Below are 57671 nucleotides of genomic sequence, written 5' to 3' on the forward strand. Positions count from 1 at the left end.
CTTGGATTATGGGGGTGTGAGAGCATTCTGATGATCTGGGGGTTTCATAAGGGGAAACTCATATGGTGAGAAGTAAAGAAGATGACGCACTGAGTGTGCGGTCATTGATTACTTTTTGTTTAAGCGGTGATGGATGTGCGGAAGCGGGTTTATTGCTGTTTGGATGGGAGTAGGAAGTGACTGTGCATGTGGTGTGAGAAAGAGAAGGGCATTTGGTGGATGCCTTGGCACCAGGAGGCGACGAAGGACGTGGCACACTGCGAAAAGCCATGGGGAGCCGTGAGCAGGCATTGATCCGTGGATATCCGAATGGGGCAACCCCCTCGTAAGAGGATCATATACTGAATTCATAGGTATATGAGGCGAACCCGGGGAACTGAAACATCTCAGTACCTGGAGGAAAAGACATCAACAGAGATTCTGCGAGTAGTGGCGAGCGAAAGCGGAGGAGGCCAGTGCCTTTAATATGAAGTAGAAGAACGGAATGGAAAGTCCGGCCGGAGAGGGTGATAGCCCCGTAATTGAATATCGTATTGAAGGACTTGAGTAGGGCGGGGCACGTGAAACCCTGTCTGAACATGGGGGGACCACCCTCCAAGCCTAAATACTCCCTGGTGACCGATAGTGAACAAGTACCGTGAGGGAAAGGTGAAAAGCACCCCGATAAGGGGAGTGAAAGAGACCTGAAACCAAATGCCTACAAGCAGTCGGAGCCTCATATGGGGTGACGGCGTACCTTTTGTATAATGGGTCAGCGAGTTTCTGTCCGTAGCGAGCTTAAGCCGATAGGTGTAGGCGCAGCGAAAGCGAGTCTGAATAGGGCGACTTAGTTACTGGTAGAAGACCCGAAACCGAGTGATCTAGCCATGGCCAGGCTGAAGGTGCGGTAGCACGTACTGGAGGGCCGAACCCACGCCTGTTGAAAAAGTCGGGGATGAGCTGTGGCTAGGGGTGAAAGGCCAATCAAACTCGGAGATAGCTGGTTCTCCGCGAAATCTATTGAGGTAGAACGTTGCGTATTACCCTCGGGGGTAGAGCACTGGATGGGCTAGGGGGGCCCAAAGCCTTACCAAACCTAACCAAACTCCGAATACCGAAGGAGTAGAGCGCAGCAGACAGACAGTGGGTGCTAAGGTCCATTGTCGAGAGGGAAACAGCCCAGACCACCAGCTAAGGCCCCTAAATCGTGGCTAAGTGGGAAAGGATGTGGGGATTCCAAAACAACCAGGAGGTTGGCTTAGAAGCAGCCATCCTTTAAAGAAAGCGTAATAGCTCACTGGTCTAATAGAAACCCTGCGCCGAAAATGTAACGGGGCTCAAGCCACGTGCCGAAGCTGTGGGTGTATGAATTATCATACGCGGTAGCGGAGCGTTCTGTAAGCCTGCGAAGGAGACGGGGTGACCCTCTCTGGAGGTATCAGAAGCGAGAATGCTGACATAAGTAGCGACAAACAGTGCGAGAAACACTGTCGCCGAAAGTCCAAGGGTTCCTGCGCAAGGTTAATCCCCGCAGGGTGAGCCGGCCCCTAAGGCGAGGGCGAAAGCCGTAGTCGATGGGAACTGGGTAAATATTCCCAGGCCTGCCAGAAGTGACGAATGAGAAATGTTGTATGCTCTTAACGGATTGAGCATGCTTTTGGACCATTCCAGGAAATAGCTCTGGCGAATAGACCGTACCCGAAACCGACACAGGTGGACTGGTAGAGTATACCAAGGCGCTTGAGAGAACGATGCTGAAGGAACTAGGCAAATTGCTCGTGTAACTTCGGGATAAACGAGACCTATATGTGGGCAACCATGTATGGGTGGCACAGACCAGGGGGTAGCGACTGTTTAGTAAAAACACAGGGCTCTGCGAAATCGAAAGATGACGTATAGGGCCTGACGCCTGCCCGGTGCCGGAAGGTTAAGAGGAGATGTGAGAGCATTGAATTGAAGCCCCGGTAAACGGCGGCCGTAACTATAACGGTCCTAAGGTAGCGAAATTCCTTGTCGGGTAAGTTCCGACCTGCACGAATGGCGTAACGACTTCCCCGCTGTCTCCAGCATCGGCTCAGCGAAATTGAACTCCCCGTGAAGATGCGGGGTACCCGCGGTCAGACGGAAAGACCCTATGAACCTTTACTGCAGCTTTGCAGTGGCATCAGGAAAATTCTGTGTAGGATAGGTGGGAGGCATTGAAGCAGTGGCGCCAGTCACTGTGGAGCCGTCCTTGAAATACCACCCTGACTTTTTCTGATGTCTAACCGCGGCCCATAAGCTGGGTCCGGGACCCTGCATGGCAGGCAGTTTGACTGGGGCGGTCGCCTCCTAAAGGATAACGGAGGCGCGCGATGGTGGGCTCAGGTCGGTCGGAAACCGACTGTCGAGTGCAATGGCATAAGCCCGCCTGACTGCGAGAGTGACAGCTCGAGCAGAGACGAAAGTCGGCCATAGTGATCCGGTGGTTCCACGTGGACGGGCCATCGCTCAACGGATAAAAGGTACTCTAGGGATAACAGGCTGATCTCCCCCAAGAGTCCACATCGACGGGGAGGTTTGGCACCTCGATGTCGGCTCATCACATCCTGGGGCTGGAGCAGGTCCCAAGGGTTCGGCTGTTCGCCGATTAAAGTGGTACGTGAGCTGGGTTTAGAACGTCGTGAGACAGTTCGGTCCCTATCTGCCGTGGGTGTAAGAGACTTGAGAGGATTTGTCCCTAGTACGAGAGGACCGGGATGAACGAACCTCTGGTGCACCGGTTGTCACGCCAGTGGCATAGCCGGGTAGCTAAGTTCGGAATGGATAACCGCTGAAAGCATCTAAGCGGGAAACCAGCCTCAAAACTAGGTCTCATAGAGCCGTTCAAGACCAGGACGTTGATAGGTCAGGTGTGTAAGTGAGGTAACTCACTTAGCTAACTGATACTAATCGCTCATATCTCTCACACATCAACACATGCACAGTCATCTCCTACTCACAAAATAACTAAAAAGAAATACTTCTCAATAAGCACTAACCCCCTCACTCTTTACCTTAAGGGTGAGCGGGAAGACCTGGTGGCTATGGCAGGGGGATTAAACCCGATCCCATCCCGAACTCGGCCGTAAAACACCCTAGCGCCTATGATACTGCACCTTAAGGTGCGGAAAAGTCGGTCGCCGCCAGGTCCCCTCGCTCACCCTCATATATACCCCACCAATGCGGGGTGGAGCAGCCCGGTAGCTCGTCAGGCTCATAACCTGAAGGCCGCAGGTTCAAATCCTGCCCCCGCTTCCAAATACATACTCCCATACACTAAAAATAATACCCAAAGATAATCAAAAACGACTTCTTCCAACGGTTGTCACCACCAGCCGCCGCTCCATTACTAAACTGTCCAGCTCCCACTAACGGGTCGTTCTTGCTCAGATTGACCTCAGACCAGATCCGTAATCTATTGGATTTATTATGCCAGTAAATTCCCAGGGTCGCTCTTTGGGAGTTCCTGTAACCACTCTGATCCTTTAAAAATACGTTGTAATCAGCAAAGACGTCCATATCAAAAGGAAATATCTTTCCTGTATCAATGGTGCGGCCAATTTCTACGAAGAATAAATTACCTTTCCCGGCAATGTTATAGGCTGAATCATAGTCTCCAACTGTGACAGTATGTTGTCTGAAGCCTTTTGGATTTTGTGTTCCGATGTCTTGTCTCGCATATAGAAATTTGGAGTGCCAGGGACCATGGGCCCCTTTTAAGCTGAAGGCAAAAGCGCGCCGTAAACCATTATCATGGGTATCAAGATTATGAACTTGCGAGAGCCAGAAAGAGGTTGAAGCAGACAGGCTTCCTTTATCCCATTGTGCCAACTGATATTGAAAGCGGCCAATAAGCATATTGCGTTCTACGTTATGGGTTCCTCCAGGTACAGAATCATCCGAATTAACAATATTGACCGAATAACGGGCACTATCTTTACTCGCACCAAAAGCATTTGGAGCAGCTTGTGGGAAATAGCCTATTTCAAAACTGTAATTTTTTTCCTTATGAGCGTAATCAATGCCAACATTATAAGTTTCTTCCAGTCCAAAGACGAAACCCATACTATTCAAGAATGAAGAGCCAAAATATTGATCTTCAAAGGGAACGGTCAGTATCCCTATTGTGACTTTATCGCGTTTGCTAAGTTTTGCACCGACATAGGCATACATGGGAAAACTGATTTCGCCAGGGTAGTCTTTATAGCCAGATTTTTTCCCATACATGAAGTTACCGCCATAAAGACGATATTGAGTAGACCCGAAAATAACTTTCGAATCATACGTCATGGTGAAAATAAAAGTATCATAGGAGAGATGTTTAGATGTTCTTCTTTGCCCAGTTTTGGGTCCATCTTTATGTACATCATTAAAACGCAGATCATAACGCCCGCGGATTGCGCCGCCGATTTTTAGCTGCCCTGAGGGGATGAGCTCGTGATTAGCTTTTGGCATTTTATCTGCCGCTGCGGGAGGCATATAATCAGGGTCAAATTGGGGAATTGGCTTGGCAATAAAGCCAGGCCATACAATCTGCATGGGGCCTTCAGCTTCTGTTTCACTCTTATTGTCCGCATAAGAGTTACAGGCAAATACTAAAGTACTGCCAATGACAGAAGATACATATAATAATAACTTTTGGGGGCTTGCGTCCTTAATCATAATTAAAACTTACTTAGCAACTCATATTTGCATGAGATCAGATGGATTGCACTTTCTTAAGTACAACCCATCTGACAACGATCTATTGAGACGTCGCATCCAACCAGATTGTCTTGATCTCTGTATATTGATCATGGGCCCAGGCAGATTTATCACGCCCACCAAAGCCGGATTGGTTATATCCGCCAAAGGGGGTTGTAATATCGCCTTCACCGAAACAATTTACAGTAACGACCCCAGCCCGGATTTCACGTGACAGGCGGAGTGCGTGACGCAGACTACCTGTGTAAGAAGAGGCAGCAAGCCCATATTGCGTGTTATTGGCAAGCTTGATCGCTTCATCAATTGTTTCAAATGTTGTGACGCAGAGAACAGGTCCGAAAATTTCCTCCTGAAACAAGAGGCTGTCAGGTCTGACACCATCAATAATAGTTGGCTCAACATAAATATCATTATGCGTTTTGCCACCTGTTACGATCGTTAATTGTTCCTTTTTAGCTTCCTCAAGGAACGATTTTACTTTCTCAAAATGTGTTTTACTGACTAGTGATCCGAGACGGTTTTGAGGATCCAGGGGATCCCCCATTTTCCAGGCATCAAGTTTGTCACACATTTGGTCAAGAAGAGCGTCCTTAATGCTGCTATGGACGATCAGGCGGGAGCTGGCCGAGCAATTTTCGCCCATATTCCAGAAAGCTCCAGCGAGCACCTGTTCAGCAACGCTTTCAATATCAACGATATCATTCATGACCACCGCTGGATTTTTCCCACCACATTCCAGAACGATACGTTTCAGATTGGATTCAGCTGCATAATGCAGGAAACGGCGTCCTGTTGCCGTAGAGCCTGTAAAGCTGACCATTGAAACATCTGGATGGCGCCCAATTGGCTCACCCACTTCTTTCCCGCCACCCGGGACGACATTAAACACACCAGCGGGAATTCCCGCCTGATGAGCCAGCTCAGCTGCTCTGAGGGCTGTTAATGTTGTCTCAAGGGCGGGCTTGACGACGATGGAACACCCAGCTGCAAGAGAGGGACCAATTTTCCACGCCAGCATCAGGAGAGGGAAGTTCCAGGGAAGCACTAATCCGACAACACCGATAGGTTCACGCACGACCATGGCAACAGCGCCTGTTCCGACAGGGGCAGTATTATCATAAATTTTGTCGATTAGCTCAGCATGCCAGCGTATGGTGTGAATGGCCTCTGGGATGTCAGTCAGTTCACACTCACTGACAGGTTTTCCACTATCGAGGCTTTCCATTACGGAAAGTTCGTGAGCGTTTTCTTCAAGTAACTCGACAAAACGCAGGAGAATATTCTTGCGCTCTGTAGGGTGCAGGCGCCACCATCTTCCATCATTGAAAGAGTCCTTGGCAGCTTTTACCGCATCATCAACATCACTGGTATCGCAGGCGGCGATATGGCCGAGGAATTTGCCTGTCGCAGGGTTAATGGTCTCGAACATGTCGCCTGAATTAGCGGGGCGGAAAGCCCCGTTAATAAAAGCCTTATCAGGAAAAGAAAGCTTTTTAGCGATAGCTTCATATTCTGCAGCGGTCAGAAGCGTTGCCATTATTTCTTTCCTCCTGTTACGGCAGCAACATCTTTTTTCAGTTTCTTAACAATAGTTTTAAGCTGTTCTTCTTCAGCTTCTGTAAGAGGTTGCAGCGGTGCCCGGACACCTCCGGGATTAAGGCCAATAAGTTTGCAGCCAGCTTTAATGGACTGGACGAATTTCCCCATTTCCAGGAAATCCATCAGGGGCATCATGGCAGTCATAATTTTGCGTGCCTTATCGAAATCCTTCTCTAAAACGGCAGCTTTATAGAGGGCGATATGTTCATGTGGCAGGAAGTTCGCACCAGCGCAGATCCAGCTCCGTGCACCCCATGCGAAGAACTCGAGTGCCTGATCATCCCATCCACAGGCAAGCTGGATTTGTGGGAATTCGCACGCAAGAAGATGCAGTTGTGAAGGCAGACCGGAGCTTTCCTTGATACCAAGTATGTTCTTTGATTTCTTGGTAACAATGCTCAGAAATTCTTTGCCCATCATGACGCATTGGCGACCGGGATAGTCGTAAAGAATAATGGGAAGGCCCGCAGCCTTGTCAATGGTCAGAACGTGGTGAGCATTTTCTTCCTGTGTGGGCAGGGCATAGGGTGAAGAGCCAATCAGAATGGCATCAGCTTTGATTTCCTTGGCATTTTTGGCAAATATGACGCATTCTTCAGTCCGAATGGAACCAACACCAACAATGAGCTTCGTTCTTTTGCCAATAACTTCTTTGGCGTAAGCAGCAAGATCGAGCCGTTCTTCAATGGTATGAGCGTAATATTCGCCTGTTGATCCTGCAACGACAATCCCGTTAACGCCTGCATCAATCAGGGATTCAAGGACTTCAGCATAAGCTTTTTTGTTGATTTTACTATGTTGGTCCAGAGGAACGATAGCGGGAGGGAAAATACCATCAATGTTCATTTTATAATCTCCAGAAAAACTAGATTGAATTAAAGGTGACAAAAGTGCTGTTTCCTATTTTCATCATGAAAGAGAAGCAGCTTCTTCCAAACTCATTGAGCGGGTTTCAGGGGCGAGCCAATAAGAGATGAGTAGACCCGCAAATGTGATTCCAGCAGCAAAGAGCATGGTATTGCCGATACCAATGGTATGAAGGGCTATGGGGACGAGCCACGTACCAATGGCAGAACTTGAGGAAGCAGCCGCTGACCCAAACCCGACAGCAGAAGCTCTGATTTCCGTAGGGAAAAGCTCATTGGGATAAACAAACTCCAGAACCTGTGCACCTCCTGTCATGACAGCGTAAAAACAGAAGAAAATCAGGATGAACCATGAAGGTGCAGAAGGGAAAATCCCCAGTACCAGTAGTGCGATTCCAGACCAGAGGAAGCTTTGGAGCAGCATGGTCCTGCGGCCGATATGGTTGATCAGTTTTGTGGCACCCCAGCATCCGACCACAAAGGTTGCAGTAATACTGATAGAGCCGATTACAGTCAGGGAACCTGTCAGTTTAAGGCTTTCCAATAAGGCGGGCACAAAGGCATAAACCGCATAGATGGGGATAACAGCGCATGCCCAGAATGCCATGACAAAAAAGATTCTTTTGCCATATCCTGCCTTTACAGCTTCCAAAAGTGAGAGTGCTTTTTTGCCAGATGGTTCTGTCTCTAAATTACGGAGAGAGAAATCATTGCCGTAAACCTGCTTGATGACAGCATCTGCATCTTCGGGACGTTTTTTACTCAGGAGCCAGCGAGCCGATTCAGGAGCACCAGTCCGGAAACATAAAGCGGTAGCAGCGACAAGAGCAGGGCTCGCCAGAACAAAACGCCATGCATAAGCGCTATGAGTGCCTAAAATTAGGTAGCCAACGACATAAGCGAGTGCCGCGCCGAAGAACCACAAAATTGACAACATGGAAACGCGTGAACCACGGTAATCCTTGGGAATGAACTCGACGAGTAGGGAGCCAGCAGCGGTATACTCAATCCCTGAAGCAAGGCCTGAGCAGATGCGCAAGAAGAGCAATGTTGCACCATTATGTACCACAAACATGAGTAGTGAGCAGATAATGATGGCGATAGGAGAGATGAAGTAAAGTCTGCGGCGACCAAAATGGTCTGTCAGCATCCCACCTGTAAAAGCACCCATAAAGAGGCCAATCAGTGCAGCGCCCCCTATGATACCAGACCAGGAATCACTGAGATTCAAGGCCTCCTTGCTTTGCAGGGCTGCCACGCCAATGATGCTCATAACGTAGCCGACCATAAGCCAGCCCAGGCAGACAGATATGGTAAGGCGTTGATGAAATGCGTTGAGGGGCACATCATCAATAGAAACCGGTTTGTTGATATTGGGTTCCATAAAGAACACTCACACTTGACTGACCGGAGGCCGGCCATGAAGGGAAGATGTCTCCCCTCCCCAGATTGTAACAATGGTGAAAATCGTTGTTAAAAATCGTTCTGGGGAGGAAAAACGGGTTTGCTTCTGAAGGCTAACTCTCCAATCCTGCGCGGTAGCCTTCCCACTTCAGGGTGGCATTGACACCGATAGAGAGGAAAGGCTCAGGAGGAAGCTTGTTCGGACCGGGAGAGGCAAGTAGCATTTCAATCAGGTCATTACGTTCACCAGCCAGCCAGTCAGCCAGAAGGGTTCCTGTGGCTGTCCCGCGGGTGATGCCCAGTCCGTTACAGCAAAGAGCGCCATAGACATTAGGGGCAAACTGACCAAAGAAGCTTTCGTGATTTCGTGCCATGGCAAGATAACCACTCCAGCTATGCTCGAACTCTACATTGGCCAGCATAGGGAAGCGACGCAGGAAGGAACGGCGGTGATTTTTGATAAACCGGTCCAGACAATCCGCATTAGGTCTCCCGTTCGGGTTAAAGCTGAAGCTATTACGCATCAGAATGCGGTTATCGACCGTACGACGCACTGTGCTTCCGGCAGGGCTGGCAGGGATAAGGCCCCAATAGGGTTTCCCGCCAAGGCGGCCTTGTTCTTCCTCAGTCAAGGGGCGTGTTAGGCTGCCATAGAGGAAGAGCGGGATCATGGTATGTTTCAGCCGCTCAATGCCAAAATTCTGTCCAAAACCGTTATTGGCGAGAATGAGCTTGTCAGTCACAATATGCCCATTGCGATGGAACAATGTGATCTGTCCTCCATAATCAATGCCGAGGATAGGCGTGTTCTCATATAATGTAACATTTGAGGGCAGCGTATCTGCCAGACCTTTGACCATGGCGGCAGGCTGGATCAGAATTGTGCCGGAAGTATAAAGCGCTCTGCGATAGAAAGCAGTGCCAATATGATCTGGCAGATCTTTCCCTTCAATCATTTCGGCCTCTTCGCCGATTTTTTCCAGACCGCGCTTATAGGCTTCAAGTACAGCCAAGCCCTTATCTTCAATGGCCCCCTGATATTTGCCACAGGCACGTAATTGGCATTCGATGTTATTTTCTTCAACAGTCTGCCGCAGGATCGTCTGACCAGTTCTGTTGAGTTTGAGAATCATTTTAGCGGTGCTTGGGTCGCCAATATAATCCTTGGCACCAACATCATGAGGTAAATCAATAGCGAAACCGGCATTTCGTCCCGCAGTGCCATAGCCGACTTCCTGTGCTTCTATCAGCGCAATTTCGTCTGAAGGAAAATGTTTGGCTAACTGTCGGGCAGCAGCCAAACCGGTTAAACCAGCACCGATAATAGCCCAGCGGGTTTTAATTGTTCCTGACGCAGTTGGGGCAGGTTGTCTATGCTGACTGGTGCGAAACCATCCACAACCAGGGTCATCTGCGGGAAGAGCATCTATTTTGTGCATATGATCTTTCTTTACTGTCTTTCTGGGACAGATAAAGACTCCATGAAAGTGTTCAACGACAAAAACATAAATCCATAAAAATTATTTTATGTAAATAAACGACATTTATTTTGAATTTGCACCAAATTATTGATAAAGATTCATTTTGTATGGATAAATTATTTTAAATATATGCGTATTACGAAAAATTTACTGCAGTAACTAAATATTTATTTCAAATTATGTGTAGTATTTGTTTAAATAGATAAGAAGGTCTTTTAAATATTGTTTTCTATAAATGGAGATTCATTTGGTGGTTTACCTTTCTTTTTAGATAAAAACCCAAACAATACATATTTTTAATATATGAAAACATATATAATTTATTCATCTCGTCATTCTTATTAGGTTGATTGTGGAACGGTTCGTCATGATGGCGATAATAAAATCTTCATGATTAAAGACAGCGTTCAGAAATCTTTACGAAAGGAAAACGTCATCGCTGTTTGCTTTACATTCAATAACTCCCTATAATTCGCCTCGTTTTTTGATAAAGGGGTGTTTCGGCGTTTTTAGGGATGCAGATCACGATGACGTTACCAGAAGGTTTATGCCCCTGCATCTAGGAAGATGCTTTAAGAATTTTTTGGAAATTCCTTCCTTTCATGCAGCATCAATGACGATTCTGTCCTTTGCCCGTAATATCTTTATGGAACCGGGAATCGTAGTGTTCCCGGCTCCACAAAAAATCTGGGTTAAGGAAGGGATTGTGAGTGGTCTTGTCTTTTATTTTAAAATTTGAACTCAAGGGTCTGCATATACATGACACTCTCTTCGGCTCCGACATGTCTCATGCCGTGAGAGAGCAGGATACCTTCAATATCATGCGTCCATGCCCAGTGGGGCGCAAAACTCCATGAAAGCTGGGTATAGGGCATAGCTCCGATAAAGCCACCATGTAAGTTTTCTCGCCAATTATAAATCTTGCCATTACCGCCATAGATGGCGTCCTGAGTGCTCGCACGCCATAGGAAGGGCGCATGCAGCTTCATGTGCAGGGTAGGGGTGATTGTAAAATTGGCGATTGGTCCAATACCAATCAGGTTTGATGAAGTAACAGAGAGGGAAAGATCATTATAATTTGGCAAGGGGACATAAGGAGCTCCAAATGTGCCGACAGCACCATCCTGACTTCGGTCTGATCCACCAGAGAACAGATCTGCCTGGATTCCAAAGCCCGGTTTCCCGGGCCAATCAGGGCGTGTGTATGTTATGCTGCCATTAAGGGCATAGGCACGGACAGCACGGGTCTTTTTCCCAGCTTGTGAGGGACGGAACTCACCGCCCTGGTAAATACCTGTCAGATTAATGCTGAAACGGCCAATATTGCCCCATAAACGTGCGCCTATATTATCCCTGCGGGTAGAGCCTTTTTGCGTCTGGCCAATATTCGCCCCTGCAATTGAAGCGGGTGCACCGTTATAAAGATAGCCCAGAAAAAACACATCAGCGAACATCTGGCTCTTCTGCCCCATGAACTGGAAAGAGGGTAAGGCGGTGGACGTATAGATACCATAAAGGCGATTATTATAACTTGTGCCGTCCCCAAAAACTTTTTTAGGAAGTTTGTTTGTCTGCATGAAATCAAATAGATCAATGCGGAAACGCTTCCAGACAGCATATCCCCGGAAGCCATCCCATGATTGCTGGGCATTTACCAGGTCACGTGCAGATTGTATGCTTGTAGGCGCATCAAGAAAAACTTGCCGTCCGCCAATGACACCCATCTTTGCTCCGAGAAGGTGTCCGGTAACTTCCAGAATTCCTTGTTGCAGGTCTAGTCTTTCGCGCTGTACACCGCTCTGATAGCCATATGTATTAGAGCCACCTGCTACTGCATAGAGAAATTCTGTATAGGCGCGTACATGTTTTCCTAAATGGAGGTCAGCTCCATAAAGATTACGTAATAATACACGACTTGAATTGGTTTTACCGGCAGTACCCATGAGAGGCTGATTTTCAAATATATAGCGGAGACGTTCTTCGCCACTGAAGCTCATCCAGATAGAACCGCTGTCATTGAGTTTGACGTATTTCAGTCTGTTAAACCAATCAGCATCCCGGACATTTTGTGGGGCGTTAGCAAGTGCACTCCAGTCTTCAGCCCAACGGTTCTGGCCATATCCATTCACGGTACCAAAGCCAGACGCTGCATTACCAGCTTCATTAAAAATGCCCCAGTCCCGGTGGTAAAGAGCTCCTTTTACGAGGGCATCCTTATCAGGGGAGGCGATAGCCGGAACCGGGGCAATGGGAGCGAGCGGAATGGCTTCAGGCGCAGCATGGGCCGTGAGGTCGGGTTTGAGACCTGAGAGCAAAGCAAGGCTGCTCACAGCAATCATGACGCTTTTATGGTGACGCAAATAACAAGAAGAGTTTCTCATCAGAGACGCCTTTTAAGAGGATCATTCAGAATGGAGGGAGTGAATCGACCTAATGTCTCTCTGGGGGCTGTACATTTCCCAGTGCGAGGCGGTGGCGACATATAGCTCTGCTTTTCAAGGAAACGCATTTAAGCTGTTTCTGTAATATGAGAGCCTTAAGGTATTTAAAATGATTTGTTTTATGCATTTGAGTGTTTTTTTCTGTCTCCAAAGACAGAAAAGACTCCGTAAGAATTTTTAAATACATAAAACTGAATCCATAGGAATCTTTTTATGTAAATAAGAATCTTATTCTTATTTTTTATTTAGACAGTACTTAAAGACATTCCATATATTTACGATTTTATGCTTGGAATCGTCACAATCTCGGAAATTTTACTTTTAATAACAAAAATTTTACTCATGAAAGATATATTCTTGCATCTTTAATAGGCAGGAAAATCATAATTTTATATTGAAAAATTATTATCTAATTTTTTTGTTTTTTGTAGTTTTTATGTAGGTGCAAGTAAATACTTAAAGTTTTTTATTTGTATATATTTTATAAAAAACAATATATCTTAATTTATATTGAAATAATTATCTTTTATTATAATGTTATTTTGTTTTTTGTACCTCTCATATTTGTGATTGTAAGGATGGGGTTGTTACTTTTTTAAGAGAATAGTAAAATAATCGCCCTATTTTTTAATATTAATTTTCAAATTGCAGTTTTCAGGAGGGAGTTACACAATGAGGTTACCTGAGGTTTTACATCATCGTTATGCGACAAAATCTTATGACAGTACCAGAACGATTCCTGCAGATCTGTTTGATGAGCTGATGGAAAGTTTACGTCTCTGTCCCTCTTCAGTGAATTGTCAGCCTTGGCATTTTATCGTAGCTGATGATGAAAAAGGCAAAGCGCGTATTGGTAAATCGACAGAAACTGCCTTCAGAACAAACCATACAAAAATCATGGATGCTTCTCATACGGTTGTTTTATGTGCCCGTACGTCTCTGCCTGATTCATACCTTGAGGAAGTGCTTGAACAGGAGCAGAAAGATGGGCGCTACCCCAATGATGAAGGGCGCGAACTGACGCATAAAATCAGAAGCGGTTTTGTAAAACTGCACCAGCAATATGGCAGTGTCTCTGCATGGAGCCAGAAGCAGCTCTATATTGCCTTGGGCAGCCTTCTGCTTTCAGCTGGTTTTCTGGGTATTGATGCAACCCCGATCGAAGGGTTTGATGCTGAAATTTTTAACGAGGAATTTGGCCTTAAAGAAAAAGATATGACAGCCTGTGTTATTGTCACGCTGGGCTATCGGGACGAGCAAGATTTCAATGCAACGCTGCCAAAGTCACGTTTCCCTGCGGAGAAACTTTTTTCACGCGCCTGATGAAAAGGGCTTGGTGACTTATAAATTCCGTTCTTCTGCTCTCTGAGGCATGACATGGGGGAGAAGGATGGATGGCCCGCCTAGCTAGTCTAGTCATTTTTATAATCACAGATCAGATTGCATGGGATAGAAGTTTTTTTTGTTCAAGATTGTTGCAATTGAGATTGATTCTCATTTACTGTGAGGTGATCACCATTGTGAGGAGTCGTCTCATGAATGTTTTTCTGGTGCCTGAATCTGTTCCATTATCTTCGCGTTTCTATACTGGCCTGACTTATGACGAAAGACTGGCTTTATGGGCAGTGCGCCATCTTTTTGGCCCGTCCATCTTGCATAAGAGAGGATATTTTTCTCTTAGGGCTTTTTTTGGACGTGAGATTGAGCCGGTTCTTTCATTGGCAGCGACTATTTATGTTACCGGAGTGAATGCTCTTTCTTCGACAATATGCAATAAAGAGGAACTTGATCTTCTGGCTCAGTTAGAGAAAGAGCAGAATGAACTGCTTCCGACGTACCCTCAGACGAAAAAAGACCTTATTATAAAACAGCTTAGCGCAGTTCTGGCCGGTCATGGATGTTGGCTGCCCCATCATTATCTTGAGGAAGAGAGCCCTTCGTTTTTATTGGCGGCGGAATAATGAATAGATCCCCTTTATATAAGGGAGGACGCCTGGTCCTATATTATGCATGGTTCTTGCAGGGTTCATTAAAAAGAAAATTGGAATTCTCTGAGCGTCATAAGGCTAGTATATTGGTGTGATCAAAATTATTTCAGCTTGCTAGAAGAGTATAGTTTCCCTTCAGATGAGTCTTTTTGCCTGAATCTTAATGATGTTGGGCAGGAACAAGGAGCATCATTATTAAAGATCTTGTGAGATCTGATATCATGACCCGTTTTGCTCTAAAAAACTCCTTTATTTTATGCCTGTTTTATAGGCAATAATCTGGTAGATTTCTTGACAGCTATTTTCTACCGCAATAACAATAACTTCCAACAAGAGTGTTCCCCGCCCACGCGGGGATGAACCGAGACCAGTTTGCAATCAGGATTAGGAATCTTCGTGTTCCCCGCCCACGCGGGGATGAACCGATGAAGTTATTCAGAACACTAAAATCGCCCCTGTGTTCCCCGCCCACGCGGGGATGAACCGAACACCACGGGCATAAACATCAGATTGTAATTGTGTTCCCCGCCCACGCGGGGATGAACCGATACGTCTTCAACAGAGCGGCAGATATCAACAGTGTTCCCCGCCCACGCGGGGATGAACCGTCTGTTCAGCATTTGCAAACGGCAATGAAACAGTGTTCCCCGCCCACGCGGGGATGAACCGCCGCTGCTCAGCGCTGAGGCGGAATTAAAAAAGTGTTCCCCGCCCACGCGGGGATGAACCGGGAAATCACCTGTTACATCGCGTTTCAGTATGGTGTTCCCCGCCCACGCGGGGATGAACCCTCATCTAATAGGGCCAGAGCCGTATCTGCTGCGTGTTCCCCCATGCGGGGATAGAGGCGCAGCATCAGAAAAAAGACGCCAGCATGATACATGGAAGGGTCAGCATATTTGTCGCTGCAGAAATCGGGGTCAGAATGGCCTCGTCGATACTATAGTCGCCGAAGGTGTCATGGCACCAGGCAAACCACCAGTCGCTAAATTGGCAAGTGTCCATGCTTCGTGTTTCTTATCGCTGTCAATATTTTCTGCTCATGCGAGGATAATCCAGTGCTCTTAGGGGTATTTATAGATGGAAGAGTCATTTCCGTTCGAGGAGGGTAATTATTATTGGGCCGCGATGGCGTGTCTGCCCCCTTCATTAAATGAGCTATCTTAACGTAGATTAAAAAGCCTTTGCTTTGGGGATTTCCCTGATATGGGTCGTATAGCGGGGCGAGCGCATAGCGGCTTTGGCGGCCCAGACTGGATGAGGGGTAATAGAGGAGGGGCGGACTGTGCCACGCCCATAGCGCGCGTTGAGATGGTCGAGTGATCTCATGAGCAGCTGTCTCTTTTCGTCATTATGCCCGTTGTTGAACAGGCTGTTTCGGCTGGATGTTTTGGTTAGGTCGTCCAGCAGAATACCTGCCTTATTGTAACGGTACCCGTGTTTCCAGATGGGTTTTGCAAGCCTTATGGCTTCGGCAATGAGTGCTGATGTGTCATTCGTTGGTTCAATTGCTGCGCCTCTCTGGTTTGCGTAATAGGGGTCTTTATTATGGCGATTGGTCTGGATAAAGACAGAGAGATAGCCTGCCCGTAAATTTTCATGACGCAGTTTTTCAGCGGCTCTTGTGGCATAGGCGGCAATGGCTTCACGCATTTCTTTCCATTCAGTAATGGCTTTTCCAAATGATTTTGATGTCGTGATGGATTTTTTATGGGGAGACGTATCTTTTAATTCAGTACATGAAATACCGCACAGTTCAAGCTGGATCTTCTTGCCTATATTGGAGAGTAATTTCTGAACAGTGGCAGAAGGTAATGACAGAAAATCAGCAATGGTGAAGATATTTCGGGCGTTTAATTTGGCGCAATTTCTGCGCCCTAACCCCCATACTTCTTTTATTTCCAGTAACTTAAACCATTCTGCGCGTATTTTCTCATCTGTCAGGTCGCAGATACCCTTTAGATAAGGATTTTTCTTGGCAAGGTCATTGGCCAGTTTGGCCAGGGTTTTTGTAGGTCCCCACCCGATACAGGTTGGGATTTTCGTTATGGCGAAAATATCATCCCTGACTGAGCGACATAATTCATGGAGGTTTTCAATTCCGCTTAGGTCGAGAAACATTTCATCGATACTGTAAGGTTCCACCCGTGGCAGGCGTTCACATAGGCCGAGAAAAACCCGCCGCGACATATCGCCATAAAGTACATAATTGCTGGAAAACCATCTCACATCTGATAATTCAGGCCGGTTTCGGCAAAGGTGATAAGGTTCTCCCATTTTTATGCCGAGGGTTTTTGCTTCTGCAGAGCGGGAAATGGAACAGCTGTCATTATTACTCAGTACAACGACAGCTTTATCGCGCAGCTCTGGCGCAAATGTCTTTTCGCAGGAACAATAGAAATTATTGCCATCTATTAACCCAAAAATCGGCTTCATAAATGCTCACGGACAAGGCTGCGTACAACACCCCAGATGGAAGCATTTTCCACCCCTGTCAGGCAGATGGGCTGATTGGCCCCTGAAGGAGAGACTAAAAACCACTCTTCCTTAATCTGCCTGACTTCACCGACAAGAAAATCATCATTGACACTGGCGACAACCACATCACCTGAACGCGGTCGTGCATCTGTTTCGATAACGAGTATGTCGCCATGCTGGATATGCCTGTATGAAAGATTATCTCCTTCAACACGCATCAGATACCGGCTTGGTTTACGGAGTTCCAGCGTATCTGACAAATCTATCGTGTTTTCAATATAATCCTGGGCGGGGGAGGCGAAACCCGTCGTGTTGTCGCCTTGATAGTCGTGATCTGGAATTTCGTCTTTCATTTGAATTGGAGATGGGGGTGTAGTGGCGAAATATCAACCATCATTAAGTGTTATTGGTGGGTTTTTATAGCTCCTGTTTCCTTGTCAAATGCTGTCTTTCTGACTGTAAAGTGCCTGATTTCTCCATAGGATATGTTGTAATGTAAACAGAATATTAAGAATATTTAGGCATAACTCCTCCTTAACGGAGGGTTATGATGAAAGTGATCTGGACACTTCTCATGTTTTTGATTTTGAGTGGTTCAGGGTTTTATACGTATGCGGCCCCTTCGTATCTTTCATGTTCCCGCTTTTTTCTTAAGAAGACCGCACCTTCTGTCGGAAAGATTCTATGTAATGAGGGTTATGCTGTCGGTTATGACGTTAAGGATAAAATCCCGCTCTGGTCAGCCGAGCTTTTGACTGAGGAAGGCATTCAGGCAGCACAGAAGCTTCATGAAAGAGGGCATTTCTATAGCGATGACCGCCTCCTTTTTTCACAACAATCAGGGCGGCTTGATTATAAAAACAGTGATTACGTGCGTGGTCATATGACGCCTTCGGGTGATATGGACGATAAAATCACGAGGGGGCAGAGTTTTTTATATTCCAATATTGTACCGCAGGATGCGGCTATGAATTCAGGTCCGTGGAACCAGATCGAACAGGCGACCCGGCAGGAAGCACTGAATGACGGAATGGTTTATGTCGTTACAGGTCCGGTTTTTATGCGGAATGGGCCACGAACTGGCCCTGATAAGGTCGCTGTACCGGTAGCTTTGTTTAAAGTTGTTTATGATATGATGGACGAAAAAATTACGGCCATTCTTTGCCAGAACAAAACCCCGGCACATTGTCGTCTGATAAATATGGTTGCGTTAATGAAACTGACAGGTTTCTCTCCAATGCCGGCTGTGAGTGATCAGGCTGCGCCTTTGGAGATCAGAGGCTGGACCAGAATTATTGCTCATACAGCCAAAAGTACTGCTTATCCTGCCTATCAGCAGTGATGGAAGAGTGATGGAAGATGGAGAGGGGGAAGGCGCTGTTCTTTGCCCTTCTGAAATGCTCCAAATATTAATGGGACGTATGATGGGAGGAAAGCCGCCTCATTTTCATGTTAGTTTTGTAAAAATCCTTGCCATCGTTTTTTTATCTTTTAAATAGAGGGTGTTAATGAGGGTAATGAATATAAAGAACACAGGTGTAAAGAGAGAGAAAGATTGAACCATCAGATTTATACGGTAACAGAAGGATTAGAACTTCAATGTGGGCAGAAAATTGCTCCGCTCGATATAGCTTACCAGACTTATGGAACACTTTCTCCCAATCGTGATAATGCCATCCTTCTCTGTCATGCTTTAACAGGCGATCAGTATGTCGCCCAGACACATCCGGTAACAGGTAAACCGGGGTGGTGGACGCGTATGGTTGGGCCGGGCCTTCCGATAGATACAAACCATTTTTTTGTGATTTGTAGTAATGTACTCGGAGGCTGTATGGGTACGACTGGCCCACTTTCACGCCGTAGTGATACAGGTGAACCCTGGGGGCCAGACTTTCCGACAATTACCATGCAGGATATTACGGCAGCCCAGGCCAAGCTCATTGATCATTTTGGGATTCAACGTCTATTTGCTGTGATAGGCGGCTCTATGGGGGGGATGCAGGTGCTCTCATGGGCAGCTTTACATCCTGAGCGTGTTTTTGCAGCAATGCCGATTGCGACGGCTACCTATCAATCAGCCCAGAATATTGCCTTTAACGAAGTCAGTCGTCAGGCGATCTTTGCTGACCCAGACTGGCATGATGGACATTATAGAGAGTTTGGCGTGGTGCCTGCGCGGGGGCTTGGGGTTGCACGAATGATGGCGCATATCACTTATTTGTCTGAAAAGGCTTTGAGCCGTAAATTTGGCCGTCGCATAAGAGAGGGCACGGTCCCGCGTCAGCCGGAAGGAATGCCGCTTCTTTTTAAAGGCATGTTTGAGGTTGAGAGTTATTTAAGGCATCAGGGTTCAAGTTTTGTGCAGCGTTTTGACGCAAATGCATATCTCGCAATTTCAAGGGCGATGGATTATTTTGATCTGGCAGAGGACTATAATGGCGACCTGGCAGAGGCATTTCGCCGTTCTCCTACAAGGTTTTGTGTTGTGTCATTTAGCTCTGACTGGCTTTTCCCAACGTCTCAGTCGCGTACTTTAGTAAGGGCGTTAACACGGGCAGGGGCCAATGTTTCTTTCGTTGAGATTGAGAGCGATAAGGGACATGATGCTTTTTTGCTGGATGAACCTGATTTTGACCGGACAATGAAAGGGTTTCTGAAAGGAGCGGCTGATCATGCTGGCCTTTCATATGATGTCGTGCAGGGAGGTGCCGGTCATGCGGGTTGATCAGAAGCTCATTGCAGATATGATTCCTGATCGTAGTCGTGTCCTTGATGTTGGGAGTGGGGACGGGCAGTTAATCGATTATCTGTTTCATGAAAAGAAATGTGAGGCTCAGGGGATCGAGATTGATATGCGTTCGGTGACGCGTTCAGTGGCTCACGGATTACCTGTTATGCAAGGTGATGCCGACCATGATCTAGCAGATTATCCGGCCAATACGTTTGATTATGTTGTTTTACAACGTACTTTGCAGGCGGTTGAACATCCCAGAGAGGTTTTAAAACAGCTTCTCAGGATCGGGCGTTATGCAATTGTTTCTTTCCCGAATTTCGGTCACTGGCGTTTGCGTTGGCAGCTTTTGCGTACAGGTCGTATGCCTATGACACCTGTATGGAATACACCATGGTATATTACCCCCAATATCCATCCCTGTACGATTTATGATTTTATTGCTTTATGTGAAGCAGAGAATTATAAAATCGAGAAATGGTTTGCTGTTAAGGAAGATGGGCGTGCAGCTTTTTTGAGTCGTTCCCTTTCTATGGCAAATTTATTTGGTGAGCAGGCGCTTTTCTTGCTGAAGAAAGCGTGATGACAGTTCATGATTTTTACCAAAAAATTATTTATTTTCAAATAATTAAGGGCGCTGTGTTATATATTATAAAAAATTAATTCTCTAAATTGTCTTGAAGTCCCGCTTAAATAGGACTAAATCAGTTCTAATTAGATACCATTAATAGCGTTGCTGCCTGTAAGTCTGACAACGCATCCAGGGAGTAATTATGACGGATTTTGAATCGCTTGGTCTTGCTGAGCCAATTTTAAAAGCTTTGGAGGAACAGGGTTATCAAATTCCGACTCCTATTCAGGCAGAGGCTATTCCACATCTTCTTAAGGGACGAGATCTTCTCGGCCTGGCTCAGACAGGGACGGGGAAGACGGCCGCTTTCGCTCTTCCAATCCTTAATCATATTCTTGCGAATCCGAAACGGTTGAGACCGTATGAAGTTCGTGCGCTTGTCCTAGCGCCAACGCGGGAACTGGCCTCTCAGATCGGTGATAATTTTGCACAATATGGCCGGTATATGGGTCTTCGCCATGCTGTTATTTTCGGAGGGGTCGGTCAGAGCCGCCAGGTTGAGGCCCTCAAAAAAGGGGTTGATGTTCTGGTCGCAGCACCTGGTCGGCTGCTTGATCTTGTATCACAAGGGTTTATAGATCTTTCCAATACTGAATTTGTAGTGCTTGATGAAGCGGACCGTATGTTGGATATGGGCTTTATTCACGATATCCGCAAAGTCATTAATATTCTGCCCAATCAGCGCCAGACGCATTTATTCTCAGCTACAATGCCGTCCTCTATTGAGGAGTTAGCGCATTCACTTCTGAAAGATCCTGTTCTCGTGCAGGTAACACCTGAATCAAGCACGGTCGATCGGATCCGTCAGGCGGTGTTGTTTGTTGATGGGGGGAAGAAAAAAGAAGCACTTCTCATGTTGGTTGATAATGACCGGGTGGAACGGGCTGTTGTCTTTACCCTCATGAAGCATGAAGCCAATAAAGTCGCTGATTACCTTAATGATAACGGGATCGCAGCAGCGGCAATTCATGGGAATAAGTCCCAGGGTGCTCGTGAGCGTGCCATGAGTGGGTTCCGTGATGGGAGTGTCAAAGTACTGGTCGCAACGGATATTGCGGCTCGCGGTATTGATGTTGATGAGGTTTCTCACGTTTTTAATTATGATCTGCCGAATATTCCTGAATCTTACGTTCATAGAATTGGGCGCACTGCGCGTGCAGGCCGTGAAGGATGGGCTATTACCCTTTGTGAGGCAGAGCAGAGAGCGTGGCTACATGATATTGAACGCCGGATTGGTAAGAATGTCCCGGCTATAACGAACCACCCCTATCATTCAGAGGAGGCTCGTTTATCGACAATGCGTCCTCCTGTATTGGGTGGAGGGCGCAGACAGCAGGGACGTCGTTCAGACAGAGGCGCTGCTGGAAGAGGGCAAGGGTCAAGACGCCCGGAAAAGTCACCTTCTCATGGAGCAAGAAGGAAATTTTCACGCTAGAGATGACTGTGCTATAGTCAATCTGCATCTTTTGGAAGATGCAGATTGATAAAGGACAGGAGCGTTTCATGAATCATCTTGTAAAGCCAGCTTCCTTGATCTGGGGAGATGGTCCAGTAAAGTTTGATATTTTTATTGAGCCTACTTGTCCTTATTGTGTGCGGACAGTTAATAAAATCATGCCTCTTCTTGCACTTGTTGGGGAAAAGGCAATAAAGCTGGAAATATATCTTCATTCCCAGCCATGGCATTTGTTTTCGGCCATTGTGAATCGCGCCATTCTGGCGGCTCTGACATTGAAGAATGGTAGGGAGCAGGCGTGGAAAGTTATAAAAGCGGTGGGTGATCATCGGGAGGAATTTGAATTTACACATCATTCCTCTGGCCCGAATATGGATATAACGCCACGCCAAATTCTTGAGAAACTTGAGGGATATAGCGGTGTTGCCTTACAAAAAGCTTTTGAACTGGATGAGGTTACGAAAGCTGTAAAACGTCATGCAAGATTTTCCCGGCAGAATGGTATCCACGTTTCCCCGACCTTTATGGTGAATGGCCTGATAGATGACCGTTTTAGTAGTGGAGAAGATATTGAACAATGGGTTGAACGGCTGGTGTTATAGGGTTTAAGTAAGTAATGACATAAAGAAAATATTTTATTTACACAGGAGAGTATATATCATGTTTTGTGTCAAAAAATATGATATCGTAAAGAAATGAATATAATTCCTGTTGTTGTGACATTTGACCGGACATATTTTATTCCTGGTCTTGTTACAATTAAATCTCTGATTGATAATATCTCTGATAAAACACGTATAGAGATATTCGTTTTTCATAATGATCTTTCTTTTTTTCTTATATCTGTCGCTGAAAAAGTGATTTTATCATATGGCTGTATGGTGTCATTTATAAATCTTTCACATGCGCTTGATCATGTTAATTGTAAAGAGGGCGTTTCTTTAGAGTTATATTATCCTCTTTTTGTTCCTCAGTATTTTAAAAATTATGATAAAGCTATTAAACTCGACGCTGATGTCCTTGTTCGTGATGATATTTTAAAAATGATTGATGCCCTGCCAGAGGATAAAAAAATTGGCGCTGTTCGTTGTGTATTTCGTCAATATATAAAATATGGTGATTTTGGAGGCTTTAGAAAAACCACCTCAAAGATAGGTATTCGTAATATTGATAATTATTTTAATGGCGGGGTTGTTGTTTTTAATAATCATCTTATTACCGACCAGGAGCGCTCGGAGTGTATAAATCTTATTGAACGCCACTGGCACTCAAATGAGGAAATGATTCTGAATTATGTTTTTCAGGATTCACTCTATCTTTATTCTTTAAGATGGAATTTTCAGATAGAGCTTGAATGTGAGGGGTCTTCCTCTTTCTCTGAGTTTATCAGAGAGGATATAGATGGAAGCCGTTCTGATATAGCTATTTGTCATTTTATGGGGTCAGCCAAACCCTGGCGCGACTTTCCTTTTACAGAATGGGCAGGTCCATTTATTAAAGAGTATCGTTCCATTACGAAGCATGTATTGCATGATATCGAACGGTTGGCAGCTCCTGTTCTATGTGGAGCAATGTGGAAAAAGATGGAGAAACTGTAAAGACTGATCCGTACGAACTTGTATTTTTAATGTTGTATACGTTAATTTTACAACACGTTACTATATAAAAATTCACATAGAATATTGTTACCTGTTTCAGGTTTGCCTATTTCGTGAATGTAAATTAAGAAAAATTTCTGGGTGTATGAAATATGGTGATGGGTATGGAATAGACCCATATTGATTTAGGGAGATATTGTCGTGGATGTTACGCCGATAGTTGTAGCTTTTGACCGCACCTTTTTTATCCCGGGGCTGGTTACCGTTAAGTCTTTAATTGATCATATTTCAGACAAATCTCGTATAGAAATATTTGTTTTTCATAACAATTTGGCTCCAATACTTATAGTCCTAGCAGAACGAATGATCTTATCATATGGATGTAAGGTCAATTTTATAGATCTTTCGCATGCTCTTGATGGAGTTAGCTGCCAGGAAGGTGTGGCTAAAGAGATATACTACTCTCTTTTTATTCCAAAGTATTTTAAAGATTATAATAAAGCGGTTAAGCTTGATGTAGATATGCTTATACGAGACGATATTCTGGAAATCATTGATGGATTGCCTGATGATAAAAAAGTTGGTGCTGTAAGGTGTATTTATAGACACTATACTAAATACGGTGATTTTGGTAATTTTAGATTGTATGCAGCTCAAAATGGCATCCGTAATGTCGATAATTACTTTAATGGAGGCGTGATTGTTTTTAATAATTTGCTAATTACAGATCAGGAACGTGAAGAATGCATCAACCTTATAGAACGACAATGGAGTTCAAAGGACGAGATGATTCTGAATTATGTTTTTCAGGATTCACTCTATCTTTACTCTTTAAGGTGGAATTTCCAGATTGAGCTTGAACGTGAACCATCATCACTTTTTTCTGAGATGATTAGAGAGGATATGGATAAAAGTCGTTCCGATATGGCTGTGTGTCATTTTATGGGATATTCGAAACCTTGGAATCATTTTATCTTTACTAAGGAAAGTCAAATTTATCTTGAGGAATATAAGCACGTCACAAAACAGGTTTTAAGCGCTATCCCAGCTATAGCAGCAGAACTCGTATGTGGTCCCATGTGGAAAAAGATGGAGGAGCTTTAATGTTATCTGATTTTTGTTGGGCATAATGAAAAACAGAATGAGATAAGTGGTAATGAAATTCTGTATTGTTGGAGCTGGTTTTAGTGGTGCTGTTTTAGCCAGGCATCTTTCAAAGGCAGGGCATGAGGTTTCTTTGATTGATGAGCGTCCTCATCTGGCTGGTAATTGTTATACGTCACGTGATAGAAATACCAATATTATGGTCCATCATTATGGGCCTCATATTTTTCATACAGCACATAAAAAAGTATGGGATTATGTTCAGGAATTTGGAAGATTTAGGCCTTATATCAATAGGGTTAAGGCGGTTTCTCGGGGGAGGGTCTATACGCTCCCGGTAAATCTTTTGACAATTAACCAATTTTTCAAAACAAATATGAGACCTGAAGAGGCAGAGAGTTTTATTAGAAGTAAGGCGGATAATTCAATCGTCAATCCTGCCAATTTTGAGGAACAGGCGCTATCACTAATTGGTCGGGAGCTTTATGAGGCCTTTTTCAAGGGATATACACGTAAACAGTGGGGAATGAATCCGGTTGATCTGCCAGCCTCTATTCTGAAGAGACTACCTGTCAGATTTAACTATGATGATAATTATTTCAGTCATCCTTATCAGGGTATTCCTGAAAATGGTTATGGTGATGTCATCCAGAATATAATTTCTGATTCGGCTATAAAATTATATCTCGATACTTCGTTCGAAAACTATAAAATAGATAATGCCTTTGATCATGTTTTTTATACGGGTCCTATAGATCGTTTCTTTAATTTCTCACGTGGTAGGTTGGGTTATAGAACACTGGATTTTAAGCGTTTTGAAAGTAAAGGGGATTATCAAGGTACGGCAGTCATAAATTACTGTGATGAGAATGTTCCTTATACGCGTATTGCTGAACATAAGCATTTCACTCCATGGGAACTTCCTTCATTGAATAAGACGGTTTATTTCCGTGAATATAGTCGTTTAGCGGGCGAAGGGGATACGCCTTATTATCCTATCCGACTTGCAACTCAAACAAAAATGCTCAAGGACTATATTTCATTAGCTAATCAAACGAGAAATGTTTCGTTTTTGGGACGTCTAGGTACATACAGATACCTGGATATGGATATTACAATCCTTGAAGCATTAAATGTGTGTAGGGTCGTTGATGAAAGATTGGAAGCCGGAGGAGTGATACCCTCATTTTTCGTAGATATGGACGTCAATGATTGCATATAATTATCACTCTAAGGAACAAAGACTTATGTATTTTTTAATGAAATAATGATTAACCAGTATTGTGAGTATAGAATGGCTTGACAGCTGAATTGGTTAATAATATTAATATTGCAAATAAAATTATAACCCTGATACATCATAAATAAAATCAGGTAAGAATCAAAAAATTACCAAGTCTTATTATATTATTTTGTAATGGATGGGTGCCACTTGAACGCAGACGAAGATTTTTTTTTGAAACTGGTTTTGTTGCTCCAGAAAGTGAACTCTGACACTGCGTCTTCTCTTGAGGCGCACTTTGGAGAGTTGATCCGGTCAAGCGTTCTTCCTTCGGTTCAAAAACTTGAAAATAGGCTTAATGAAATAGAGAATAAGCTTGCAATAGAGATTTTTGGCCTGCGTGCTACGGAAAATTTGGCAGTTCGGCGTTCAATGCCGGTCGGACGTAGAATAAGATGCGTTTTCCTGGTTCACGCTATAGAAAGTTTTGACGCTTATTTTGATCTCTGGAAGGCCATGACAGAAGATGTGCGCTTTGAGCCACTCGTCATTTCAATTAATCGTCGTTTTCCGGGGGATAAGAGTTACAGTGGCGAAGCAGTAACAAGTGCAGGGCTTGACCAGCTGGGAGTCTCGCATATCCGTCTTGGAATGGAGTCTTCGTTTATTGGTCTTGATATTTTGCGTGCACTGAACCCTGATGTGATATTTCGTCAATCACAATGGGAGTTTGACGTTCCTGAATTTTTTCGGACACAATATATTAATTTTGCGCGCTTGTGTTCTGTTCCTTATGGTATGTCGATTGTTGCCCGTTTTAATCCAGAGGATAATAGTATAGGCGGGGTAAGTGAAAACTCTTTTGACCAGTATTGGCACCGCATGTCATGGCGTGTTTTTTGTGAAACAGAGCAAACGCGCGATTATTTTGTTCAGTTCCGGCACTCTGATCCGAATAAATTTATAGTTAGTGGTTACCCGAAGCTTGCTCGTCTTCTCGCTGCCCGGGATGAGCCTGAAAAATGGCCATTTCCTATTGAAAAAAAACGTAATTTTCGTGTGATATGGGCTCCCCATTTTTCAGTCGGAACGAATTGGCTCGGATTTGGCACTTTTGATTCGGTTTGCATTGATTTTCTCCGCTATGCATCTGAGCATAGTGATGTGGATTTTGTCCTGAAACCTCACCCAGCGCTATTTGCATCTGTGGTGGATAATGGTGTTATGACGCAAGATGAACTGAAGCTTTTCCTCGAAAAGTGGAATAATTTACCTAATTGTGTGGTTGAGTTAGGGACTTATGCTCATCTTTTTGCAGCATCGGATATGATGGTCACAGATGGTCTTTCATTTCTCACCGAATACCCGATTTTTGAAAAACCTTTAGTTTTTATTGACAGCCACAAACATGTGCCAATGAATGCGCTCGGCGACGCTGCTCTTGCTGCGGCTCATCATGTGCGGGATTTTTCTGGGGTGGGGAGCGCGATTGAATATTATGCCTCGGGTGGAAAATGGTTGTTGGATGCAGAGCGGAACGCATTGATCAATATTCTTTTCCCGCGAAAGAAATCAGCAGTTGATATTATTCTCGATGAAATTGCTGAAGGTATCTGCTCTGATAATGTTGGTGTATTATGAGTCGGTTTGTAAATAAAAAAATTAGCTTAGATCAAAAGAAAATTTCAGATTTCTTTGAAGGGCGTGCACGGAAATTCGATCCTGATCATCCTCTTACTTCTGTTATGTACCAGGATTCTCATCCAGAAATAGCGGTGAAACGTGATGTGCTTGAAAAAGCCCGAATTGAACCGTTATTGCGTTTAACGGGGAAAGAGCGAGTTCTTGATATAGGATGCGGGATAGGTCGCTGGGCGGAGGCCATTAAAAATAATATAGCAGTCTATCATGGCGTAGATGCTAGCTTATCTCTCATAGAAATTGCTCGTAAGAGGTGTATTCAGTCAAATATTTTCTTTCACTCTATCGGTGCTGAAGATATTACTGATGACTGGTTCACTTGCTATGGACCATTTGATAGAGTAATTCTGTCAGGTATTCTGATTTATCTTGATGATCTGCAAGTTAGCGAGTTGTTAGCTGTTATTGCCCGCCGCTTATTAGTAGGAGGGTTAGTTTATATACGTGAGCCAATGGGGGTTGAGAGACGTCTGACGCTTTCTGATCATTGGTCTGAGGAATTATCGGCTGATTATAACGCTATTTATCGTTCGCGTAAGGAAATTAGTGAAAGCCTAGAAAAAGCTTTTACTGGTCTGGGAGTAAATATAAGTGGTCCAGAGCCACTTTTTGATGAAAGTGATTTAAATAATCGTATTGATACGCGCCAGTATTTTTGTTTCGTTGAGAAAATTTCATGACAGTTCTTCCTGCAAAATCAACATCTTTTTGCTTTGATCTTGATGGAACTATTACTCGGAAAGAGCTATTGCCATTGATTGCAGCTGAGTTGGGGCTTGAGCAAGAGATGCAATTATTAACGCGTCTTAGCATGGATGGTGTTATCCCATTTGAAGACAGCTTTCGGTTGCGTTTTGCCATTTTACGTTCAGCGCGTATTGATTATATCCATCACGTTGTTTCAAATATTGCTATAGATTCTGATATTGAATCTTTTATTAAAGCAAATAGTGAGCGTTGCTTTGTTGTTACGGGAAATTTAGATATTTGGATTGAGCCTCTTATCAAAAGATTGGGCTGTAAATTTTATACCTCTACAAGCCGTGTAGATCGTAATGGTAAAATTGAGCTTGTCGATGTCATGCGTAAAAATACACCTACATTGGAGCTTAAAAAGCGCTTTAGTCGCGTAGTTGGTATTGGTGATGGATATAATGATATACCAATGTTTGATGTGGCCGATATCGGGATTGCATTTAATGGTATCCATTCTAGTCCAAATGAATTGATAGCTATGGCCGATTATGTTGCATTAAGCGGGAGTGGATTGTGTCGATTATTAAACACGCTGTAATAGCGGCTGCTGGATTGGGGTCTCGTTTGGGTCACGGACAACCTAAATGTCTTGAATGTTTTGATGGTATAAGCGTTATAGAACATTTGTTGTCATTGCTTGCTGATGTCGCTGATGTGAGAGTAGTGGTCGGCTTTATGGAAACAGAAGTTATTCAAGAAATAGCACGGGTGCGTCCTGATGTTATTGTGGTAAGAAATCCTGGATTTCGCACTACGACGACTCTCCATAGTTACGCTATGGGTGCGAAAGGTCTTCATGGTGATTGTTTATTTATGGATGCAGACCTGCTTATCGTACCAGAAACTTTTCGGAATTTTATTAAAGAATGTCAGACCGGGAAGCCTCGTTTAGCATTAACGAAAGCCAAGACTAATGATGCTGTTTTTGTTGATCTTAATGAGGGAAATGTCGTTGGATTTAAACGTAATCCCCCTACTAAATGGGAGTGGGCAAATATCTCTTGGTTACCGGTTAAGATATTTGATGATATTGGCAATACAGCGGTGTATGAACATTTGAGAAGCTATTTACCCATTTCGTATGGGTTTGTAGATAGTTGGGAAATTGATACAAAGGAGGACTTTGATAGGGCAACCCAGATGAGGCATTTGTGTATTTTAAACAAGTGATGTTTTTATTCTAATTTAATTATGTCTGCCTTTGATTTGTTCTCTATGAAAGTTATTTCATACATTTTGTAGAGAATAGATATAGAAAAAGTAGAACATCTGTAAAGGGCAATGGCGGAGAGGGTGGGATTCGAACCCACGGTACGCTATTAACGTACGGCGGTTTTCAAGACCGCTGCCTTCAACCACTCGGCCACCTCTCCTTAACTCGCTCGGAGTGAAACTGCATAAACCCGAAAATGAAGGCCGCGTCAAGTGGTTATTAAGGCTTGACCCAAAAGAATTCTCTTATTAGAAGAAAAAAAGTTTTCGGACACGTCACTCCGCGAGGGTTCGCGCAGTGGCGCGTTTGTTGTGCAGTAAAGGTTAAATCGTGTTCGAGCAACTTTCCAGCAGAATGTCCCGCGTTTTTGAAGGTCTTTCCAGAGGAGGAAAACTTTCAGAGGCTGATGTCGCGGAAGCTATGCGTGAAGTCCGTCTGGCTATGCTGGAGGCAGACGTTGCCTTGCCAGTCGTTCGTTCCTTTGTTGCTAATGTTAAAGAAAAAGCCGTTGGGGAACAAGTCCTCGAAGGCGTGTCTCCCGGTCAGGCTGTTGCCAAGATTGTTAATGATGCTCTCATTGAGGCACTAGGCGGCGCAGGCGCCGTTCCTCTCAACCTGGCTGCGTCTGCGCCTGTCCCCCTGCTTATGGTGGGTTTGCAGGGTGCTGGTAAGACGACGACGGCCGGAAAGCTTGCTCTGCGTCTTGCAGGGCGTGATCGCAAGAAAGTTCTTCTGGCAAGTTTGGACGTGCAGCGTCCTGCGGCCCAGCTTCAGCTCCAGCAGCTTGCTCAGCAGGCAGCTGCCCTGACAGAGGGGCGTGTTGTTTCCCTTTCAATCGTAGCAGGCCAGCAACCCGTCGAGATTGCGCGTCGCGCTTTGGATACAGCTAAGCGCGAAGGTTTTGACGTCGTTATTCTGGATACGGCAGGGCGTCTGGCAATTGATGAAGCCTTGATGAACGAAGTGCGCCAGGTCCGCGATGTCGCGAACCCGGCGGATACGCTTCTGGTTGTTGATGCCATGACTGGTCAGGATGCTGTTAATACGGCGCAGGCCTTTAAGGATCAGGTCGGGATCACAGGCGTAGTTATGAGCCGTATGGATGGTGATGCCCGCGGTGGTGCAGCCCTTTCCATGAAGGCGGTTACGGGCGCTCCAATCAAATTTACAGGTTCTGGTGAAAAGCTGGATGCGCTGGAGGAATTTTATCCTGAGCGTGTTGCGGGGCGTATTCTTGGCCTCGGTGATATTGCCGGATTGGTTGAAAAAGCCTCGGAACAGCTGGATCAGGAAGAAGGCGAGCGTGTTGCCAAGAAGATGCTTGCCGGCAAGTTTGATCTTGATGATTATGTCTCGCAGATCAATCAGATCAGCCGTCTTGGTTCAATTTCAGGAATTCTGGGTATGTTGCCCGGGATGGGGAAATTGAAAGAGAAGCTTGAGGGAAAAAATATCGATACGTCGATTTTTAACCGTCATAAAGCCATCATCTCTTCAATGACCCCTGAGGAACGCAAAACGCCAGGTATCATCAAGGCCTCGCGTAAAAAGCGTATAGCTGCTGGTTCTGGCACGACTGTGCCGGAGATTAACCGGTTGCTCAAGCAGTTTGATGAGATGTCCACTATGATGAAGCGCATTAGCAAGATGGGCCTTTCAGGCCTGATGCGCAACATAGGGGGTGCTGGCGGACTGGGGAATCTTATGAAAGGGATGGGGGCACAAGGTGGTCGTCCTCCTTTTTAGTGAGAACTAGGCAGAGCCGTTAGTGAAGTAAGTTTATTGTTAGTCAGGAGTCATTATGAGTCTAAAAATTAGATTAGCCCGTGCCGGGGCAAAAAAACGTCCTTATTACCACATTGTTGTGGCTGACAGCCGCAGCCCACGTGATGGCCGTTTTATCGAGAAAGTTGGCGCTTATAACCCAATGCTTCCTTCCGAGCATGCTGATCGCGTAAAGCTGAATGATGAGCGTATTAAACATTGGCTCTCACAGGGTGCGCAGGCGACAGATCGCGTAGCTCGTTTCCTCGGTAATGCTGGTCTGGCACCAAAATTTACTTATAATGAGCAGCCCAAGAAGTCCGCTCCTGGCAAAAAAGCTCAGGAACGTGCAGCAGCCGCTGCCGCTGGGGAAGCTGCGTAAAGCAGTTCCTGGACGCTTGAATGGAGCATAAATCCTTGTCGCGTTTTCCATCTGACCAGAAGATCCATATCGCAACGATAGGGCGTCCACACGGGGTAAAGGGCCATGTGCACCTTCATGCTGTGATGGAAGAGCCTGATCTGCTGGAAGGACTTGACCCTGTTTTTGACGATCAGGGGCAGAAATGGAGCGTGAAATGGAAGTCTCATGGTGTTGCGACTTTAACTGATGAGCAGGGTATCGCTCTTTCAGATCGGACAGAAGCAGAAAAAGTTGTTAATAAACGGCTTTATACACTGCGCTCATCTCTGCCACCGGCGGAAGAAGAGGATTTCTACCATATTGATCTGATCGGACTTGCAGCCCGCTCTCCTGAAGGGGAAGGGCTGGGGCATGTCGTCTTTGTCCATGATTATGGGGCAGGAACAAGCCTTGAGCTTGATAGTGGTGCCCTCGTCCCCTTTACAAAGGCCTGTGTGCCTACAATTGATCTTGAAAAAGGAGAGTTAGTGATAATTCTTCCGGAAGAGATTGAGGTAGAAGGTGATCTGGCTGGTGAAGTGCAGGTGCGGGCGTGACGTGGCAGGCTGATATAGTAACCCTTTTCCCCGATATTTTCCCGGGGCCACTGGGGGTCTCTCTTGCAGGGCGTGCCTTGCAGGAAGCTATATGGTCCTGTCGGGTGCATGATCTCCGTCCATATGGTCTGGGGAAACATCGTGCTCTCGATGACACACCTTTTGGTGGCGGTGCTGGTATGGTCATGCGCCCGGACGTTCTGGCCCATGCCTTAAGTGACGTTACAGAAGGTGATAAAATCAGGCGTCCCATCATTTATCCCACGCCACGTGGAAAACGCGCTACACAGAAAGACGTGGCGCGCTTTGCAGAAGGGGCGGGGATTGTGATTCTTTGTGGTCGTTTTGAAGGTGTTGATGAGCGTATATTGGAAAAATATGACGTTCAACAGCTCTGCCTTGGGGATTTTGTTCTTTCTGGGGGGGAAATTCCGGCCCTGGCTCTTCTGGATGGCTGCGTTCGTCTCCTGCCAGGCGTTATGGGGTCATCTTTGAGTGCTGAGGATGAAAGTTTTTCTGACGGGTTGTTGGAATATCCCCAATATACACGGCCAGCGGAATGGGAAGGTCTCTCTGTTCCATCAGTTTTGTTGTCAGGACACCATGGGGATATTGCCCGGTGGCGTCGAAAAGAATCAGAGATTGTCACGCGTGAGCGTCGCCCCGATCTGTGGGAAGCTTACAGCCGGCAATCCGTATCGTGAATGAGTGTTAGGAGTTAGGTTAATGAACATTGTGCAAGAGTTTGAAGCACGCGAAATAGAGCGTCTTTCTGCCCTTCGTGGCGTGCCAGAGTTTGAAGCTGGCGACACTGTGCGCGTTGGTGTACGCGTTGTTGAAGGAACACGTGAACGTGTTCAGTCCTATGAAGGTGTTGTGATTGCTCGTTCCAATCGTGGGATTAACAGCAATTTTACAGTGCGTAAAATCTCTAATGGTGAGGGTGTGGAGCGTGTTTTCCCACTTTATTCTCCTACTATTGCTGAGATTGAAGTGGTTCGCCGTGGTAAAGTCCGTCGTGCTAAACTGTATTATCTGCGTGGACGTTCAGGGAAGTCTGCCCGTATTGCAGAACGCCCCAGAGATGTTAATAAAGTAGATGCAAATAAAGGCGGAGAAGTTTCCGCTTCTTAATTGATATGGGAGATATATGAGAATGCAGAATTCGTCGTCCCCTCGGACACTTTATGATAAGGTCTGGGATGATCACGTTGTCAAAACGCTCGAAGACGGGACCTGCCTTCTCTATATTGACCGTCACCTCCTTCACGAGGTGACAAGCCCGCAGGCTTTTGATGGTTTGCGGGCAGCCCATCGTCAGGTGCGGCACCCTGATGCGACGATAGCGGTGGCAGATCATAATGTCCCGACGAGTGATCGTTCTTTGCCAATAGAGGATCCTAAAAGTCGCTTCCAGATTGAGACACTTGAAAAGAATGTCAAAGAATTTCACGTTCCGTATTTTGCCCTGAACTCTGAAGATCAGGGGATTGTACATGTTGTCGGACCTGAACAGGGGATCAGCCTGCCAGGGATGACGATCGTCTGCGGAGATAGTCATACTTCAACGCATGGCGCTCTGGGGTCTTTGGCTTTCGGGATCGGGACATCAGAAGTTGAGCATGTTCTGGCGACACAGACACTTCAGCAAAAACATGCAAAAAATATGCGTGTGACTGTTGAGGGGGAAGTTGGTCCGGGTGTGACAGCCAAGGACATCATGCTCGCAATTATCGGTAAGCTTGGAACGGCTGGTGGGACTGGACATGTTATTGAATATGCTGGTTCTGCGGTAAGAGCGCTGGATATGGCAGGGCGTATGACGCTCTGTAACATGTCTATTGAGGCTGGTGCGCGTGCTGGTATGATTGCCCCTGATGAGACGACTTTTGCTTATGTAAAAGGCCGTCCATTTGCGCCGAAAGGTGAAGAATTTGAGAAAGCAGTATCTTACTGGAAAACATTAGCTAGTGATGAAAATGCTGTTTTTGATACGGAAATTACGCTTGATGCTGCTGAAATCCAGCCTTCTGTAACATGGGGTACAAGCCCCGAAGACGTGTTGCCGATTACAGGGAATGTTCCAAGCCCTGAAGATTTTGCTGACCCGGCGAAAGCAGAGAGTACACTCCGGGCCCTAAGTTATATGGGGTTGGAAGCGGGGCAACCCATTGCAGGCACACCGGTCGATGTCGTCTTTATCGGTTCCTGTACGAATAGTCGTATTGAAGATTTGCGCGTGGCAGCGAGTCTTGTTAAAGGTCATAAAGTCGCTGAGCATGTTCGGGCCATGGTTGTTCCGGGCTCTGGTCATGTCCGCAAACAGGCTGAAGCCGAGGGATTGGACAAGATATTCCTTGATGCCGGTTTTGAATGGCGTGAGGCGGGGTGTTCGATGTGTCTGGGCATGAATCCGGACCGTCTAAAACCCTATCAGAGATGTGCGTCAACATCGAACCGCAATTTTGAAGGTCGTCAGGGCCCCAATGGCCGCACACATTTATGTTCACCTGCCATGGCTGCTGCTGCTGCTGTTACAGGAATGCTTTGCGATCCACGGACTCTTCGCAGGGAGGTCGCATAATGGAAAAATTTACGACTCTGACAACAATTGCAGCCCCTCTGCCGAAAGAGAATATTGATACAGATCAGATTATTCCAGCGCGTTTTCTTAAAACAACGCAACGTACTGGCTTAGGTGAACATCTTTTTGCGGCACAGCGTTATAATGATGATGGAAGCGAAAACCCGGATTTTGTGCTAAATAAACCAGCCTATCGTAAAGCGGGTATCCTCATTACGCTTGATAATCTGGGGTGCGGCTCTTCGCGTGAACATGCTCCCTGGGCGTTGCTGGATTTTGGGATAAGATGTGTCATCGCTCCCAGCTTTGCAGATATTTTTCATAATAACTGCTTCAAGAATGGCATTTTGCCGATCAAGCTTCCCCGTGATGTTTGTGAAACCTTGATGAAAGATGCTGAAGCCGGAGCGAATGCACGCTTCACGATTGATCTTGAAAAAGAGGTTATCATTTGTCCAGATGGTCAAAAAGTTCCTTTTAAGATCGACCCATATCGCCGCCAGCTCCTGCTTAAAGGGCTAGATGATGTGTCACAGACCTTGCAGTTTGAGCAGGATATTACAAAATTTGAGGCACGTCCTTCCCGGTCGTGGATTCCTTCCACTGTGAAAGAAAAGGCATAATTATGGCTCACAAATTGCTGCTTCTGCCAGGTGATGGTATTGGCCCGGAAGTTATGGTTCAGGCCTTGAGACTCTTGCAATGGCTGCAGGAAAATCGCGGTCTTGAAGTTGAACTTGATAAAGACCTGGTTGGTGGTGCTTCACTGGCTGTTCATGATGTGCCTATTCGTGATGAGGTCATTACCAAGGCAAAAGAAGCTGATGCCGTTTTATTTGGCTCAGTGGGCGACCCGAAATGGAAAGATGTTTCATTTGACCGCCGCCCAGAAGTTGCTATTCTTCGCTTGCGTAAGGATTTGGGGCTTTATGCTAATCTGCGTCCCGCCAAGCTCTTTGATCCGCTTCTCTCCGCCTCTGCTCTGAAACCGGAAGTGGTCCGTGGTTTGGACCTCATGATCGTCCGTGAGACAGTCGGTGGTGTTTATTTTGGTGAGCCAAGAGGCATTGAAACCTTGCCCGATGGTACACGCAAAGGCATTAATACAGAGGTTTATACAACACCTGAAATCGAACGGGTTGCACGGGTTGCATTTGATCTGGCACGCTTGCGTCAAGGGCGGGTCTGCTCTGTTGAGAAATGCAATGTGATGGAAAGTGGCCTGCTCTGGAAGGAAGTCGTCACCGACCTCCATCGTCGTGAATATCAGGATGTAGAGCTTTCCCATATGCTGGCCGATAATTGTGCCATGCAGCTTGTCAGGGCGCCACGTCAGTTTGATGTTATAGTTACGGGGAATCTTTTTGGTGATATTCTCTCTGACCTGGCGTCTATGTTGACGGGTTCACTTGGAATGCTGCCCTCTGCCACATTGGGGAGTGAAACAGGTAACGGCAAAAGGGCGGCACTTTATGAACCAATTCATGGCAGTGCGCCTGATATTGCAGGGAAAGGTATTGCCAATCCGCTGGCACAGATCCTTTCTCTCTCTATGTTGCTGCGTTATTCTCTGAACAGAGCTGATGATGCTGATTTGATTGAGCATGCTGTCTCCAAAGTTCTTGAAACAGGCTTGCGGACTGCTGATATTGCATCAGAAGGAGAAAAAGCTGTCAGTACAGAAGAAATGGGGCAGGCTGTTCTGAAAATGATGAGTGCGTTAGCCTGAGTTTGTTAATGACACATTTCTTCTTTAGTTAGTGATTGTCAGAGGTTATAATGTCCATCATATCAGACCGGATGAACCGGATCCTTCCAAGCCAGACAATCGCCATCACGCAAAAGGCGCGTCAGTTAAAGGCAGAGGGGAAGGATATTATCAGCCTTTCTGCCGGAGAGCCTGATTTTGATACACCGGATTTTATCAAGAATGCTGCGATTGAAGCTCTTGCACGGGGTGAGACGAAATATACTGATGTCGCCGGGACGCAGTCTGTTAGGCAGGCTGCGGCAGATCGTCTTAATGCTGATTTCGGACTCGATTACTGCAAGGAAGAAATCTGTGTTTCGACGGGCGGTAAGCAGGTTATTTATAATGTCATGACAGCCAGCCTGAATGCTGGTGATGAAGTCATTATTCCCGCACCGGCCTGGGTTTCTTATCCTGATATCGTACAGTTGGCTGATGGTGTTCCTGTTATCGTGCAGACGGACCCTGAAAATGGTTTTCGTCTGACAGCCGAGCAATTACGGGCTGCCATTACGGAACGTACAAAATGGTTCATATTGTGCTCACCTTGCAATCCGACAGGGGCTGCCTATTCTGAAGAGCAGTTAAAAGCCCTGACAGATGTTCTGCTTGATTATCCGGATATCTGGATCCTGACAGACGATATTTATGCCAAGCTGATTTATGACGGACGGGTTTCGAAGACTATTGTTCAGGTTGAACCGAAGCTGAGAGATCGTACGGTCACGATGAATGGTGTCAGTAAAGCCTATGCCATGACGGGATGGCGTATTGGTTTTTCGGCAGCACCTGAAGCCTTTACAAAACAGCTGATAAAGTTACAGGGTCAGAGTACAAGCAATGCGTGCTCAATTGCCCAGGCGGCGGCGCAGGCTGCTTTATCTGGCCCTCAGGATTGTATCAGCGAAATGGTTGCTGTGTACCAGAAGAGGCGGGATCTTGTTGTCTCAAAAATTTCAGCGATTGCCGGGTTGGAATGTCATAAGCCTGAAGGGGCATTTTACGTGTTTGTTTCGGTTAAGAATTTAATCGGCAAACAGACTCATACAGGTAAAAAACTCACCAGTTGTGAAGATTTCGTAACGTGTCTTCTGGAAGAAACAGGTGTTGCTGCTGTGCATGGGGCTGCTTTCCTGACGCCGGGTTATTTCCGGATATCCTATGCAACCAGTACGGAATTATTGGATGAAGCCTGTAAGCGTATTAAAAGTTTTTGTGAAAGTTTAAGTTAATGTTTCGCCCTGCTGCTCGCGTTTCTTCTTTGCCAGCTCCTGCAACCATCGCTATGGCAGCGCGCGCCAGGGATCTGAAAGCAGAGGGGAAACCCGTTATTTCTTTGGCCCTTGGGCAACCAGATTTTGCCTCACCGGAAGAAGCACTCGAAGGGGCGATTGAAGAGGTAAAGGCCGGTCATACAGGTTACCCCCCTATTCCAGGGCAGAAAACGCTGCTTGAAGCAATTGCCCATAAGTTCAAACGTGATAACGGCCTTGATGTTCCTTTATCACAGCTTATGGTTGCTAATGGTGGTAAGCAGGTTATTTTTGATGCATTCATGGCCTCAATTGAAGCCGGGGATGAGGTCATTGTTCCATCACCTTATTGGGTAAGCTATCCGCTCATTGTGCAGATGTTTGGAGGGCGCCCGGTCGAGATTCCCTGTTATGAGGAGGATAATTTCCGCCTCAAGGCCGAGACATTGGCAAAAGCCATTACGCCGAAGACACGTTGGGTTGTCCTGAATTTCCCCAATAACCCGACAGGCGCTATTTTAGAGCAATCCGATCTTGAGGAATTGGCAGAAGTGCTTCGAAAAGCACCTCATGTCATGATTATGAGTGATGAGATCTATGAGCATCTGACTTTTTCAGGAAAGCGGCATGTTTCTTTGGCAAAAGTCGCTCCTGACCTTTCAGACCGGATTTTGACGGTTAATGGTGTCAGTAAAGCTTATGCCATGACAGGCTGGCGCGTCGGATTTGCATGTGGGCCGGAAGCCCTGATTAAGGCCATGATTAAAGTGCAGGGCAATATTTCCTCTGGCATTTGCACTCTGGCACAAGGTGGCGCGCGTGCCGTTCTGGAAGGATCTTTAGAGGGTGTCCACGCCATGAGGCGTGTTTATGAAGGACGCCGTGATCGCGTCGTAGGGTTTTTACGTAATATTCCAGGGATTAGTTGTGCTGTGCCGGAGGGTGCCTTTTATGTTTTTCCTGGTTTTGCCAGTTTGATGGGAAAAAAGACGGCTTCGGGCAGAGTGCTCCAGAACGACGTCGATCTAGCAGAAGCCTTGCTGGAAGAACAATATCTGGCAACAGTTCCAGGTTCAGCTTTCGGAAGAGGGCCTCATTTGCGCCTTTCCTTCGCGGCTTCAGAGGCGGAATTGACAGAGGCTTGTGAGAGATTAAAACGGTTTGTCCTGGGCTGTTCATGAAACAGAAACCGCATGATGTCACAGTTTTTGCGACATTAATGCGGACAGTTTCACTTGTCACATTGACGGTGATTTTTGTTGTGATTGCCAGGGTCTGGTCTCCTGCGCAGAAACTGATGCAGCGCGTTGTTGGTTCTGATATGTGGCTGCATCTCTATGGCTTGTTTCATATAGAAACAGCGCTGGGGCGGGAGCAGCTTCTTTTAAGTGCAATTATTGTCATATGTTTTTGCCTGGCTTTAAGTTGCCAGCTTTTATTTCTGTTTATCAGGCGTTTGGGTTTTTCCCAATGCAGCGCTTGCCATCACGAGCCAGGACAGGATGAGTAAAGTACCTCCAAAGGGTGCAACTGGAGCGTGATTGATAATCTTAAAGCTCAGCAGACTGACGGAAACAGAAAAAAGAAGCGTGCCTGTTACCATCATCGCGCAGGCCAGACATTGGCGTAGGGGATTGAGAAACCCTTTATAGAGGGTAAGACAACATAAGGCGATCCCGTGCCAAAGAAGGATATCAGTCGCATTATTAAGGTAATGCCGCCCATGTGGTTCTGAAAAAAATGCTTCTGGCAGATGTTCAGTCAGTGCCTGGAGAATAACGCCGCTGGCTGCGAAAAGGGCACCAAAAATGAAAAGGATTCTCAGAAAAGTCTCTTTTTTCATGTCAATTGCTTTACCCTGGTCAGGAATAGAGACATATAATAGGACAAAGCCCGCCATTATAAAATGGCGGGTTTGTAAGTCGTCTGAACAGCTTTCTGCATTTTTTACTTTTTATGTGTCGGTGCTCCGTTCGCGATATAATAGGGCACATCGGCACGAGGTAGCGGTTTGCGTTCACGGATGACATCAGCCAGTTTCTCAGCGATCATAATTGTTGGCGCATTCAGATTGCCGGTTGTGATGCGTGGCATGATGGAGGCATCGATAACCCGCAGGCCTTCCATGCCGTGCACTTTGCCATCACGATCAACCACAGCCATATCATGATAGCCCATCGCATTACTGCATGATGGGTGATAGGCAGTTTCAGCGCGGCTGCGGACGAAAGCGTCCAGTTCGCTGTCAGATTGTAGGTCTGCTGTAGGAGAAATTTCGGCACCACGAAATTCGTCCAGGGCTGATTGCGCAAAGATTTCACGGGTAATGCGAATGCCAGCACGGAATTCCCGCCAGTCATCGGCAGTTGACATATAGTTAAACAGGATACTCGGGTGAGCATTCGGGTTTTTGGTTTTCAGATGCACGCGCCCACGGCTCAATGAGCGCATGGAGCCTACATGTGCCTGGAAACTATGTACCTTAATAGGGTCCGTACCATTATAATTCACTGCAACGGGCAGGAAGTGATATTGAATATTTGGCCATTCAAAATCTTCATGCGAACGGATAAACCCTCCCGCCTCAAATTCATTTGAAGCACCAATACCTTTACCAAGGAAAAGCCATTCAGCGCCGATTTTCGGTTTGTTATAGAAACGGGCTGCTGTTGCGAGTGTTACTGGTTTTGTGCATTTCCACTGCATATACATCTCGACATGGTCCTGCAGGTTCGCCCCAACGCCAGGAATATCAGCAACGACTGGAATATCGAGACTTTTAAGCAGATCGGATGGCCCTACGCCAGAACGCTGGAGGATCTGCGGTGAGGCGATTGCGCCACCACAAACGATGACTTCCTTACGGGCGTAGGAGATATTCACCTCTCCTTTCTGAAGCCAACGTACGCCGACGGCCCGTTTACCATCAAACAGGATGCGGTCTGTTACAGCATGAGTTTCAACAGTGAGTGTGCTGCGTTTACGGGCTTCGTCAAGGTAACAGCGTGATGTTGAGCAACGTCGGCCAAAGGCTGTCGTTGTCCGGTCCATAGGACCAAAGCCTTCCTGCTGGTAGCCATTCAGATCTTCCGTACGGGCATATCCTGCCTGGACACCAGCCTCAACCATGGCATGGAATAATACATTATTGCCCTGTTTAGGGGTTGTTACGTGCAGGGGACCATTGTCACCATGATAGGCATTGCCGCCAATATCGCGTGTTTCGGCTTTTTTAAAATAGGGCAGGCAGTCAAGATAACTCCAGTTTTCCAACCCTTCCATTTTAGCCCAATTATCATAATCAAGGGCATTGCCGCGAATATAGCACATGCCATTAATCAAGGACGAGCCACCAAGTCCTTTGCCACGTCCGCAATCCATGCGGCGGTTATTCATATTCGGTTCAGGGTCTGTGGCATAGGCATAATTGTATCGTTTGCCCTGTAAAGGCATGGAAAGAGCTGCCGGCATTTGCGTACGGAAGTCAAACCGATAATCAGGGCCTCCTGCTTCTAGCAGAAGAACCGTCGTGCCTGCATCCTCAGTCAGGCGCGCAGATAATACGCCACCGGCCGAGCCGGCGCCGATAATGATATAATCATATTCCTGTTTACTCGACATAGTATCCTCCTGAAGCATCGTTTATTTTCAGATTTTCACGATGCAGATTCACAAATGCGCTCAGTGTCTTCTCAGAAGACCGAGGCAAACTCTCCCAATTCGACCTGAATGGATTTGATCTGGGTATAATGGGCCAGGGTAGCCAAACCGTTTTCACGCCCGACACCGGATTGTTTATAACCACCAACAGGCATCGGTGCGGGGGATTCACCCCAGGTGTTGATCCAGCAAATTCCTGCTTCGAGGCGATGGATAACTGAATGGGCCAGCGAGACATCGTGTGTCACAACACCCGCAGCCAGACCAAAGGTCGTATTATTGGCGCGACTTATGGCCTCATCAATGGTGCTGTAGCTCAGTACACTCATGACAGGGCCGAAAATTTCCTCACGAACAATTGTCTGCTCATCACGGCAGTCAGTAAAAATTGTGGGCTGCACGTAAGCACCCTTGCTGAAATTTCCGCTCATTTCACGATTGCCGCCGCACAATAAACGAGCACCTTCTTTTTTGCCGAGCTCAATATAATGCAGCACATTTTCCATATGCTCAAAGCTGACCATGGGACCAAAATTGGTATTGGGGTCTGTTGGATCTCCCATGCGGATATGTTTGATACGTTCAAGCAAACCGGCTTCAAATTGCGATTTCATGGAGTGTGGGATAAAGACCCGTGTTCCATTTGTGCAAACCTGGCCAGAGCTATAGAAATTGGCCATCATTGCAATATCAACGGCGCGCGCTATGTCAGCGTCAGGTAAAATGATCAGTGGTGATTTGCCACCAAGTTCCATGGTGACATCTTTTAAGGAAGAGGCTGCGGCATTTGCCATGACCCTTTTGCCGGAAGCTACGCCACCAGTGAAAGAAATCTTTGCAATATCGGGATGATCGGTTAAAGCCTGACCAACAATGCGCCCTGGCCCTTGCAGCACATTAAAAACACCGTCAGGAAGTCCTGCTTCGGTGAAAATCTTGGCAAGAATTGTCGCTGTCAGGGGAGTGACCTCGCTGGGTTTAAAGATCATGGCATTGCCTGCCGCGAGGGCAGGAGCCGCTTTCCACATGGCAATCTGAATAGGGTAGTTCCATGCCCCGATGCCAGCGACAACGCCCAGGGGTTCGCGGCGGGTATAAAAAAAGCTGCTTTCACGAAGAGGGTATTGTTCACCTTCGATCGCAACGGCAAGACCTGCATAATATTCGATCACATCGGCTCCGGTGACGATATCCACAGTCGATGTTTCAGAAATGGATTTGCCAGTATCGTGCGTTTCTATCAGGGCAATTTCATCATTATGTGCCCGCAGGATAGCGACAGCGCGGTTCATGATGCGCGAACGCTCAACACCAGTCATAGCTGCCCAGATTTTTTGACCTTTCTGGGCGGCAGTCACAGCACGATTGACATCTTCAGGCGAGGCGATCTGCACTTCGGCCAGAATGTCTCCATTGGCCGGGTTCCGGGTCGTGAAAGTCTTGCCACTTGTCGCGTCAGTTAATTTTCCATCAATATAAAGTTTTTGCAGAGGGTAGAGAGACATGATTTTATCCTTTTAAAGTTTTTGAAGGCGTCTTATGTGCTAAAAACTGATCAAGATATTGGTGGGCAAGGCGTCTCGCCTCTTCAAAGGCGAATTCATTTGACAGCGCCAGGTGCAACCAGAGGCCGTCAATCATCGCTGTTAGACTTTGTGCAGCATCACGTGCTTCATCTTTGTCAATTAACCGGGAGAATTGCGTGTAAAGAGATGAAAACAATACATGTTTATTCACGCGTTGCAGTTTCTTGAGTTCTTCATCATAAAGACTTGCAACCCAGAAATTGAGCCACGTCTTGATAATTGCACGATTATTGAGGTTGTTGTGGAAATTACTGTCAATAATAGCTCTGATCTGCGCAGCAGAGTCATCAGGGTTGATATCTTTTTGCAAATTTTCCAATGTCATTTTCAATTCACGCATGACCTTACGGATCGTTGCATAAAGAAGGCCCTTCTTATCGCCAAAGTAATAAGAGACAAGACCGGCAGAAATGCCGATTTCACCTGCAATCTGGCTAAGTGACGCATCAGCAAGACCAACCCGGTCAATAATGGTACAGGTAGCCGTTAAAAACTGCTCACGCCTTTCAGGCGCTATTTCCTTCCTGGGTTTTTTCATTACGTCTTTCCTGCGGATTTTATTAAATCCGCTGCCTTTTATTATTATCAATCAGTAACCTAATGCGTTTGGGGGTTTAAATACCAATCACATCTAGTTGATTATACGTTCAATCAATTAATAAAGTATAGATCAGGTCTGATGTTTATTTGCTTCATGCCAAAGGTATGAAATTGCCCTTCAGGAGGGAAAGAACATGTCACTCCATCAGGCAGATGACGTTGTTAAGCGTCATGAACGGCCCAAACTCAATAAACTTGTTTTTTTTAGTTCAGCGATCAGCATTATTGTGTTTTCAGCGCTGACAGTGTCCTTTCCGAAAGAAAGTTCTTTTCTTTTAAACTGGGCGCAGCAATTTGTTTCCGACACACTGAGTTGGTACTACACCTTACTGGTTGTCGTCTGCGTTATATTTGCCTTCTGGCTGGCATTTTCACGCTATGGTCATATCGTATTAGGTCAGGAAGGTGAAAAGCCTGAATTCAGCTATACAGCATGGGTTACAATGTTGTTTTCAGCAGGAATCGGCATTGCTCTTGTTTATTTTGGTGCCTATGAACCTCTTGACCATTTTCTCAATCCACCAAGTGGCCCGTCAGGAACAGCTACCGTCGCGCAACATGCTATGGTAATCACATTTTTACATTGGGGGATTCATGGTTGGGCGCTTTATGCCTTAATGGCGACAGTTCTGGCCTATTATGCTTATGTTGAAAAAAGGCCATTAGCCTTGCGCACGGCTCTATATCCCGTTTTTGGCGAGAAACTGACCAATGGTCTCGCCGGAGATATGGTGGATGGCTTCGGCATATTAGCGACTGTCATTGCCATGGTGACGAATCTGGGGATTGGGGCAATGCTCGTTCATTCCGGGTTGGTTGATTATTTCGGGTTATCCAATCATCTGCGAATGCTCATAAGCCTGATTATCATTATGATGGTCGTTGCGACGATTGTTGCCATTATAGGAATCGAAAAGGGCATAGCTGCTTTATCGAAGCTGAACATCCTGATGCTTTGCATACTTCTGGGTTTTGTCTTTCTGACAGGTCCGACCTTCCATATTATGGATGGTATCGTACAGAATATTGGGGATTATCTGAGCAGTTTCGTGAAAATGAGTTTCAATCTTTATATTTACGAAAATGCAAGCAAATGGCGTGGTCTGTGGACGATCTTTTACTGGGCCTGGTGGATTGCGTGGGCACCTTTTGTAGGGTTATTCATCGCACGTATCTCAAAAGGAAGAACGATCAGAGAATTGATTTTTGGCGTATTGCTGATTCCTTTAGGCTTTACACTTCTCTGGCTAGCTGTTTTTGGAAATGCCGCCATTCATATGGTTTTTATTCAGGGGATGAAAGATCTCGGCGCAACGATTGTTGCTGATCCACAAATGGCGATCTATCATTTGTTGAAATATCTGCCATTGCCACAAGTGACCATAATTTTTGCCATTATCATCAGTTTTGTACTGTTTCTTGCTCCTGTCGATTCTGGCAGTTTGATGATTTCTGATCTGGCGATAAGGACAGATGACCCGGAGGTTGAATCACCGATATGGTTACGAGTGTTCTGGTGCGTTGCGACGACAATTGTCACGATTGGGTTATTCTTGTCAGGTAATTTTACCGCTATCCAAACAGCAGTCGTTCTTTGTGGGTTGCCTTTTTCACTGGTGATTATCGTATATATGATAAGCCTTGTGAAAACTCTGCGTGCAAGACGTTGATGAAGATGTTTTTAGCATAACATGTAATAATCTGAAGTGAATCCGCTTTATATAAAGCGGATTCACTTATTTTTTATGCTTTATATGTAGAGAATTTCTTTTATCTGTTTTGTTCCCTAAATATTTGTTTCGATTTCTCGAAGCTAATTCCTGATGGAGAAAAACAGATCTACTACCTGATTTGTGTCAGAGGATGATTCTGTGAGATTATTATAGCGGTCGTGAAAGAGACGAGATTTGCAACACTCTATATAAAAGAGGATGGAAAGATGAAATTGCAAAAAAAAATGCTATTGGTTTTCAGTCTCCTTTTATGTAGCTGTGCTATTCCTTTATCGCCTCCGCCACCACCACCTTTGCCAGGCAATAAAAGCACGTCAGAATCTTTGACATTGACTGAGCTGGCAGCCCTTGATCAGATGAATCAGTTGTCACGCTGGATGATGTCACTCGGAAAAATGGCCACAACCCATAGCAACCAGCCTGTGGTTATTAATTATGGTAATGCGATTTTGCATGACTATCAAAAACAAGAAGATACTATCAGGATTCTTGTAAAAACACATTCTGTTGAATTAACAAAAACGTTACCAGTTCAGAAACAAAAACAATTATCCGTTCTTAGCAAGTTATATGGAAAAAAATTTGATAGAATATTTCTGGGTGAAATAAATAAAAATTCCTCATATACATTTGATGGGTTTAAAAAAAGCTATAAAAATCAAATATCTTCAAAAGATATTGTTTCGTTTATGAAAGATTTTCTTGAGTTATTAAAGAAGTATAAAAGTCAAGCGCAGGATATATTGCGTTATGAATAAGAAGTTCAGGCATTTAAAAACCCTTAACAACAGAATAAAATAATATTTTTTGGTATTATATTAATGACATGTGCCATAATGTAATGTAATAAGAATATGCGGATGACTGGGTGTGTTTGCATAAGGCAGGGCACCAGAAAAAGCGTTACGTGTAGGACGTCTTCTCTTCTCCTTATTTTAGAGCTTTCTGCAATAAGGTTGTAAAAGCGTTTATCTTTTAAAAATGGAATATAGTACTGTCATTATGTCAGAAGAGATACAGTTTACGGAGCAGTCTCTGAGGGAAGCTCTGGAAAGATTGGGATCAAACTCAGATAAAAAAACACCACGCAAGCCAGATCAGGTAAGTGAGGCTGAAACTGCTCGGCCTTTTTTTGCTGGGACGAATGCTCTCATAAGCGGTAATTCAGGGAAGAAACGTCGTTTTATTAATGACGGTGGTGTCGTAGTGGAGCACCGGAAGGATATTGGTCGCCATAACCGTAAGCCCAGCGTAGCAGGGAAGGGCTTTGTTGAGCGAACAGATAATGGAGACGTGCAGAGTGAGGTTTCGCAGCTTCAAAAAAAACTGGTAAAGGAACAGCAGCGGGTTTTAGAGGTAGAATCTGAGCTCGAAGGGTTGAAAGAAAAAATTCGCTCACTGGAAACGCGCCTAGTCCATTATCAGTTTCAGCTTGAGGAGCGGGAGAAGAAACTGACCATACTTAAGGAAGATAACGTGAAGCTGAAATTACGCGAAGGGCGGAAGGCTGTTAATGACCATGAAATGCCGGTTGTTAAACGTAAAATTCGAGTGGTTCAAGCGCCAGTAATAACAGAAAATGAGGGCCAGGAGCCAGAACCAGTAAAATGGTGGAATGAGGACTGAGAACCTGATTTCATGACGGATGTCGCCTAAGTGAAATGATTTTAAAGACACTGAAAATCCTCCATGTTGGCGACTTCTTTGAATCATTGAAAGAACGCGCTCCCGGTTTACTGAGTGTTGGTGGGAAGCTTTCCAATGGTTTTATCCGAAATGGTCACCATGTTCTGAACTTTGCCTATCGGGATGTTGCTCGTCGTTACGGGCTTTTTAACAGTCGTTTTTTAGGTAAACGCGCCATGTGGCGTGCTTTGCGGGAAACGATTGCCTTTTTTCAGCCTGATGTCCTTGTTTTGGGGCATGGCTATATAATTCCGCCCGAAGTCATTTCTGAAATCCGTCATGATTATCCAGAGATGAAAGCCATTCAGTGGAATATTGATGCCCTGTTTGTTGAGCAGAACCGTCAGGATATTATAAAGCGTCACGAAGTTGTTGATGCCAGCTTTGTTTCAACATCAGAACGTGAACTTTCTCAATTATTGGGACAGGAAAAAATTATCGGGTTTCTGCCCAACCCCGTTGATCTATCTGTTGAACGGGGGCGTAATTTCAGCCTAGCTGAATTACCTTATGATGTTTTTTATTCTTGTGGCAATCCTGATCGCCTCAGGGATATTTGCGGGCGCCCCTGGCAGATGGATGAATTCTGTCTCTCACTAGAGCAGGCATTACCGGCGGAGGTTCGGTTTGCCTATGCAGGGGTCAGGCAGGCACCTTATATAAGCGGTGATCGTTATATAAAGTTGTTAGAGCAATCTGCAATTGGTTTAAATATAAGCCGTCGGTCTGATTTTTATTTATATAGTTCTGATCGCCTGGCTCATATAATCGGTAATGGTCAGCTTGTTGCTATGGAAAGACAGGTTGGTTATGACCGCTTTTTCTCTGACGATGAGATGATTTTTTTCAGTTCGTTTGAAGAGCTGTGTGATTATATCGCTTATTATGTGAAGCATCCCCAGATAAGACAAAAAAATGCCCATAAAGGGTGGCAACGTTATAGTTCTTTGTTTAACGAGACACGTATTGCGGACTATATGTTGCGTAAAACCTTTCATAAATTGCCACAGAATGAATATCCTTGGAATTCTTTCTTATAACTATAGAAAATTTCTTCATTAAACAAAATGATGAATGGAGCTTATTTTTTTTTATAATAAGTGATAGGTATAAAAAAATTTTTCAGAAGGATTTGAAGGTGTGTTTCCTCAGATCATTATGACGGCAGAATGTCGTGTTCTATACTTGGAAGACAATAATAGTTTGCAGGTGGGGTTTATTCATAAAGACTTTCAACTTGATAAGCTTCTATATGCCTATAAACAGGGTGAAGAATGGTTTCTCAGAACACGCGGTTCCGATGCAAAATGGTATGATTTACGGACAAAAAAAGTAAATAATATCAGGCCATTAACGGGGGTTAGGGTCGTTAACCGTAGCCTAAATTTATATAATATTCTCATCGATCAGTCATATCTAGATGTTGATTGGAATGGAGGTTTATGCGTTTCACAACATCCAGATGAAGGAAGTAGTTTATTCAGATTTATAGATGAGAGTGATTTTGGTAATCTACTGGAAGCAATAGCCCATCAGTGGAGCTGTGGTCCAAAAGGCGATATTGTTACGATAGATTTACATAGAAGCAGTGTTTGGGAAGTATCTATTGGTAGTGTGAAAGTCAATTTTGATCAGATGCTGCAGGCCCTGTCATTGGCACTAGAAACAGGAGAGTTGCTTCTGAATGAGGATTGGAAGGTTTGGCGTTTTGTTCGCTTTAACCCTCTTATTGTTTTCGAAGTTTATGGGCTGGATGCTATGGCTGAGCTCCGGCTTGCCCTGCAAAGTTTGAGTGAAAGAGGTGATTATAAAGGGTCTGTTTTTGTTTTGACTGATAATGATATTTCTGGCTGTAAGGAGATAGATTTCATTCAGTCCTATATAGGAAAAATAACTTTTTTTGATGTAAAAGAGATAAAAGAAAAGCACGAATATTTACCTAGAGCTCTTCTCATCAAGGAAAAGGGTCTGCTTGAACCTTATGCTCCAGTTTTATTTTGCAGCTCATCTGTAATTTTCGGAGATAGTATAGGCGATCTTTTATCAAAGTCCGTTCTTTCGCGGCAGGTAGAATCGTTTGATTATTTCTATCATCCTGAGTATTGCGTTCCTTCTGTCGGAAAAACGGAGGTTCCAGATAATTCCTCACAGGGAAGTCATAATCTCATGATTGTCCCTGATCTATTGGCGCATCGTTTATATCTTGAGGGAGCTGTCAGTTTATTTGAGGTTTGCCTTAATAGTTATGGAGCGGTGAAGAGCGGGCTTGATGGTCAAGCTATCATTAATTACGGGTTAAAGCGTATCAGGGATTTCTCTTCCAATCTGGTAAATCGTTACGTCCTTAAAGGAAGCCCGCATAGTAATGAGGGATCATATGGGGCAGGGATGATATGTTTCTCTGAGGGAAAACAGGAAAAGCGTTTAAAACAGATGCGGATATTCCTGGAAAATGTCGCGTCTGTAAAAGCGGAAGAAGCATAATGAATCGTTTGGTCGTCCTCTCATATGATCTTCGCGTTCTGTGCTGTAATAAAGGGCGTCTGTTCGCATATCCTTTAGTGCAATTTGAATCTGATTCTTCTCTGGCTTTTTTATGCCCTGATGGCAAAGGAAATAATTTTTGTAATTTTCAGTCGGCTTCTCAGTGGCTTGATCTTCAGACCATGAGTTTTCATCGCACAGTTCCCAGAGGAAGCATCAAGCTCGAAGAGCGTATTTCAGACCGAGGAATTTTCCGTTTGAAAATATGTAATACCTTTGATGATGAGGATACAGGAAGTTATCTTTTTATTAAAGAATCTGGTGAAGTTTATGTAAGTGAAAATGAAGAAGCGAGACGGCAGCGGAACGGAGCCTTCAGATGCGTCTCATATGAAGAATTCAAGGCATTGAGAGATTTTGTTAGAAGTGATTGGGTTTATGACAAAGCTTTGAATTCATGTTCTGTTAATCTAGTTTATAGTAATATATGGGATATCCACATTGGTGATTATATTGTCGATATAGGATCTTCGTTAAATAATATAGTAAATTCATATAATAAATTTTACAATTTCGATTTGGTAATTAAAGCAGTTAATGATAACGTCACTAAATTTGTAAAATTCAATCCAGCTATTTTATATGTAATAACAAAAGAAGATCAATTATTGAGGTTTTCTTTTGCGTTACGATGTCTTGAGAAAAATGCCCAGTTTGATGGGACTATTTTTATCGCTTCGAATTTAAAGCCAGAATATATATTGCCAATTATACCACGGATATTTCGTGATATGGTAATATTAACTCCTATCAGGCAGGATGATTTTGTTGATTATACGTTTCCATTATTAAGTATTTTAAATTCCATTAATATAGAAGAATTCTTTCCTGTTGTTGTATTGGATGAGGCAGTTTTTGTTACCATGTCGTTACGTCCATATCTAATAGAGGCTGCTTTAAATCCTCTTCCATATATAAGCAGTAGAAGAGCATCTCATCGACAAAATATCTTTATGGATAATGACGCATCCAGCGGAAATGGTTTCCAGATTTTTGCGGATCGAAAAATAAGAGGCTCCATAGCTTTTTTACAGAACAAGGCTTTTTTACAAACGGCTCTCTTTTCTTATAGAGCACTTATCAAGAAAAAGGATTTTGTGCCTTACGTAGGGTCAGAAGCAGATTTTATTGAATATCTATCTTCTAAATGCTCTTTGATTCTAGAAAGCGCACAACGAGATAACCTCTTAGAGGATAGATTTGAGAGCTTATTTATGGATGTATCATCCTGGCCTCTTGAGAAGTGTGATCGGTATATTGAACGGTCTGATAATCTGTAATTACTTACTGTAAAACGTGTCACAAATAGGATGATCTATGAAATATCTTGCTTTAATGACTAAAGATTTCAAGGTTATCAAAGCTGATCAAAATGGCTATTTATATGCGGCATCTCTTTCCTCTCTGACTGACCTAGATAATATTATTTATCTGGCTCAACAGGGTAATAAATGGAACCTTCTTATTACGAAGCCTTTTATCTCATGGTTCGATGCTGAGATAAAAGGTGTTAAACGTGCCTTCCCTGCCGGGAATGTAAACCTTATTTTTCCTGGTGAGGAAAAATTCTGTGAAGTTCAGATTGGTGATCTTACTTATATGCATGTTCTGGAATCAGGACGGGTAGCATATTCTCGTAAGGCGTCTGCTGAAAAAACGGAGTGCTCGTTTTCTTTCCGTCTTTTGACGCAATGTGAGTTACACAAATTATATCATGTGGCACGTAACCAATGGGCCATAGACCCTTTAGTGAAATCAGTTCGTTTGGCAGAAGATAAGAGTAATTTCCATGAATTTTACCTGGGTGATCTTTTAATCCCTCTCAATGAGTTTTTCGCGTATGTTTCTGACGTAACAGACATAAATGAATTTGTATTTTTAAGTGGAAGAAATATTTACAGAGCAGTTTTGTTTAAACCTGCCGTGTTTCTGGCTTCTTATGGAGAAAAAGCTTTTCGTCAATTGTCAGTGGCTCTTGCAAGTCTGGAAGATCCAGGAAATTATGACGGGAAATTATTCATCATTACGGATGCAGACCCGGTTACAGTAGCAGCGGTCATGCCCCGGAACTTACGTGCTTCTGTTGATGTCCTGCCTCTGGAAGCTCATGACTTTCTTGATTTTGTAGCAGTAAGGCAGACAATCATTAGCTCTGGTCTTTTGGAAGAATATTCACCGGTTTTATATATTGATATTGATGTCATGATGAATATGCCAATGGATAAGACACTATGTCTTGGCGCATTGGAAAAATGGTTTAGCGCCCAGAGAGAAGAATGGATTAAAGGAGCCGATTTCCGTTATATAAATACAACGGGTGAATATTTTTTCAGTCAGGATCCTTTTCCGGTAGATCATATTGAAGCAGGCTTTAATAGTGGAGTCTTTTTCCTTCCAGTTTATGGTCGTAATAAGGCTTATATGGATTTGTGCTTTACATCTCATAAAATTTATACTGTGGAGAATGGTCGGAAGACTCCTTTTCCTGAGCAGCAATTTCTTAATTATGCGCTGCACAAGCTTGATGCTGTTGATTGTAATCTAGTCACGAATCTGACGGAAGTCGGGGGGGATCCTGGGTCAGTTGTTGTAAAGTTTCATGGTGGTATGGATGTGACAAAAACGCGGGGCATTATTCATTACTGGTGTATAGAATCGTCAATCCGTCCCCGCCTGATGAGTGATTACCTGAATCGTGTCAGGGAGTATCGTCACACTCTGAAATAGACCTGTTAAGTCAGCCGGCTGAAAAAGCCGGCTTTACAGGGACTGTTCTTAATGATTGATCTTTTCGAATGTGACAGTTTTTAGATGTGACCGGTTATAGTTCAGTTGGTCGTGCGTAAGCTGAAATCCAATTTCCAGCGTATAGGGTGTTTGTTGTGGGTCAGAGCCGGTGGGTAGATCAATAAAGCGCAAAGTGGAATGTGTTTGCGTCATGCCTAAACCATCGTGAAGTCGGAATTTTTCGGTAAATATTTTTTTATCAATAATTTGCCCGCCTTTAATAACGGCAACAAAATAAGGCACGTCGAGTGCTTTTTGATCGGCAACGGCACCTTCTGTAAATTGAATGGAAAGACCAACCCTGATGCGTGTGAGAGGGCGCTTGCGTTTATCGCGCGGCCCTGTCCTGCAATCACCATTAACAGCCAGAATCTGGGCGTGATAGGCTGTATGGCTGATATCAATCCCTTTCCCATCGAAGAGGTATAGATCTGCCGTAGCCGCTGGTACATCAACTTTAGGACAGGCAGGGGCATAGGTAGCAATATTATCAGAAGGGTTTGTACAACCAGCTAGGAAACCCAGACCCAGGAGTGATAAAAAACTTCCGGCGACCAGGTGATAATTAAAAAGGCGGGTGGTCATCAAAGGGGAAACTCCGCATGAAAAAAGTCTGGGCATTGCGATAATCATCAATACATCCGATATAGACGGAGAGAAAAGGCTTTTTGACAGGGATAAGAAGGTGAATATCCTTACTTGAAGACACTTTTCATCTATATCGATTGATGACTGCCAGGGGAACACTATGTCAGAAGAGACACAATCTGCAACCTCTCAACTAGAGAATCCTGCGGCAGGCCGCGTTAATTTTTCCGATGGGCAAAGGCAGACACTACGCCTTTTACTGGCAGGCCCTCGGGGATTTTGTGCGGGCGTAGATCGTGCGATTCGCGTTGTGGAAGAAGCATTGCGTCGTTACGGAGCGCCCGTTTATGTGCGCCATGAGATCGTCCATAACCGGACGGTCGTTGAAGGGCTTGAAGCAAAAGGGGCCATCTTTGTCGAAGAGCTTGATGAGGTACCGGAAGATGGTCATGTCGTTTTCTCAGCTCATGGGGTGCCTAAATCCGTCCCTGCTGAAGCCGAACGGCGGAATCTTCTTTATCTAGATGCAACCTGTCCGCTTGTTTCAAAGGTGCATCGTGAGGCAGAGCGCCATTTTGCAGGCGGCAGTGACAAACAGCGCCATATTCTGATGATCGGTCATGCTGGTCATCCAGAAGTTGTTGGCACAATGGGTCAGCTTCCTGTGGGGGCAGTTACGTTGATTAATGACGCCCATGAAGCCAGCACGGTGGAACCGGCAGATCCTGATAAACTTGCTTTTATTACTCAGACGACCTTATCAGTCGATGATACGGCCGAAATTGTTGAAATCCTGCGTAATCGCTTTCCTAAAATAGAAGGACCACGACGGGAAGATATCTGTTATGCCACGACGAATCGTCAGATGGCTGTTAAAGAGCTGGCTCCAGAATGTGACCTCGTTATTGTCATAGGCTCCCCTAATTCTTCTAATTCACAGAGATTAAGGGAAGTGGCCGAGCGTTCAGGTGCCAAGAAAGCGCTTCTGGTGCCCAAGGTTTCCGATATGAACTGGGAGGAGCTTAAAGGGGTTAAAACCCTTGGCATGAGTGCTGGTGCTTCGGCCCCTGAGAGTTTGGTTCAGGAAATGATAGCAGAGCTTTCAAAACGTTATGATCTTCATACTGAAGAGCGAATCGTCAAGGAAGAGAATATTAATTTCCGTCTCCCGCATCCGCTCACAGATGAATAACGGGGTGTTATGGCCGTCTATACGGAGATAGAGGAAAAGACCTTAAAAGCGTTTCTTAAGCGATATGAGCTTGGGGAACTGCTAGGGTTTGAAGGGATTACAGAAGGGATTGAAAATAGCAATTTCCGCCTCATGATGAGTTCGGGCAGCTATATTCTTACCCTTTTTGAAAAAAGGATGAATCCGGCTGAGTTGCCCTGGTTTCTAGGGTATATGAGCCATTTGGCACATCATGGTCTTTCCTGCCCGCTGCCTATTCAGGATCAAACGGGAGAAGCCCTGCATAGTCTTGAGGGACGTCCGGCCGTTATCGTGACGTTTCTGCCAGGGAAAGCTCTGAAGACAATCACACCTGATTCTTGTGAAAAGCTCGGTGCCTCTCTGGCACTTTTGCATCAGAAAGGTGAGGGCTATAGGACAGAGCGCCCTAATAGCCTGAGTGTATCAGGTTGGAAGCCTCTTCTGATGCAATGTCGCAGCCATGGTGATGAGGCTATAGAGGGTCTTATCAGGCAGACCAAGGATAATCTTGCACAGTTGGTGAAAGGCTGGCCAGCTGAGGGGGCGTTGCCTCGTGGGCAAATTCATGCAGACCTTTTTCCTGATAATGTTTTTTTTCAGGATGGTCATGTAAGCGGGATTATTGATTTCTATTTCGCATGTACAGATTTTCTGGCTTACGATCTTGCGATCTGTTTGAATGCCTGGTGCTTCGAAAATGAAAAAAACTATAATGCAGAACGTGCCGCTCGTTTAATCAGAGGGTACGAATCAGTCAGACCTCTTACAGAAGCAGAAAAAGCTTCTTTGCCTGTTCTCTGTCAGGGGGCAGCCTTACGATTTCTTCTGACGCGCCTCTATGATTGGGTCCATACGCCAGTGGGGGCTAATGTCGTTAAGAAAGATCCCTGGGCGTATCAGAATCGTCTTCAATATTTTTTGGAAAAGAACAGTGTCTGAGGCTTTAAGGGATGATAAGGATAACTCAGTCGTAGAAATCTGGACTGATGGAGGCTGTAAGCCAAATCCTGGCCCAGGAGGGTGGGGTGTCTTACTTCGTTATCGGGGGCAGGAACGTACCCTTCAGGGAAATGACCCGGAGACGACTAATAATCGCATGGAATTGACAGCTGCGGCTGAAGCGTTGGAAACGCTTAAACGTCCCTGTGTAATTAGACTTTATACAGATAGTGAATATGTTAAAAATGGCATAACACGCTGGCATGAAGGCTGGGTGCGTCGTAATTGGCGAAATGCTTCAGGAGATCCTGTTGCCAATATGGATCTTTGGCGGCGTTTGCTTGACGCGGCGCGTCAGCACCAGATTGAATGGCTTTGGGTCAAGGGACATGCCGGGATCGTTGAAAATGAGCAGGTTGATGCATTGGCAACTGAGGCTCGGAAAGCCCTTGAAACATAAATTTTTCAAAAACTTTTAAAAAATGCTTTCAGGGGGGTTTACTGTCACAAGGTTTTTGGATAGATAAAGCCTCACTGGTCCCGAATAGCTCAGTCGGTAGAGCAAGCGACTGTTAATCGCTGGGTCGTAGGTTCGAGTCCTACTTCGGGAGCCAGTTTCAAAACCCACTTGAGAGTGGGTTTTTTGTTTTTTATCTCCTAAAAATATACAATTGGTTGAATTTTTGTTTAAGTAAGTGCAGATGATGAGTCATGACTGCATTACAAAAAAACACACCACAAAGCGTGGATTACGCAACTGTTACATGGGATCAGCTTCATCGGGATGCCCGGATTCTGGCTTCCAGGCTAATGGCTGAATATGCTTCCTTTAAAGGGATCGTTGCCATTACACGTGGCGGACTGATACCGGCAGCAATTCTGGCCCGTGAGCTTGGATGTAGAGTGGTAGAAACAGTCTCTGTCGCTAGCTATGAGGGCGAAGAGGGAACCCAGAAAGAACCAAAAACTCTGAAACTGCCTACTGCTGCTGGAGATGGAGAAGGTTTTTTAATCGTTGATGATCTGGTCGATTCTGGTGTTACGGCCCGTTATGTGAGGGATATGCTTCCGAAAGGCGTTTTTGCCTGCCTTTATGCCAAGCCAGAGGGACGCCCTTATACAGACTATTATATCACAGAGGTTCCGCAGGATACGTGGGTACTCTTCCCTTGGGATACAGCCCCTCTTTTTGTGCCGCCACTTAGCCACAATCGGTAAAATTTTCTGAAATGTGGAAGAAAATATCTATAACCTATTAAAAAAAGAGACAAATTTGTGCGTTACCCTCTTGCGTAATTTTATCTGTCAGACTAGTGTGCCGCACATGGTCACGGGGCGTGGCGCAGCCTGGTAGCGCGCTTGTTTTGGGTACAAGAGGCCCCCGGTTCGAGTCCGGGCGCCCCGACCATGTTGTCTTCTAAGAGAAGAGAAAGAGCGCCCTTAGCTCAGCTGGATAGAGCAACAGCCTTCTAAGCTGTGGGTCGCTGGTTCGAATCCAGCAGGGCGCACCACCAGGATCATCCTTTGAAAATTCAGGAATATAACGCGTTTCGCAGTGCGGCGGCAAATTGTTTGGTCGTTATACGATTCTTTTGGAAAAAGTGCATTTTTCACTTTTTGAAAACAATTTTTTTAAAAATAAGATTACTTCAGGACATAATTTTGTCATTAAATTGCCACAATTAAAACCAAATAATCTGGTCATATTAATGAAAATAATGTTAAGATTAAATTAAGTAATAAATAATAAAAAATAAAAATTTTCAATATTTATATCATTGGAGATATATATAATTATTAATTGTTAATGACATATGTGGTAATGTGTGCGTATATTGATCATATTTTATTTAAATATAAAATTTATTTATAGTGAGTCTGGCATTATTTAAAGTCCAGATCTCTAGGATGTAATTTGAATTTCTTAAATTTTGTTAAAATAAAGTTGTTAAAAATGAATTTTCGCTATACTTCCACTATCGAGAGTTAAAAAGTGACCGCGTTTGGTAGGATTTCTCGGAGATAGAATAATGTGCGTCGAGCAATGTTTGTTGGGATTAGCGTCATATTGCCAGATGCAGCAAATGGTGTCTGATTCTGGAAAATGTGGTGGTATTTTTCAGCGTGTTGCCTCCTTGACGGATCATGCACTGGCTTCTTATAAACTGTCCGTAGAGAACGAGGATAGCTGTTACTTACTTGTCTGCGCGAATACTCTGGTGAATGTCATGCGGCTTATCAGGAACTCTTCTTTTTACGCGGAGTGTAATGAGCTTTTCTCTCTTGCTGAGAAAGCCTATAAAGCAGCTTTAAGTCGCACATTAAAATGTTCTGATTCGTGTTCATGTTGGCAGAAAGAGGTTGCTATACGTAAGCAGAATACTCTATTAATATAATTATAACATTGTTGTGAATGGGTTTGTATATTGAATAATTTATATTAATAAATTATTGGATTGAAAATTTATTATATAATTATTTATTAATTAATATTATTTTTACAATTCAATATTAGATATTGTTTTTGTTTTGCTATGCTGTTTATAACTTGTTTATCTTACTGATTCTTTAAAGAAGAATTGTTGTAGAGGATAGGTCTAATGGATGCCGAGCAGAGTCTACTGAAATTGGATGCTTACTGCCATTTCCGT

52 protein-coding genes, 5 tRNA genes, 2 rRNA genes and 1 CRISPR repeat array (1 of these 60 only partly in view) are annotated in these 57671 nt (G+C 44.8%); of the genes, 44 read left to right on the forward strand and 15 right to left on the reverse strand.

Annotation, left to right across the window (positions count from 1 at the left end; all coding sequences use genetic code 11):
• Positions 1 to 191: 191 nt before the first annotated feature.
• The 3 genes from AC3B6P_RS05220 (at position 192) to AC3B6P_RS05230 (ending at position 3258) form a co-directional block, all read left to right on the forward strand.
• Positions 192 to 2931, forward strand: a 23S ribosomal RNA gene (locus AC3B6P_RS05220).
• A 103-nt stretch (positions 2932 to 3034) separates the two neighbouring features.
• Positions 3035 to 3149, forward strand: a 5S ribosomal RNA gene (gene rrf / locus AC3B6P_RS05225).
• 32 nt (positions 3150 to 3181) lie between these two features.
• Positions 3182 to 3258 (forward strand) — tRNA-Met (locus tag AC3B6P_RS05230).
• An 18-nt stretch (positions 3259 to 3276) separates the two neighbouring features.
• On the opposite strand, the gene AC3B6P_RS05235 is transcribed toward AC3B6P_RS05230, so the two are convergent.
• From AC3B6P_RS05235 to AC3B6P_RS05260, 6 genes are all read right to left on the reverse strand, one after another.
• A complete protein-coding gene (locus AC3B6P_RS05235; protein ID WP_489805050.1) occupies positions 3277 to 4662 on the reverse strand; it encodes a hypothetical protein in 1386 nt (461 codons plus the stop codon).
• Between the two features lie 82 nt (positions 4663 to 4744).
• Positions 4745 to 6241 carry an aldehyde dehydrogenase gene (locus AC3B6P_RS05240; protein WP_489805051.1) on the reverse strand — a complete coding sequence of 499 codons (1497 nt, stop codon included), beginning with the start codon at positions 6239 to 6241 and terminating at the stop codon, positions 4745 to 4747.
• Positions 6241 to 7149 carry a dihydrodipicolinate synthase family protein gene (locus AC3B6P_RS05245; RefSeq protein WP_489805052.1) on the reverse strand — a complete coding sequence of 303 codons (909 nt, stop codon included), beginning with the start codon at positions 7147 to 7149 and terminating at the stop codon, positions 6241 to 6243. Before AC3B6P_RS05245 ends, AC3B6P_RS05240 begins: the two co-directional genes overlap by 1 nt.
• A gap of 63 nt (positions 7150 to 7212) precedes the next feature.
• Positions 7213 to 8553, reverse strand: a complete 1341-nt coding sequence (locus AC3B6P_RS05250) for an MFS transporter (protein ID WP_489805053.1) — start codon at positions 8551 to 8553, stop codon at positions 7213 to 7215.
• Positions 8554 to 8686: 133 nt separating this feature from the next.
• The gene (locus AC3B6P_RS05255; protein ID WP_489805054.1) at positions 8687 to 10012 is read right to left on the reverse strand and encodes an NAD(P)/FAD-dependent oxidoreductase; all 1326 of its coding nucleotides are present in this window, start codon (positions 10010 to 10012) and stop codon (positions 8687 to 8689) included.
• Between the two features lie 770 nt (positions 10013 to 10782).
• A complete protein-coding gene (locus AC3B6P_RS05260) occupies positions 10783 to 12435 on the reverse strand; it encodes an alginate export family protein (protein WP_489805055.1) in 1653 nt (550 codons plus the stop codon).
• Positions 12436 to 13167: 732 nt separating this feature from the next.
• Here AC3B6P_RS05260 and nfsB point away from each other — a divergent pair.
• Both nfsB and AC3B6P_RS05270 read left to right on the forward strand, forming a co-directional pair.
• Positions 13168 to 13818 (forward strand): oxygen-insensitive NAD(P)H nitroreductase, encoded by a 651-nt coding sequence (gene nfsB, locus AC3B6P_RS05265; RefSeq protein ID WP_489805056.1) that lies wholly within the window; start codon positions 13168 to 13170, stop codon positions 13816 to 13818.
• Between the two features lie 212 nt (positions 13819 to 14030).
• On the forward strand, positions 14031 to 14456 hold the full coding sequence (locus AC3B6P_RS05270; RefSeq protein ID WP_489805057.1) for a hypothetical protein: 426 nt from the start codon (positions 14031 to 14033) through the stop codon (positions 14454 to 14456).
• 362 nt (positions 14457 to 14818) lie between these two features.
• Positions 14819 to 15275: direct repeats of the CRISPR family, unit length 30 nt; unit sequence GTGTTCCCCGCCCACGCGGGGATGAACCGA.
• A 381-nt stretch (positions 15276 to 15656) separates the two neighbouring features.
• On the opposite strand, the gene AC3B6P_RS05275 is transcribed toward AC3B6P_RS05270, so the two are convergent.
• Entirely contained in the window at positions 15657 to 16919 is a 1263-nt protein-coding gene (locus AC3B6P_RS05275) for a Y-family DNA polymerase (RefSeq protein WP_489805058.1), read from the reverse strand.
• Positions 16916 to 17314, reverse strand: a complete 399-nt coding sequence (locus tag AC3B6P_RS05280) for a LexA family protein (protein WP_489805059.1) — start codon at positions 17312 to 17314, stop codon at positions 16916 to 16918. The genes AC3B6P_RS05275 and AC3B6P_RS05280 overlap by 4 nt, the downstream gene beginning before the upstream one ends.
• Before the next feature lie 194 nt (positions 17315 to 17508).
• Here AC3B6P_RS05280 and AC3B6P_RS05285 point away from each other — a divergent pair, with 194 nt between their 5' ends.
• The 12 genes from AC3B6P_RS05285 to AC3B6P_RS05340 all read left to right on the forward strand — a co-directional run bounded on the left by AC3B6P_RS05285 (position 17509) and on the right by AC3B6P_RS05340 (position 29330).
• On the forward strand, positions 17509 to 18303 hold the full coding sequence (locus AC3B6P_RS05285) for a DNA/RNA non-specific endonuclease (RefSeq protein WP_489805060.1): 795 nt from the start codon (positions 17509 to 17511) through the stop codon (positions 18301 to 18303).
• A 213-nt stretch (positions 18304 to 18516) separates the two neighbouring features.
• Positions 18517 to 19686: a homoserine O-acetyltransferase MetX gene (metX, locus tag AC3B6P_RS05290; protein WP_489805061.1), complete on the forward strand. Its 1170-nt coding sequence runs from the start codon at positions 18517 to 18519 to the stop codon at positions 19684 to 19686.
• A complete protein-coding gene (metW, locus tag AC3B6P_RS05295; RefSeq protein ID WP_489805062.1) occupies positions 19676 to 20275 on the forward strand; it encodes a methionine biosynthesis protein MetW in 600 nt (199 codons plus the stop codon). The genes metX and metW overlap by 11 nt, the downstream gene beginning before the upstream one ends.
• Before the next feature lie 190 nt (positions 20276 to 20465).
• Positions 20466 to 21758, forward strand: a complete 1293-nt coding sequence (locus AC3B6P_RS05300; protein ID WP_489805063.1) for a DEAD/DEAH box helicase — start codon at positions 20466 to 20468, stop codon at positions 21756 to 21758.
• A gap of 68 nt (positions 21759 to 21826) precedes the next feature.
• Complete coding sequence (locus AC3B6P_RS05305; protein WP_489805064.1) at positions 21827 to 22381, forward strand: DsbA family protein; 555 nt, start codon at positions 21827 to 21829, stop codon at positions 22379 to 22381.
• 93 nt (positions 22382 to 22474) lie between these two features.
• Positions 22475 to 23377, forward strand: coding sequence for a glycosyltransferase family 8 protein (locus AC3B6P_RS05310; protein WP_489805065.1), 903 nt, complete (start codon positions 22475 to 22477; stop codon positions 23375 to 23377).
• A gap of 201 nt (positions 23378 to 23578) precedes the next feature.
• The gene (locus AC3B6P_RS05315; protein ID WP_489805066.1) at positions 23579 to 24481 is read left to right on the forward strand and encodes a glycosyltransferase family 8 protein; all 903 of its coding nucleotides are present in this window, start codon (positions 23579 to 23581) and stop codon (positions 24479 to 24481) included.
• Between the two features lie 52 nt (positions 24482 to 24533).
• Complete coding sequence (gene glf / locus AC3B6P_RS05320) at positions 24534 to 25703, forward strand: UDP-galactopyranose mutase (RefSeq protein WP_489805067.1); 1170 nt, start codon at positions 24534 to 24536, stop codon at positions 25701 to 25703.
• Between the two features lie 234 nt (positions 25704 to 25937).
• Positions 25938 to 27344, forward strand: a complete 1407-nt coding sequence (locus AC3B6P_RS05325; protein WP_489805068.1) for a hypothetical protein — start codon at positions 25938 to 25940, stop codon at positions 27342 to 27344.
• Complete coding sequence (locus AC3B6P_RS05330) at positions 27341 to 28084, forward strand: class I SAM-dependent methyltransferase (protein ID WP_489805069.1); 744 nt, start codon at positions 27341 to 27343, stop codon at positions 28082 to 28084. The genes AC3B6P_RS05325 and AC3B6P_RS05330 overlap by 4 nt, the downstream gene beginning before the upstream one ends.
• The gene (locus AC3B6P_RS05335; protein WP_489805070.1) at positions 28081 to 28698 is read left to right on the forward strand and encodes an HAD-IB family phosphatase; all 618 of its coding nucleotides are present in this window, start codon (positions 28081 to 28083) and stop codon (positions 28696 to 28698) included. Before AC3B6P_RS05330 ends, AC3B6P_RS05335 begins: the two co-directional genes overlap by 4 nt.
• A complete protein-coding gene (locus tag AC3B6P_RS05340) occupies positions 28674 to 29330 on the forward strand; it encodes an NTP transferase domain-containing protein (protein WP_489805071.1) in 657 nt (218 codons plus the stop codon). The genes AC3B6P_RS05335 and AC3B6P_RS05340 overlap by 25 nt, the downstream gene beginning before the upstream one ends.
• A gap of 112 nt (positions 29331 to 29442) precedes the next feature.
• Here the strand turns inward: AC3B6P_RS05340 and AC3B6P_RS05345 are convergent.
• Positions 29443 to 29533 (reverse strand) — tRNA-Ser (locus AC3B6P_RS05345).
• 170 nt (positions 29534 to 29703) lie between these two features.
• On the opposite strand from AC3B6P_RS05345, the gene ffh reads away from it, so the two are divergent.
• Genes ffh through AC3B6P_RS05400 form a run of 11 tightly spaced genes read left to right on the forward strand, consistent with a single transcriptional unit; the run spans position 29704 to position 39194 of the window.
• Positions 29704 to 31119 carry a signal recognition particle protein gene (gene ffh, locus AC3B6P_RS05350; RefSeq protein ID WP_489805072.1) on the forward strand — a complete coding sequence of 472 codons (1416 nt, stop codon included), beginning with the start codon at positions 29704 to 29706 and terminating at the stop codon, positions 31117 to 31119.
• 55 nt (positions 31120 to 31174) lie between these two features.
• A complete protein-coding gene (gene rpsP, locus AC3B6P_RS05355; protein ID WP_489805073.1) occupies positions 31175 to 31519 on the forward strand; it encodes a 30S ribosomal protein S16 in 345 nt (114 codons plus the stop codon).
• Positions 31520 to 31539: 20 nt separating this feature from the next.
• Entirely contained in the window at positions 31540 to 32097 is a 558-nt protein-coding gene (gene rimM / locus AC3B6P_RS05360; protein WP_489805074.1) for a ribosome maturation factor RimM, read from the forward strand.
• Positions 32094 to 32801, forward strand: coding sequence for a tRNA (guanosine(37)-N1)-methyltransferase TrmD (gene trmD, locus AC3B6P_RS05365; RefSeq protein WP_489805075.1), 708 nt, complete (start codon positions 32094 to 32096; stop codon positions 32799 to 32801). The genes rimM and trmD overlap by 4 nt, the downstream gene beginning before the upstream one ends.
• Before the next feature lie 22 nt (positions 32802 to 32823).
• Entirely contained in the window at positions 32824 to 33231 is a 408-nt protein-coding gene (rplS, locus tag AC3B6P_RS05370; protein WP_489805076.1) for a 50S ribosomal protein L19, read from the forward strand.
• 22 nt (positions 33232 to 33253) lie between these two features.
• Positions 33254 to 34681: a 3-isopropylmalate dehydratase large subunit gene (gene leuC, locus AC3B6P_RS05375; RefSeq protein ID WP_489805077.1), complete on the forward strand. Its 1428-nt coding sequence runs from the start codon at positions 33254 to 33256 to the stop codon at positions 34679 to 34681.
• On the forward strand, positions 34681 to 35304 hold the full coding sequence (gene leuD, locus AC3B6P_RS05380) for a 3-isopropylmalate dehydratase small subunit (RefSeq protein WP_489805078.1): 624 nt from the start codon (positions 34681 to 34683) through the stop codon (positions 35302 to 35304). Before leuC ends, leuD begins: the two co-directional genes overlap by 1 nt.
• A 2-nt stretch (positions 35305 to 35306) precedes the next feature.
• The gene (leuB, locus tag AC3B6P_RS05385; RefSeq protein ID WP_489805079.1) at positions 35307 to 36410 is read left to right on the forward strand and encodes a 3-isopropylmalate dehydrogenase; all 1104 of its coding nucleotides are present in this window, start codon (positions 35307 to 35309) and stop codon (positions 36408 to 36410) included.
• Between the two features lie 50 nt (positions 36411 to 36460).
• Positions 36461 to 37663, forward strand: a complete 1203-nt coding sequence (locus tag AC3B6P_RS05390) for a pyridoxal phosphate-dependent aminotransferase (protein WP_489805080.1) — start codon at positions 36461 to 36463, stop codon at positions 37661 to 37663.
• Positions 37663 to 38865: a pyridoxal phosphate-dependent aminotransferase gene (locus AC3B6P_RS05395; RefSeq protein ID WP_489805081.1), complete on the forward strand. Its 1203-nt coding sequence runs from the start codon at positions 37663 to 37665 to the stop codon at positions 38863 to 38865. The genes AC3B6P_RS05390 and AC3B6P_RS05395 overlap by 1 nt, the downstream gene beginning before the upstream one ends.
• Positions 38862 to 39194, forward strand: a complete 333-nt coding sequence (locus AC3B6P_RS05400; RefSeq protein WP_489805082.1) for a hypothetical protein — start codon at positions 38862 to 38864, stop codon at positions 39192 to 39194. The genes AC3B6P_RS05395 and AC3B6P_RS05400 overlap by 4 nt, the downstream gene beginning before the upstream one ends.
• Here the strand turns inward: AC3B6P_RS05400 and AC3B6P_RS05405 are convergent.
• The 4 genes from AC3B6P_RS05405 to betI form a co-directional block, all read right to left on the reverse strand.
• The gene (locus AC3B6P_RS05405; protein WP_489805083.1) at positions 39120 to 39527 is read right to left on the reverse strand and encodes a DUF423 domain-containing protein; all 408 of its coding nucleotides are present in this window, start codon (positions 39525 to 39527) and stop codon (positions 39120 to 39122) included. The two genes, AC3B6P_RS05400 and AC3B6P_RS05405, sit on opposite strands and share 75 nt — an antisense overlap.
• A 104-nt stretch (positions 39528 to 39631) precedes the next feature.
• A complete protein-coding gene (gene betA / locus AC3B6P_RS05410; RefSeq protein ID WP_489805084.1) occupies positions 39632 to 41305 on the reverse strand; it encodes a choline dehydrogenase in 1674 nt (557 codons plus the stop codon).
• A gap of 71 nt (positions 41306 to 41376) precedes the next feature.
• Positions 41377 to 42849: a betaine-aldehyde dehydrogenase gene (betB, locus tag AC3B6P_RS05415; RefSeq protein WP_489805085.1), complete on the reverse strand. Its 1473-nt coding sequence runs from the start codon at positions 42847 to 42849 to the stop codon at positions 41377 to 41379.
• Positions 42850 to 42853: 4 nt separating this feature from the next.
• Positions 42854 to 43468: a transcriptional regulator BetI gene (gene betI / locus AC3B6P_RS05420; protein ID WP_489805086.1), complete on the reverse strand. Its 615-nt coding sequence runs from the start codon at positions 43466 to 43468 to the stop codon at positions 42854 to 42856.
• Positions 43469 to 43664: 196 nt separating this feature from the next.
• On the opposite strand from betI, the gene AC3B6P_RS05425 reads away from it, so the two are divergent.
• The 7 genes from AC3B6P_RS05425 to AC3B6P_RS05455 all read left to right on the forward strand — a co-directional run bounded on the left by AC3B6P_RS05425 (position 43665) and on the right by AC3B6P_RS05455 (position 52220).
• The gene (locus AC3B6P_RS05425; RefSeq protein WP_489805087.1) at positions 43665 to 45200 is read left to right on the forward strand and encodes a BCCT family transporter; all 1536 of its coding nucleotides are present in this window, start codon (positions 43665 to 43667) and stop codon (positions 45198 to 45200) included.
• Between the two features lie 269 nt (positions 45201 to 45469).
• The gene (locus tag AC3B6P_RS05430) at positions 45470 to 46021 is read left to right on the forward strand and encodes a DUF4142 domain-containing protein (RefSeq protein ID WP_489805088.1); all 552 of its coding nucleotides are present in this window, start codon (positions 45470 to 45472) and stop codon (positions 46019 to 46021) included.
• A gap of 223 nt (positions 46022 to 46244) precedes the next feature.
• Entirely contained in the window at positions 46245 to 46889 is a 645-nt protein-coding gene (locus AC3B6P_RS05435; protein ID WP_489805089.1) for a hypothetical protein, read from the forward strand.
• A 35-nt stretch (positions 46890 to 46924) separates the two neighbouring features.
• Entirely contained in the window at positions 46925 to 47989 is a 1065-nt protein-coding gene (locus AC3B6P_RS05440) for a glycosyltransferase family protein (RefSeq protein ID WP_489805090.1), read from the forward strand.
• A gap of 100 nt (positions 47990 to 48089) precedes the next feature.
• Complete coding sequence (locus tag AC3B6P_RS05445) at positions 48090 to 49433, forward strand: hypothetical protein (protein WP_489805091.1); 1344 nt, start codon at positions 48090 to 48092, stop codon at positions 49431 to 49433.
• A complete protein-coding gene (locus AC3B6P_RS05450) occupies positions 49433 to 50773 on the forward strand; it encodes a hypothetical protein (RefSeq protein ID WP_489805092.1) in 1341 nt (446 codons plus the stop codon). The genes AC3B6P_RS05445 and AC3B6P_RS05450 overlap by 1 nt, the downstream gene beginning before the upstream one ends.
• Before the next feature lie 37 nt (positions 50774 to 50810).
• Positions 50811 to 52220 carry a hypothetical protein gene (locus AC3B6P_RS05455; RefSeq protein ID WP_489805093.1) on the forward strand — a complete coding sequence of 470 codons (1410 nt, stop codon included), beginning with the start codon at positions 50811 to 50813 and terminating at the stop codon, positions 52218 to 52220.
• Between the two features lie 48 nt (positions 52221 to 52268).
• Here the strand turns inward: AC3B6P_RS05455 and AC3B6P_RS05460 are convergent, their stop codons facing one another.
• The gene (locus AC3B6P_RS05460; protein WP_489805094.1) at positions 52269 to 52865 is read right to left on the reverse strand and encodes a hypothetical protein; all 597 of its coding nucleotides are present in this window, start codon (positions 52863 to 52865) and stop codon (positions 52269 to 52271) included.
• Positions 52846 to 52989: a hypothetical protein gene (locus AC3B6P_RS05465; protein WP_489805095.1), complete on the reverse strand. Its 144-nt coding sequence runs from the start codon at positions 52987 to 52989 to the stop codon at positions 52846 to 52848. The genes AC3B6P_RS05460 and AC3B6P_RS05465 overlap by 20 nt, the downstream gene beginning before the upstream one ends.
• A gap of 39 nt (positions 52990 to 53028) precedes the next feature.
• Between AC3B6P_RS05465 and ispH the strand changes: the two genes are divergently transcribed.
• The 9 genes from ispH to AC3B6P_RS05510 form a co-directional block, all read left to right on the forward strand.
• Complete coding sequence (gene ispH, locus AC3B6P_RS05470; protein ID WP_489805096.1) at positions 53029 to 54060, forward strand: 4-hydroxy-3-methylbut-2-enyl diphosphate reductase; 1032 nt, start codon at positions 53029 to 53031, stop codon at positions 54058 to 54060.
• Between the two features lie 9 nt (positions 54061 to 54069).
• The gene (locus AC3B6P_RS05475) at positions 54070 to 55020 is read left to right on the forward strand and encodes a homoserine kinase (RefSeq protein WP_489805097.1); all 951 of its coding nucleotides are present in this window, start codon (positions 54070 to 54072) and stop codon (positions 55018 to 55020) included.
• Positions 55013 to 55480 (forward strand): ribonuclease HI, encoded by a 468-nt coding sequence (gene rnhA / locus AC3B6P_RS05480; protein WP_489805098.1) that lies wholly within the window; start codon positions 55013 to 55015, stop codon positions 55478 to 55480. Before AC3B6P_RS05475 ends, rnhA begins: the two co-directional genes overlap by 8 nt.
• A 78-nt stretch (positions 55481 to 55558) precedes the next feature.
• Positions 55559 to 55634: transfer RNA gene (locus AC3B6P_RS05485), tRNA-Asn, on the forward strand.
• Between the two features lie 97 nt (positions 55635 to 55731).
• Entirely contained in the window at positions 55732 to 56238 is a 507-nt protein-coding gene (gpt, locus tag AC3B6P_RS05490) for a xanthine phosphoribosyltransferase (RefSeq protein ID WP_489805099.1), read from the forward strand.
• A gap of 113 nt (positions 56239 to 56351) precedes the next feature.
• Positions 56352 to 56428, forward strand: a tRNA-Pro gene (locus tag AC3B6P_RS05495).
• A 26-nt stretch (positions 56429 to 56454) separates the two neighbouring features.
• Positions 56455 to 56531 (forward strand) — tRNA-Arg (locus AC3B6P_RS05500).
• A 573-nt stretch (positions 56532 to 57104) separates the two neighbouring features.
• Positions 57105 to 57416 carry a hypothetical protein gene (locus tag AC3B6P_RS05505; protein WP_489805100.1) on the forward strand — a complete coding sequence of 104 codons (312 nt, stop codon included), beginning with the start codon at positions 57105 to 57107 and terminating at the stop codon, positions 57414 to 57416.
• A gap of 204 nt (positions 57417 to 57620) precedes the next feature.
• A protein-coding gene (locus tag AC3B6P_RS05510) for a hypothetical protein (protein WP_489805101.1) crosses the window boundary here: on the forward strand, positions 57621 to 57671 show its 5' end (the start). The gene runs 303 nt beyond the window's last position; 51 of the gene's 354 nt are visible here — the first part of the coding sequence; it begins with the start codon at positions 57621 to 57623; its stop codon lies beyond the right edge, outside the window.

The sequence above is a fragment of the Aristophania sp. ESL1142 genome, assembly GCF_058107345.1.

Bases quoted from the DNA above. Each gene is read 5' to 3' on its own strand.
- AC3B6P_RS05235 (WP_489805050.1), bottom strand. From the start codon at position 4,662: ATGATTAAGGACGCAAGCCCCCAAAAGTTATTATTATATGTATCTTCT.
- AC3B6P_RS05240 (WP_489805051.1), bottom strand. From the start codon at position 6,241: ATGGCAACGCTTCTGACCGCTGCAGAATATGAAGCTATCGCTAAAAAG.
- AC3B6P_RS05245 (WP_489805052.1), bottom strand. From the start codon at position 7,149: ATGAACATTGATGGTATTTTCCCTCCCGCTATCGTTCCTCTGGACCAA.
- AC3B6P_RS05250 (WP_489805053.1), bottom strand. From the start codon at position 8,553: ATGGAACCCAATATCAACAAACCGGTTTCTATTGATGATGTGCCCCTC.
- AC3B6P_RS05255 (WP_489805054.1), bottom strand. From the start codon at position 10,012: ATGCACAAAATAGATGCTCTTCCCGCAGATGACCCTGGTTGTGGATGG.
- AC3B6P_RS05260 (WP_489805055.1), bottom strand. From the start codon at position 12,435: ATGAGAAACTCTTCTTGTTATTTGCGTCACCATAAAAGCGTCATGATT.
- nfsB (WP_489805056.1), top strand. From the start codon at position 13,168: ATGAGGTTACCTGAGGTTTTACATCATCGTTATGCGACAAAATCTTAT.
- AC3B6P_RS05270 (WP_489805057.1), top strand. From the start codon at position 14,031: ATGAATGTTTTTCTGGTGCCTGAATCTGTTCCATTATCTTCGCGTTTC.
- AC3B6P_RS05275 (WP_489805058.1), bottom strand. From the start codon at position 16,919: ATGAAGCCGATTTTTGGGTTAATAGATGGCAATAATTTCTATTGTTCC.
- AC3B6P_RS05280 (WP_489805059.1), bottom strand. From the start codon at position 17,314: ATGAAAGACGAAATTCCAGATCACGACTATCAAGGCGACAACACGACG.
- AC3B6P_RS05285 (WP_489805060.1), top strand. From the start codon at position 17,509: ATGATGAAAGTGATCTGGACACTTCTCATGTTTTTGATTTTGAGTGGT.
- metW (WP_489805062.1), top strand. From the start codon at position 19,676: ATGCGGGTTGATCAGAAGCTCATTGCAGATATGATTCCTGATCGTAGT.
- AC3B6P_RS05300 (WP_489805063.1), top strand. From the start codon at position 20,466: ATGACGGATTTTGAATCGCTTGGTCTTGCTGAGCCAATTTTAAAAGCT.
- AC3B6P_RS05305 (WP_489805064.1), top strand. From the start codon at position 21,827: ATGAATCATCTTGTAAAGCCAGCTTCCTTGATCTGGGGAGATGGTCCA.
- AC3B6P_RS05310 (WP_489805065.1), top strand. From the start codon at position 22,475: ATGAATATAATTCCTGTTGTTGTGACATTTGACCGGACATATTTTATT.
- glf (WP_489805067.1), top strand. From the start codon at position 24,534: ATGAAATTCTGTATTGTTGGAGCTGGTTTTAGTGGTGCTGTTTTAGCC.
- AC3B6P_RS05330 (WP_489805069.1), top strand. From the start codon at position 27,341: ATGAGTCGGTTTGTAAATAAAAAAATTAGCTTAGATCAAAAGAAAATT.
- AC3B6P_RS05335 (WP_489805070.1), top strand. From the start codon at position 28,081: ATGACAGTTCTTCCTGCAAAATCAACATCTTTTTGCTTTGATCTTGAT.
- rpsP (WP_489805073.1), top strand. From the start codon at position 31,175: ATGAGTCTAAAAATTAGATTAGCCCGTGCCGGGGCAAAAAAACGTCCT.
- rimM (WP_489805074.1), top strand. From the start codon at position 31,540: ATGGAGCATAAATCCTTGTCGCGTTTTCCATCTGACCAGAAGATCCAT.
- rplS (WP_489805076.1), top strand. From the start codon at position 32,824: ATGAACATTGTGCAAGAGTTTGAAGCACGCGAAATAGAGCGTCTTTCT.
- leuC (WP_489805077.1), top strand. From the start codon at position 33,254: ATGCAGAATTCGTCGTCCCCTCGGACACTTTATGATAAGGTCTGGGAT.
- leuD (WP_489805078.1), top strand. From the start codon at position 34,681: ATGGAAAAATTTACGACTCTGACAACAATTGCAGCCCCTCTGCCGAAA.
- leuB (WP_489805079.1), top strand. From the start codon at position 35,307: ATGGCTCACAAATTGCTGCTTCTGCCAGGTGATGGTATTGGCCCGGAA.
- AC3B6P_RS05390 (WP_489805080.1), top strand. From the start codon at position 36,461: ATGTCCATCATATCAGACCGGATGAACCGGATCCTTCCAAGCCAGACA.
- AC3B6P_RS05395 (WP_489805081.1), top strand. From the start codon at position 37,663: ATGTTTCGCCCTGCTGCTCGCGTTTCTTCTTTGCCAGCTCCTGCAACC.
- AC3B6P_RS05400 (WP_489805082.1), top strand. From the start codon at position 38,862: ATGAAACAGAAACCGCATGATGTCACAGTTTTTGCGACATTAATGCGG.
- AC3B6P_RS05405 (WP_489805083.1), bottom strand. From the start codon at position 39,527: ATGAAAAAAGAGACTTTTCTGAGAATCCTTTTCATTTTTGGTGCCCTT.
- betA (WP_489805084.1), bottom strand. From the start codon at position 41,305: ATGTCGAGTAAACAGGAATATGATTATATCATTATCGGCGCCGGCTCG.
- betB (WP_489805085.1), bottom strand. From the start codon at position 42,849: ATGTCTCTCTACCCTCTGCAAAAACTTTATATTGATGGAAAATTAACT.
- betI (WP_489805086.1), bottom strand. From the start codon at position 43,468: ATGAAAAAACCCAGGAAGGAAATAGCGCCTGAAAGGCGTGAGCAGTTT.
- AC3B6P_RS05425 (WP_489805087.1), top strand. From the start codon at position 43,665: ATGTCACTCCATCAGGCAGATGACGTTGTTAAGCGTCATGAACGGCCC.
- AC3B6P_RS05430 (WP_489805088.1), top strand. From the start codon at position 45,470: ATGAAATTGCAAAAAAAAATGCTATTGGTTTTCAGTCTCCTTTTATGT.
- AC3B6P_RS05435 (WP_489805089.1), top strand. From the start codon at position 46,245: ATGGAATATAGTACTGTCATTATGTCAGAAGAGATACAGTTTACGGAG.
- AC3B6P_RS05440 (WP_489805090.1), top strand. From the start codon at position 46,925: ATGATTTTAAAGACACTGAAAATCCTCCATGTTGGCGACTTCTTTGAA.
- AC3B6P_RS05450 (WP_489805092.1), top strand. From the start codon at position 49,433: ATGAATCGTTTGGTCGTCCTCTCATATGATCTTCGCGTTCTGTGCTGT.
- AC3B6P_RS05455 (WP_489805093.1), top strand. From the start codon at position 50,811: ATGAAATATCTTGCTTTAATGACTAAAGATTTCAAGGTTATCAAAGCT.
- AC3B6P_RS05460 (WP_489805094.1), bottom strand. From the start codon at position 52,865: ATGACCACCCGCCTTTTTAATTATCACCTGGTCGCCGGAAGTTTTTTA.
- ispH (WP_489805096.1), top strand. From the start codon at position 53,029: ATGTCAGAAGAGACACAATCTGCAACCTCTCAACTAGAGAATCCTGCG.
- AC3B6P_RS05475 (WP_489805097.1), top strand. From the start codon at position 54,070: ATGGCCGTCTATACGGAGATAGAGGAAAAGACCTTAAAAGCGTTTCTT.
- gpt (WP_489805099.1), top strand. From the start codon at position 55,732: ATGACTGCATTACAAAAAAACACACCACAAAGCGTGGATTACGCAACT.
- AC3B6P_RS05505 (WP_489805100.1), top strand. From the start codon at position 57,105: ATGGTGTCTGATTCTGGAAAATGTGGTGGTATTTTTCAGCGTGTTGCC.